Annotated in this window: 53 protein-coding genes (2 of these 53 only partly in view); 27 read left to right on the top strand and 26 right to left on the bottom strand. The window is 65.8% G+C overall.

Features of this window, described 5'->3' with window-relative positions; all coding sequences use genetic code 11:
- On the bottom strand, nt 1-106 hold the beginning of the coding sequence (gene leuA / locus DFS13_RS18115) for a 2-isopropylmalate synthase (RefSeq protein ID WP_181461619.1). It extends 1,604 nt beyond the left edge of the window; 106 of the gene's 1,710 nt are visible here — the first part of the coding sequence; it begins with the start codon at nt 104-106; its stop codon lies off the left edge, out of view.
- A 945-nt stretch (nt 107-1,051) separates the two neighbouring features.
- On the opposite strand from leuA, the gene DFS13_RS18110 reads away from it, so the two are divergent.
- The 4 genes from DFS13_RS18110 to DFS13_RS18095 all read left to right on the top strand — a co-directional run bounded on the left by DFS13_RS18110 (nt 1,052) and on the right by DFS13_RS18095 (nt 3,810).
- The gene (locus DFS13_RS18110; protein ID WP_111441949.1) at nt 1,052-1,441 is read left to right on the top strand and encodes a fucose-binding lectin II; all 390 of its coding nucleotides are present in this window, start codon (nt 1,052-1,054) and stop codon (nt 1,439-1,441) included.
- Nucleotides 1,442-1,563: 122 nt separating this feature from the next.
- A complete protein-coding gene (locus tag DFS13_RS18105) occupies nt 1,564-2,385 on the top strand; it encodes a fucose-binding lectin II (RefSeq protein ID WP_111441948.1) in 822 nt (273 codons plus the stop codon).
- A gap of 162 nt (nt 2,386-2,547) precedes the next feature.
- Entirely contained in the window at nt 2,548-3,282 is a 735-nt protein-coding gene (locus DFS13_RS18100) for a fucose-binding lectin II (RefSeq protein WP_060212120.1), read from the top strand.
- Nucleotides 3,283-3,573: 291 nt separating this feature from the next.
- Nucleotides 3,574-3,810 (top strand): GyrI-like domain-containing protein, encoded by a 237-nt coding sequence (locus DFS13_RS18095; protein ID WP_060212122.1) that lies wholly within the window; start codon nt 3,574-3,576, stop codon nt 3,808-3,810.
- Between the two features lie 143 nt (nt 3,811-3,953).
- Here the strand turns inward: DFS13_RS18095 and DFS13_RS18090 are convergent, their stop codons facing one another.
- Nucleotides 3,954-5,327: a M23 family metallopeptidase gene (locus DFS13_RS18090; protein ID WP_060212124.1), complete on the bottom strand. Its 1,374-nt coding sequence runs from the start codon at nt 5,325-5,327 to the stop codon at nt 3,954-3,956.
- A gap of 280 nt (nt 5,328-5,607) precedes the next feature.
- Here DFS13_RS18090 and DFS13_RS18085 point away from each other — a divergent pair, with 280 nt between their 5' ends.
- Nucleotides 5,608-6,477 carry a mechanosensitive ion channel family protein gene (locus DFS13_RS18085; protein ID WP_060212126.1) on the top strand — a complete coding sequence of 290 codons (870 nt, stop codon included), beginning with the start codon at nt 5,608-5,610 and terminating at the stop codon, nt 6,475-6,477.
- Between the two features lie 33 nt (nt 6,478-6,510).
- Here DFS13_RS18085 and DFS13_RS18080 read toward each other — a convergent pair whose 3' ends face one another.
- Both DFS13_RS18080 and DFS13_RS18075 read right to left on the bottom strand, forming a co-directional pair.
- Nucleotides 6,511-7,653 (bottom strand): branched-chain amino acid ABC transporter substrate-binding protein, encoded by a 1,143-nt coding sequence (locus tag DFS13_RS18080; protein WP_060212128.1) that lies wholly within the window; start codon nt 7,651-7,653, stop codon nt 6,511-6,513.
- A gap of 68 nt (nt 7,654-7,721) precedes the next feature.
- The gene (locus DFS13_RS18075; protein WP_060212129.1) at nt 7,722-8,759 is read right to left on the bottom strand and encodes a histone deacetylase family protein; all 1,038 of its coding nucleotides are present in this window, start codon (nt 8,757-8,759) and stop codon (nt 7,722-7,724) included.
- 128 nt (nt 8,760-8,887) lie between these two features.
- Here DFS13_RS18075 and DFS13_RS18070 point away from each other — a divergent pair, with 128 nt between their 5' ends.
- From DFS13_RS18070 to dbpA, 5 genes are all read left to right on the top strand, one after another.
- Complete coding sequence (locus DFS13_RS18070; protein WP_006483264.1) at nt 8,888-9,376, top strand: Lrp/AsnC family transcriptional regulator; 489 nt, start codon at nt 8,888-8,890, stop codon at nt 9,374-9,376.
- 70 nt (nt 9,377-9,446) lie between these two features.
- Nucleotides 9,447-9,752 (top strand): hypothetical protein, encoded by a 306-nt coding sequence (locus DFS13_RS18065; protein WP_006483262.1) that lies wholly within the window; start codon nt 9,447-9,449, stop codon nt 9,750-9,752.
- Nucleotides 9,753-10,311: 559 nt separating this feature from the next.
- Nucleotides 10,312-11,955, top strand: a complete 1,644-nt coding sequence (gene mqo / locus DFS13_RS18060; RefSeq protein WP_034203014.1) for a malate dehydrogenase (quinone) — start codon at nt 10,312-10,314, stop codon at nt 11,953-11,955.
- 286 nt (nt 11,956-12,241) lie between these two features.
- Nucleotides 12,242-12,439 carry a hypothetical protein gene (locus DFS13_RS18055; RefSeq protein ID WP_006483193.1) on the top strand — a complete coding sequence of 66 codons (198 nt, stop codon included), beginning with the start codon at nt 12,242-12,244 and terminating at the stop codon, nt 12,437-12,439.
- A complete protein-coding gene (gene dbpA / locus DFS13_RS18050; RefSeq protein WP_006483214.1) occupies nt 12,436-13,833 on the top strand; it encodes an ATP-dependent RNA helicase DbpA in 1,398 nt (465 codons plus the stop codon). Before DFS13_RS18055 ends, dbpA begins: the two co-directional genes overlap by 4 nt.
- Nucleotides 13,834-13,883: 50 nt before the next feature.
- On the opposite strand, the gene DFS13_RS18045 is transcribed toward dbpA, so the two are convergent.
- Nucleotides 13,884-14,711, bottom strand: a complete 828-nt coding sequence (locus DFS13_RS18045; protein ID WP_048987377.1) for a phosphate/phosphite/phosphonate ABC transporter substrate-binding protein — start codon at nt 14,709-14,711, stop codon at nt 13,884-13,886.
- 242 nt (nt 14,712-14,953) lie between these two features.
- On the opposite strand from DFS13_RS18045, the gene DFS13_RS18035 reads away from it, so the two are divergent.
- Together DFS13_RS18035 and DFS13_RS18030 are read left to right on the top strand one after the other, a co-directional pair.
- Nucleotides 14,954-15,979: a fatty acid desaturase gene (locus DFS13_RS18035; RefSeq protein WP_048992435.1), complete on the top strand. Its 1,026-nt coding sequence runs from the start codon at nt 14,954-14,956 to the stop codon at nt 15,977-15,979.
- A gap of 175 nt (nt 15,980-16,154) precedes the next feature.
- Complete coding sequence (locus tag DFS13_RS18030) at nt 16,155-17,357, top strand: benzoate/H(+) symporter BenE family transporter (RefSeq protein ID WP_048987378.1); 1,203 nt, start codon at nt 16,155-16,157, stop codon at nt 17,355-17,357.
- Nucleotides 17,358-17,382: 25 nt separating this feature from the next.
- Here DFS13_RS18030 and DFS13_RS18025 read toward each other — a convergent pair whose 3' ends face one another.
- Both DFS13_RS18025 and DFS13_RS18020 read right to left on the bottom strand, forming a co-directional pair.
- Complete coding sequence (locus DFS13_RS18025; protein ID WP_060212131.1) at nt 17,383-18,270, bottom strand: NAD(P)H-binding protein; 888 nt, start codon at nt 18,268-18,270, stop codon at nt 17,383-17,385.
- 134 nt (nt 18,271-18,404) lie between these two features.
- Nucleotides 18,405-19,328, bottom strand: coding sequence for an AraC family transcriptional regulator (locus DFS13_RS18020; RefSeq protein ID WP_060212133.1), 924 nt, complete (start codon nt 19,326-19,328; stop codon nt 18,405-18,407).
- Between the two features lie 191 nt (nt 19,329-19,519).
- Here DFS13_RS18020 and DFS13_RS18015 point away from each other — a divergent pair, with 191 nt between their 5' ends.
- A complete protein-coding gene (locus tag DFS13_RS18015) occupies nt 19,520-19,714 on the top strand; it encodes a hypothetical protein (RefSeq protein ID WP_060212135.1) in 195 nt (64 codons plus the stop codon).
- Between the two features lie 14 nt (nt 19,715-19,728).
- On the opposite strand, the gene DFS13_RS18010 is transcribed toward DFS13_RS18015, so the two are convergent.
- Nucleotides 19,729-20,682, bottom strand: coding sequence for a LysR family transcriptional regulator (locus DFS13_RS18010; RefSeq protein ID WP_006483210.1), 954 nt, complete (start codon nt 20,680-20,682; stop codon nt 19,729-19,731).
- Between the two features lie 100 nt (nt 20,683-20,782).
- Here DFS13_RS18010 and DFS13_RS18005 point away from each other — a divergent pair, with 100 nt between their 5' ends.
- From DFS13_RS18005 to DFS13_RS17990, 4 genes are all read left to right on the top strand, one after another.
- Nucleotides 20,783-22,141, top strand: coding sequence for an NAD(P)/FAD-dependent oxidoreductase (locus tag DFS13_RS18005; RefSeq protein ID WP_034203041.1), 1,359 nt, complete (start codon nt 20,783-20,785; stop codon nt 22,139-22,141).
- 326 nt (nt 22,142-22,467) lie between these two features.
- Nucleotides 22,468-22,902 (top strand): hypothetical protein, encoded by a 435-nt coding sequence (locus DFS13_RS18000; protein WP_006483196.1) that lies wholly within the window; start codon nt 22,468-22,470, stop codon nt 22,900-22,902.
- A gap of 182 nt (nt 22,903-23,084) precedes the next feature.
- Nucleotides 23,085-24,713, top strand: coding sequence for a histidine-type phosphatase (locus DFS13_RS17995; protein WP_060212136.1), 1,629 nt, complete (start codon nt 23,085-23,087; stop codon nt 24,711-24,713).
- A 183-nt stretch (nt 24,714-24,896) separates the two neighbouring features.
- A complete protein-coding gene (locus DFS13_RS17990) occupies nt 24,897-25,271 on the top strand; it encodes a hypothetical protein (RefSeq protein WP_034203042.1) in 375 nt (124 codons plus the stop codon).
- Nucleotides 25,272-25,289: 18 nt separating this feature from the next.
- Here DFS13_RS17990 and DFS13_RS17985 read toward each other — a convergent pair whose 3' ends face one another.
- Entirely contained in the window at nt 25,290-26,300 is a 1,011-nt protein-coding gene (locus tag DFS13_RS17985; protein ID WP_230205462.1) for a sterol desaturase family protein, read from the bottom strand.
- Between the two features lie 49 nt (nt 26,301-26,349).
- On the opposite strand from DFS13_RS17985, the gene DFS13_RS17980 reads away from it, so the two are divergent.
- Together DFS13_RS17980 and DFS13_RS17975 are read left to right on the top strand one after the other, a co-directional pair.
- Nucleotides 26,350-27,396 (top strand): AraC family transcriptional regulator, encoded by a 1,047-nt coding sequence (locus DFS13_RS17980; RefSeq protein ID WP_060212139.1) that lies wholly within the window; start codon nt 26,350-26,352, stop codon nt 27,394-27,396.
- Between the two features lie 94 nt (nt 27,397-27,490).
- Entirely contained in the window at nt 27,491-27,796 is a 306-nt protein-coding gene (locus DFS13_RS17975; protein WP_060212141.1) for a hypothetical protein, read from the top strand.
- A gap of 20 nt (nt 27,797-27,816) precedes the next feature.
- On the opposite strand, the gene DFS13_RS17970 is transcribed toward DFS13_RS17975, so the two are convergent.
- Nucleotides 27,817-28,113, bottom strand: coding sequence for a hypothetical protein (locus DFS13_RS17970; protein WP_006483205.1), 297 nt, complete (start codon nt 28,111-28,113; stop codon nt 27,817-27,819).
- A 425-nt stretch (nt 28,114-28,538) separates the two neighbouring features.
- On the opposite strand from DFS13_RS17970, the gene DFS13_RS17965 reads away from it, so the two are divergent.
- Nucleotides 28,539-30,143 (top strand): EAL domain-containing protein, encoded by a 1,605-nt coding sequence (locus DFS13_RS17965; protein ID WP_043204577.1) that lies wholly within the window; start codon nt 28,539-28,541, stop codon nt 30,141-30,143.
- Nucleotides 30,144-30,161: 18 nt separating this feature from the next.
- Here DFS13_RS17965 and DFS13_RS17960 read toward each other — a convergent pair whose 3' ends face one another.
- The 4 genes from DFS13_RS17960 to kduI all read right to left on the bottom strand — a co-directional run bounded on the left by DFS13_RS17960 (nt 30,162) and on the right by kduI (nt 33,202).
- The gene (locus DFS13_RS17960; protein WP_043204614.1) at nt 30,162-30,533 is read right to left on the bottom strand and encodes an SH3 domain-containing protein; all 372 of its coding nucleotides are present in this window, start codon (nt 30,531-30,533) and stop codon (nt 30,162-30,164) included.
- A 65-nt stretch (nt 30,534-30,598) separates the two neighbouring features.
- Entirely contained in the window at nt 30,599-31,495 is an 897-nt protein-coding gene (gene kdgR, locus DFS13_RS17955; protein WP_059720936.1) for a DNA-binding transcriptional regulator KdgR, read from the bottom strand.
- Nucleotides 31,496-31,554: 59 nt separating this feature from the next.
- A complete protein-coding gene (kduD, locus tag DFS13_RS17950) occupies nt 31,555-32,361 on the bottom strand; it encodes a 2-dehydro-3-deoxy-D-gluconate 5-dehydrogenase KduD (protein WP_111441946.1) in 807 nt (268 codons plus the stop codon).
- 4 nt (nt 32,362-32,365) lie between these two features.
- Nucleotides 32,366-33,202: a 5-dehydro-4-deoxy-D-glucuronate isomerase gene (kduI, locus tag DFS13_RS17945; RefSeq protein WP_111441945.1), complete on the bottom strand. Its 837-nt coding sequence runs from the start codon at nt 33,200-33,202 to the stop codon at nt 32,366-32,368.
- Between the two features lie 281 nt (nt 33,203-33,483).
- On the opposite strand from kduI, the gene kdgT reads away from it, so the two are divergent.
- Complete coding sequence (gene kdgT, locus DFS13_RS17940) at nt 33,484-34,503, top strand: 2-keto-3-deoxygluconate transporter (protein WP_006494531.1); 1,020 nt, start codon at nt 33,484-33,486, stop codon at nt 34,501-34,503.
- 505 nt (nt 34,504-35,008) lie between these two features.
- Here the strand turns inward: kdgT and DFS13_RS17935 are convergent.
- Genes DFS13_RS17935 through DFS13_RS17925 form a run of 3 tightly spaced genes read right to left on the bottom strand, consistent with a single transcriptional unit; the run spans nt 35,009 to nt 41,195 of the window.
- A complete protein-coding gene (locus tag DFS13_RS17935) occupies nt 35,009-36,316 on the bottom strand; it encodes a sel1 repeat family protein (protein WP_241308554.1) in 1,308 nt (435 codons plus the stop codon).
- Between the two features lie 2 nt (nt 36,317-36,318).
- Entirely contained in the window at nt 36,319-38,340 is a 2,022-nt protein-coding gene (locus DFS13_RS17930; protein ID WP_111441943.1) for a phosphatidylserine/phosphatidylglycerophosphate/cardiolipin synthase family protein, read from the bottom strand.
- Nucleotides 38,337-41,195, bottom strand: a complete 2,859-nt coding sequence (locus DFS13_RS17925; RefSeq protein WP_111441942.1) for a type VI secretion system Vgr family protein — start codon at nt 41,193-41,195, stop codon at nt 38,337-38,339. Before DFS13_RS17925 ends, DFS13_RS17930 begins: the two co-directional genes overlap by 4 nt.
- Nucleotides 41,196-41,686: 491 nt before the next feature.
- Between DFS13_RS17925 and DFS13_RS17920 the strand changes: the two genes are divergently transcribed.
- The 4 genes from DFS13_RS17920 (at nt 41,687) to DFS13_RS17905 (ending at nt 47,009) form a co-directional block, all read left to right on the top strand.
- Nucleotides 41,687-42,445, top strand: a complete 759-nt coding sequence (locus DFS13_RS17920; protein WP_006483080.1) for a hypothetical protein — start codon at nt 41,687-41,689, stop codon at nt 42,443-42,445.
- A gap of 101 nt (nt 42,446-42,546) precedes the next feature.
- Nucleotides 42,547-44,931 carry a DNA polymerase II gene (locus tag DFS13_RS17915; protein WP_111441941.1) on the top strand — a complete coding sequence of 795 codons (2,385 nt, stop codon included), beginning with the start codon at nt 42,547-42,549 and terminating at the stop codon, nt 44,929-44,931.
- Nucleotides 44,932-45,446: 515 nt separating this feature from the next.
- A complete protein-coding gene (locus DFS13_RS17910; protein WP_006483102.1) occupies nt 45,447-45,773 on the top strand; it encodes a DUF4148 domain-containing protein in 327 nt (108 codons plus the stop codon).
- 108 nt (nt 45,774-45,881) lie between these two features.
- Entirely contained in the window at nt 45,882-47,009 is a 1,128-nt protein-coding gene (locus DFS13_RS17905; protein WP_111441940.1) for a J domain-containing protein, read from the top strand.
- A 16-nt stretch (nt 47,010-47,025) separates the two neighbouring features.
- Here the strand turns inward: DFS13_RS17905 and DFS13_RS17900 are convergent, their stop codons facing one another.
- The 6 genes from DFS13_RS17900 to DFS13_RS17875 all read right to left on the bottom strand — a co-directional run bounded on the left by DFS13_RS17900 (nt 47,026) and on the right by DFS13_RS17875 (nt 52,614).
- Nucleotides 47,026-47,931, bottom strand: a complete 906-nt coding sequence (locus DFS13_RS17900) for a LysR family transcriptional regulator (protein ID WP_006483110.1) — start codon at nt 47,929-47,931, stop codon at nt 47,026-47,028.
- 74 nt (nt 47,932-48,005) lie between these two features.
- Nucleotides 48,006-49,250 carry an acyl-CoA dehydrogenase family protein gene (locus tag DFS13_RS17895; protein ID WP_006483083.1) on the bottom strand — a complete coding sequence of 415 codons (1,245 nt, stop codon included), beginning with the start codon at nt 49,248-49,250 and terminating at the stop codon, nt 48,006-48,008.
- A gap of 39 nt (nt 49,251-49,289) precedes the next feature.
- A complete protein-coding gene (locus DFS13_RS17890; protein ID WP_006494539.1) occupies nt 49,290-50,048 on the bottom strand; it encodes an SDR family NAD(P)-dependent oxidoreductase in 759 nt (252 codons plus the stop codon).
- A 7-nt stretch (nt 50,049-50,055) separates the two neighbouring features.
- Nucleotides 50,056-50,820, bottom strand: a complete 765-nt coding sequence (locus DFS13_RS17885; RefSeq protein ID WP_060212249.1) for an SDR family oxidoreductase — start codon at nt 50,818-50,820, stop codon at nt 50,056-50,058.
- Nucleotides 50,821-50,888: 68 nt separating this feature from the next.
- Nucleotides 50,889-51,920, bottom strand: a complete 1,032-nt coding sequence (locus DFS13_RS17880; RefSeq protein ID WP_006483113.1) for a phosphotransferase — start codon at nt 51,918-51,920, stop codon at nt 50,889-50,891.
- A gap of 19 nt (nt 51,921-51,939) precedes the next feature.
- Nucleotides 51,940-52,614, bottom strand: coding sequence for a histidine phosphatase family protein (locus DFS13_RS17875; RefSeq protein ID WP_006483087.1), 675 nt, complete (start codon nt 52,612-52,614; stop codon nt 51,940-51,942).
- Between the two features lie 203 nt (nt 52,615-52,817).
- Here DFS13_RS17875 and DFS13_RS17870 point away from each other — a divergent pair, with 203 nt between their 5' ends.
- Nucleotides 52,818-52,973, top strand: coding sequence for a DUF3309 family protein (locus DFS13_RS17870; RefSeq protein WP_006483086.1), 156 nt, complete (start codon nt 52,818-52,820; stop codon nt 52,971-52,973).
- 128 nt (nt 52,974-53,101) lie between these two features.
- Here DFS13_RS17870 and DFS13_RS17865 read toward each other — a convergent pair whose 3' ends face one another.
- The 3 genes from DFS13_RS17865 to DFS13_RS17855 form a co-directional block, all read right to left on the bottom strand.
- On the bottom strand, nt 53,102-53,479 hold the full coding sequence (locus DFS13_RS17865) for a BON domain-containing protein (RefSeq protein ID WP_111441939.1): 378 nt from the start codon (nt 53,477-53,479) through the stop codon (nt 53,102-53,104).
- Nucleotides 53,480-53,527: 48 nt separating this feature from the next.
- Nucleotides 53,528-54,511, bottom strand: coding sequence for a LysR family transcriptional regulator (locus DFS13_RS17860; protein ID WP_111441938.1), 984 nt, complete (start codon nt 54,509-54,511; stop codon nt 53,528-53,530).
- A 137-nt stretch (nt 54,512-54,648) separates the two neighbouring features.
- The gene (locus tag DFS13_RS17855; RefSeq protein ID WP_181461617.1) at nt 54,649-55,788 is read right to left on the bottom strand and encodes an NAD(P)H-quinone oxidoreductase; all 1,140 of its coding nucleotides are present in this window, start codon (nt 55,786-55,788) and stop codon (nt 54,649-54,651) included.
- Between the two features lie 92 nt (nt 55,789-55,880).
- Between DFS13_RS17855 and DFS13_RS17850 the strand changes: the two genes are divergently transcribed.
- Nucleotides 55,881-56,579 carry the 5' portion of a LysR family transcriptional regulator gene (locus tag DFS13_RS17850; RefSeq protein WP_058903558.1) on the top strand. It continues 174 nt past the right edge of the window, so the window shows 699 of its 873 coding nt (coding positions 1-699); it begins with the start codon at nt 55,881-55,883; the stop codon falls past the right edge of the window.

The following is a 56,579-nucleotide window of genomic DNA, read 5'->3' as shown; positions in this document are numbered from 1 at the left end:
TGCTCATCCAGATCGGCGCCTGCGTGATCGTGCGCGACGGCCACGTGCGGTCGGGCAGGTTGACGGGCGTAAACGGTCGGTATTTGGTCGCGGGGTTTTTCAGCATCATGATGTCGGTCCTCGGTCTGTTTGTCGGCGAAGCGCGGCGCGGCGGCCATCGGCGTGATGAGCCGGGTCCATGCGCAGCGGTAAAAACGGCAAAAAAGCGGCACAACGGCAAAGCGGTACGGCAAACGACGGCCTTGGCGGTTGGGCGACCGGGACGGAGCGGAGTGGTGACGGAAGAAAGACGAACTCAGGCGCCGGTCGACAACCGGGGCCAGGTCGGTGATGCGGGGAAAATCTGGCGCTTCAGGAAAGAAGCAGATGGAAAGCGCGCAGCCGCAGACCCAGCCCGGAGAAGCGGGCTAGTAGTCGTAGCGAGAAGAGGAACTGGGCGGCGTGCATGACCGGCATCAAATCACAGGGTGGCCACGGCTGTCAACCGGGCGCATTCATTCCGCGTCGTCCCCCGACACGCGCGTTGGCGCAGAATCAGTCCAGTCCGATAGGCGGCGGCTGGCCCCATCGATATGCTTCACGGGTGCGGCGCCGGTGAGGCCCTATTCATGTTCGGAGTGAGTCGGTCCATCCTCTTCGCCGGTCGCCGCACACCCCTCCCTGCAATCGGGCTTCGGTGTGGGCGTTCGACGGTGGCCGGTGGGCGCGGCCACGACAGAGATGCTGATGTTGAAACGAAACGCTGCCATATGCGAACGCCGAGCGTCTGCTCCGAAGTCCGATTGCCCTCCGCCTCTCCCGCCCCGCTCGCGCATCGTTCAGGAAAACGATACACGCATCGATATAATTTATCGAATATATCGAAATCCACTTCATTAACTACATTTCACTCAATCGATTGGCATTGCTTTTCGATTTACTGAACAATATCCATTCACGTACGAATATTTTTTTATTTATTTTTCGTCATGCTCGGTACGTCGCGTTTCAAACGGCAAACGTTTGCGCGACGAGGCCCCTGGCCTTACCTAATAATCCACAGGAGAAAAGCATGGCTGATTCTCAAACGTCATCCAACCGCGCCGGCGAATTCTCGATTCCGACGAATACCGATTTCCGCGCGATTTTCTTCGCGAATGCCGCCGAGCAACAGCACATCAAATTGTTTATCGGCGACAGCCAGGAACCCGCCGCGTATCACAAGCTGACGACGCGCGACGGCCCGCGCGAAGCCACGCTGAATTCCGGCAACGGCAAGATCCGTTTCGAAGTGTCGGTGAACGGCAAGCCGTCGGCGACCGACGCGCGCCTCGCGCCGATCAACGGCAAGAAGTCGGACGGCTCGCCGTTCACGGTCAACTTCGGGATCGTCGTGTCGGAAGACGGCCACGACAGCGACTACAACGACGGCATCGTCGTGCTCCAGTGGCCGATCGGCTGACCTGACGCACGTTCGACGACCGACCGCCGCCGGCCGCGCCGCGTCCGCGCCGGCCGGCGGTTTGCGCCCGGTACGGCGGCGCCTCGCCCCCGGCCGGCCCCGCCCTCCCTCCGGAGACTCCCATGCCCCTCCTTTCGGCTTCGATCGTTAGCGCGCCCGTCGCGACGTCGGAGACTTACGTCGACATCCCCGGCCTCTACCTCGACGTCGCGAAGGCCGGGATTCGCGACGGCAAACTGCAAGTCATCCTCAACGTGCCGACGCCTTATGCGACCGGCAACAACTTCCCCGGCATCTATTTCGCGATCGCGACGAACCAGGGCGTCGTCGCGGACGGCTGCTTCACGTATTCGTCGAAAGTGCCCGAAAGCACCGGCCGCATGCCGTTCACGCTCGTCGCAACGATCGACGTCGGCAGCGGCGTCACGTTCGTGAAGGGCCAGTGGAAAAGCGTGCGCGGCAGCGCGATGCACATCGATTCGTACGCGAGCCTGTCCGCGCTCGGCGGCACGGCCGCGCCATCGTCGTCGCAAGGCAGCGGCAATCAGGGCGCCGAAACCGGCGGCACCGGGGCCGGCAACATCGGCGGCGGCGGCGAACGCGACGGTACGTTCAATCTCCCGCCGCACATCAAGTTCGGCGTGACCGCGCTCACCCACGCGGCGAACGACCAGACGATCGACATCTACATCGGCGACGACCCGAAACCGGCCGCGACGTTCAAGGGCGCCGGCGCCCAGGACCAGAACCTCGGCACGAAAGTGCTCGATTCCGGCAACGGACGCGTGCGCGTGATCGTGATGGCGAACGGCAGGCCGTCGCGGCTCGGCTCGCGACAGGTCGACATTTTCAAGAAGTCGTACTTCGGGATCGTCGGATCAGAAGACGGCGCCGACGACGATTACAACGACGGCATCGTGTTCCTGAACTGGCCGCTGGGTTGATCGACGGCCATCACGAACCATCGCAATGGCGACGGGGCCCACCATGCATTGCGCATCGTTCGAGCAGTCATTTGCAGTCCCACTGCTGTACACCGCGCGCGGTCCGGCGAAATCCGTTCGCCGGTCATGCGATGCGGAACCTTCCATTCAGACGAGGACGACATGTCACAGCCCTTTACCCACGACGACCTTTACGCGCTGCTGCAACTCGCGGGCAACGACGCCACTGCCGTGCAGGCCAACGGCGATCAGGCCGTGCTAGACCGGATGCGCCAGTTCATGACCGCGCAGCTCGTCGAGAAACTGCCGCAATACGACGTGTTCGTCGATATCGCGACGATCCCGTACAGCTTCGACGTCGGCAGCTGGCAGAACAAGGTGAAAACCGATGCGGCAGGCGAGGTCGTTGCCTGCACGGTGACGTGGGCCGGCGCGCCGGGCGTGTTGCCCGGTGCCGCGGCGAAGTTCGGCGTCGGCGCGGTGGTCAATTACTTCTCGAAAGCGACACCGCAACCGGTGCAGCCCGCGCCCGCGCCGACCGGCGGCGGCGAACGCGACGGCGTCTTCAACCTGCCGCCGAACATCGCGTTCGGCGTGACCGCGCTGGTCAATTCGTCCGCACCGCAGACGATCGAGGTCTTCGTCGACGACAACCCGAAACCGGCCGCGACGTTCCAGGGCGCCGGCACGCAGGACGCGAACCTGAACACGCAGATCGTGAACTCGGGCAAGGGGAAGGTGCGCGTGGTCGTGACGGCGAACGGCAAGCCGTCGAAGATCGGCTCGCGGCAGGTCGACATCTTCAAGAAGACCTACTTCGGGCTGGTCGGATCGGAAGATGGTGGCGATGGCGACTACAACGACGGCATCGCGATCCTGAACTGGCCGCTGGGTTGACGCACGCTAGTCCGACGAGCGTCGCCACGCCGCCCGGCGTGGCGACTGGCCGGTGCGCGTCGGCCAGTCGCGAACCCGCGCCCGCGCCGCAAGAACGATCAAATACCCATCCGCCGATACCATCCAGTCCGCCCGACACCCTCATTGGCACACTATGGACCCGGTTGGACAAGCACGCTGGTTTATCGAAACCGACCTGACGCTCGACAGGATTTCCGGCCCGTTGCGACATGACGCGCTTCGGCTTCTCGCGCCCGTTCCCGATGAACACCGGCTGGCCGGCGATGCGCTATGTCCGCGTCGTTTCGCTGCGTCGAACTGGAACCGCAGCGGTATGCGGTCTTCGAGCACGCGGGGCACGTCTCCATACGCCACCAGACGTTCCACGGCATCTGGAACGGGGGGCTGCCGACCTCTGGGTTCAAAGCCGTGGACGCACCCGAGTTCGAGCGCTACAGCGGCGACTACGATCCGGTGACCGGGGCGGGCGTGCTCGAAATCCGGTTGCCGGCCGGGCCCTCTGCGTGAGCAACCGGCACCGATCGGCCGACGTCAGTGCACCGGCCACGACGGCAATCGCCGTCAGCGCTCCCACGTGCGTTTCGACGTGCAATCCAGTTTTGACAAAGATGGTTTTTCATCCCGTTGGGTCGTCGTGCGTTGGCCGGCAATCAGCCGGCATGCGGCGCCGAAGGCGCGGACATCGCCACGGGTTGCGCCCACGTGGCCGCCGCGAGCTGCACGCGCGCATCACGCGCCACACGGTTGAACGCCACGCGCTGCGCACCCTTCAGTTTCGTCGCTTGGGCGGCGTGCACAAGTTCGATCGGATCGACGAGGCGCGCATGCCGGCGCACCTCGAAGTGCAGATGGGGGCCGGTCGCCGTTCCCGTGCTGCCGACCGCGCCGACGCGTTGACCGCGCACGACGCGCGCGCCGGTTCGCAACGTCGGCTCGAACGCCGACAGGTGCGCGTAGTACGACGCGTAACCGCCGTCATGGCGAATCACCACGTACTTGCCATAGCCGCGCGGCTCGGTGCCGATGAACGTCACGACGCCGCGCTCCGACGCATGCACCGCGCGGCCCGCCGGCGCCGCGAGATCGACGCCCGAATGCACGTGACGCGCGCCGCTCACCGGATGCACACGCGCGCCGAATGTCGAGCTGATGCGCGTCGCGGCGACCGGCATCGCGAAGCGTGCGCCGCCGAGCGGCATGCCGTCGAGGTCGTAATAGGCACCCGGCGAGCCGGCCTGCGCGGCGAACCACACGGCCGCGACCCGCTGCCCGCGAAAGCGGACGTCGAGCGCCGTCACGCGTACGCGGCCCGGCCGCGTGACGTCGTGGTCGGGCTCGAATGCCACGCGGAAAGTGTCGCCGTGCGCGCCGCGCTGCTTCGGATCGACGCGCCCGGCCAGCATGCGGACGATCTGCGCGGCGACGCCGGCCGGCAGATCGGCGCGCGCCAGCGACGCGTGCAGGCTGCCGACGATCGCGCCGGCGCGCGTGCCGCGATCCGGCTGCGCGAGCGTGAACGGCTCGGCGGAGGCCAGATCGACCGGACCGTGCGCGAACGCCGGCTGCGCACCCGTCGCGGGCAACGCCGATGCCAGCCCGTAATCGAACCGCGCCGCATAGCCGCGTTCGACCGCACCGCGCGCGGTATCGCACAGCACGCGATATGCAACGCAGGCGCCGAAGCGCGCCACCGGATCGTCGCGCCCGGTGCCCGTGGACACGTTCCACGCATGCGACGCATAAGCGACGTCGAGCGGCGCGGCAGACGATGCACGCAGGCCGCCCCATGTCGTGCGCGCGGAATTGAAGAAAGGCACGTCGCCAAGATCGATGGTTTCCGCCGTCGCGGGCGCGGCCGGCGCGGCGTCGTGAAACGCCTGCGCTGCCGCGCCCTGTGCGCCGGCCACGCAGGCCGCCGCGACGATGCCGCGCAGGAATGCGGGACCGATCGGAAAACGGTGAACGCCGCGTGACGCGGGTTGACCTTGCTCGCGTGCGACACGGAAACGCAGGTCTGACCGCATGACGTCGTCACTCGCTATTCAATGAAAATCGGGAAAAAGCCGGGCGTCGCGCAGGAACGATCGTCGCGATCCGGCTACTCGACAGCGAGTGTATCGGCGTGGTCGAAACGGCTGAATAGGACTCGTCTTATTTGTTCAAAAAGCCGCTTAATACTCGTACTAAATCAGCGCAGCCGGCACGCCACGCATTCGCGCGAAACCGGCGGTGCCGTGTACAGTCGAGGGCTGCGCGGCGCGCGACACGCGCCGCGCATCGTGTCTTCAACACCGGAATCCCGTCATGTTTCTCGATCAACTTCATCCGGAACGCTGGACGTTCCTGTGGAACGCGTTGTCCACCCTCTCCCTCAAGCTGTCCGCCGCCCTGGCGCTGCTCGTCGCCGGCTGGTGGCTGTCGAAACGCATCGGCAACTGGCTGAACCGGCTGCTCTCGAACAAGGGGCGCGTCGACGATACGCTGCGGCCGATCCTCTGCGACGTCGCGGTATGGGGCATCCGCATCGTCGCGATCGTCGGCGCGCTGTCGCAGCTCGGCATCGAAACCGCGAGCATCGTCGCGGTGCTCGGCGCGGCCGGCCTGGCCATCGGGCTCGCGCTGCAGGGCACGATGCAGAACATCGCGGCCGGCATCATGCTTCTGCTGCTGCGGCCGTTCAAGGTCGGCGACTATATCGACGGCGGCACGGGCGTCGCGGGCACCGTCGAAGAGGTCGGGCTCTTCATGACGCGCCTGACGAAGCCGGACGGCATCTGCGAGTACGTGCCGAACAGCGCGCTGTGGGGCAGCTCGATCCGCAACTACACGCGCAACCCGACGCGCCGCCTCGATCTCGAAGTGGAAGTGTCCGTGCATGACGATATCGATCGCGCGCTCGCTGCGCTGCGTGCGCTGGCCGTGGCCGATCCCGACGTGCTGCAGGACCCCGCGCCGGACGTGATGGTGATGCGCTTCGACGACAGCACGGCCGTCGCGAACATGCGCGTGTGGACGCATACCGACCAGTTCTGGGCGATGCGCTGGCGTCTCGCGCGCCAGGTGCGCAAGACGCTCGCCGACGCGGATTGCGCGCTGCCGATCCGCACGCGGGAGCTGCACATCGTGCACGATGCGGCGCGCCGCGCGGACGAGGCGCGCGTGCCGGTCTCGTGACGCAACGGGGCGCGGCGCGCCCCGGCCGCGGCGTTACATCCGGACGATGTCGAGCAGCGCCTTCCTGCCGCTCTTGTACGTGAACACCGAGATCGCGCCGTGCCTCAGGTCGCCCTGCAGCGTGAAGCTCGTTTCGCCGATCACGCCGCGATAGTCGGTGGCCGGCATCGCGGCCAGCACCTTCGCGGGATCCGTCGAATTCGCGCGCTTCATCGCGTCGACGATGATGTAGACCGCGTCGTACGAGAACGGCGCATACACCTGCATCGGCTGGTGATAACGCGCTTCGTAGCGTTTCGCGAACGCCGCGCCGCCCGGCATCTTCTCGAGCGCGATGCCGGCCTCGGAACACACGACGTTGTCCGACGCCGGCCCGGCGAGCTTCGGCAGATCGGTCGAGCACACGCCGTCGCCGGCCAGGATCTTCGCGCGCATGCCGAGCTGGCGCGCCTGCTTCGCGAGCGGCCCGCCCGTCGCGTCCATCCCGCCATACATGATCGCGTCGGGGTTCGCGCCCTTGATCTTCGTGAGGATCGCGCGGAAGTCGATCGCCTTGTCGTTCGTCGCGTCGCGCGACACGACCTTCATCCCGGCCGCCTTCGCGGCCTTCTCGAATTCGGTCGCGAGGCCCTGCCCGTACGCGGTCGAATCGTCGACCACGGCGACCGTCCTGATCCCCATGTTCTTCGCCGCATACATCGCCAGCGCCGGCCCCTGCTGCGCATCGGTCGCGACGACGCGATAGGTCGTCTTGAAGCCCTGCTGCGTATACGTCGGGTTGGTCGCGGCCTGCGAGATCTGCACGACGCCGCCGTCGCGATACACGCGCGACGCCGGGATCGACGTGCCCGAGTTGTGATGGCCGACGACGCCGACGACCTTGTCGTCGACGAGCCGCTGCGCAACCTGTGTCGCGGTGCGCGGATCGCCCGCGTCGTCCTGCGCGTCGAGCTGCAGCGTGACCTTCCTGCCGCCGATCACGAGCCCCTTCGCGTTGATTTCCTCGACCGCGAGCCGTGCACCGTTCTCGCTGTCCTTGCCGAGGTGCGCGATCGCGCCGGTCAGCGGCGCGACGTGCCCGATGCGCACGACGTCGTCCGCCTGCGCGGCCCCTGCAGGCAGCGCGCACGTCAGCGCAACCGCGGTGGCGAATACCGTGTTGTGATGCCGATTCATGCTCGTCTCCTTCCTTGTCGCGCTTCGTTCGTGTTCGGATCCATCATTCGCCGAAGGTCGTGCCGCGCTTACGCACGCCCTTCGAATCCCAGCAATACGTTCACCGCGTTGATGCCGATCTCGTCGACCATGTAGCCGCCTTCCATCACGAACAGCGTCGGCAGGTTCAGGCGCGCGAGCGTCTCGCCGATCCGCAGGTAGTCGGGCGAGCGCAGCTTGAAATGGCTGATCGGGTCGTGCTCGAACGTGTCGACGCCGAGCGACACGACGAGCAGGTCGGGCGCATGCTTCGCGATCGCCGCCGCGGCGTGGTCGAGCGCTGCCGAGTAGGTGTCCCACCGCGTGCCCTTCGGCAGCGGCAGGTTCAGGTTGAAGCCCGCGCCGGCGCCCGCGCCGCGCTCGTCCGCGTAGCCGGAGAAGTACGGATACGACACCGACGGTTCGCCATGCAGCGACGCGAACAGCACGTCCGACCGCTCGTAGAAGATGTCCTGCGTGCCGTTGCCGTGGTGGAAATCGACGTCGAGCACCGCGACGCGCGCCGCGCCGCGCGCGATGCCGTGCTGCGCGGCGATCGCCGCGTTGTTCAGGTAGCAGTAGCCGCCCATGTACTCGTGCCCCGCATGGTGGCCGGGCGGGCGGCACAGCGCGAACGCGGCGCGCGCGCCGCCGCCCGACAGCAGGTCGGCGCCGGTCAGCGCCGAGTTCGCGCTCGCGCTCACCGCGTCCCACGTGCCGGCGTTGATCGGCGCGCCGGCGTCCATCGCGAAGAAGCCGAGCTTGCCGTCGATGAAGCCGGGCGGCGTCGCGGCCGCCGGCATCGCGCGCACCGGCCACACGAGCGGCAGCGCCTGGCAGGTGCGGCCGGTCGCGGTCCATTCGTCCCATGCGCCGGCGAGGAAGTCGACGTAGCGCGCGCTGTGCGCGCCGGCATAGCTCGCCCGGTCGAACGCACGCGGCGCGATCACGTCGCCGAGGCCGGCCGCGCGGACCTGCGCGAGCACCGTTTCGGCGCGAAGGGGGTGTTCGAACGACTCGGTGATCGCGCCGTCCTTCAGTTCGACGCCGCGATGCAGGTGGTGATCGCTGCTGTAGACCGTGAGCATGGTTGACCGTTGCAGGGATGACGGGGAAAGGGGTTGGCAACAGTCTATTGAGGCCGCCCGGCAATAGCTTTGCTTTTCAGCGCTTCGTTTCGTACAATTTTGAGAAAACTGTCTACAGAATGCCGAATATGAGCAAAAATCGCGCCTCAGTTGAACTGGACGGCGTCGACCGCGCGATGCTCCGCCTGTTGCAGGAAGACGGCGCGCTGTCGAACGCCACGCTCGGCGAGAAGCTGTCGCTGAGCGTCACGCCGTGCTGGCGCCGCCGCAAGCGGCTCGAGGACGAGCACGTGATCACCGGCTATCAGGCGAACCTCGACCGGCGCGCGCTCGGCATGAACGTGTTCGCGTTCGTGCAGGTGACGTTCAACATGCATTCGGGCCAGGATTCGGATCACTTCGAGGACGTGATGCGACGTCACGACGAAGTGACGTCGTGCCACAAGATCACCGGCGCGGCCGACTACATCCTGCAGGTCGTCGCGGCCGATCTCGACGCGTATGCGGAATTCGTCGAGCGCGTGCTGCGGAAACAGGCCGGCGTGTCGTCGATCCAGTCGAGCCTCGCGTTGCGCGAGGTGAAGTTCTCGTCGCGCGTGCCGGTGCCGGACGCGTGACCGTTCATGCTTTGCAGGCGCCCGCACACGGGCATCCGCCGCCGATCGTCATCCCATGGAGCGCTACCCGATGAAACGTTACTCACCCGCCGCGTCGTTTGCCGCCGCGATCGCCTGCGCATTCGCATTGAGCGCCTGTGCGACGCCATCGTCCACGCCGGCCAATGCGTCCGCGCCCGCCGACACTGCCGCGCAAGCGGCCCCGCCGCGGGTCGGCGGCGATCGCGACGCGCACGGCTGCATCGGCTCGGCCGGCTACGCATGGTGCGAACGAACCCGGCAGTGCGAGCGTCCATGGGAACTCGCGAAGGCGCAGGGGTTCGCGAATTCGGCGCAGGCGTATGAGCAGTTCTGCCGGAGCGGCGGAGCGAAGTGAAGTGAAGTGAAGTGAAGTGAACTGATGTAGCCGTGAACGGGTCGCGGTGCAACGCCGCGACCCGGTGACGTTCCGGTCTGTTGCATGGCCTGCGTGACCGTCCATTCCGCCCCGTTGATCCCCCTCGATTTTCCCGCGTCGCACACCGTCATTCCGGAAACCCGGACGCGCAAAAAACCCCACGAAAACAGGGATATTCGTCGCCTGCGACACGTTGTCCGAGTTCGGTTATATTACGCGCCCCTTGCCATCCCGCCCCCCGCAAAACGTGTCGCGCGCGGCCGCTTTCGACGCAGCCTGAAGCGCCGTCCGCTCAGGCCCGCCACCCGGGCCGGGCGCGTGGCGCACCGTCGCGACGCAGGCCCTTGCCTGTTCGCGGGAAGCCGATCCGAAGGTGTCCTTCCGAATCGCTTCGTGTGCGCCAATGCAACGGCGTGCAGCGTCGATCCGGAATTCCGGATTCGTGGTCCGGATCTCCGGACCCGTGTTTCGACACGACGGAACCGCGCGCCGGGCGGCATGGCAAACCGATGCATCCAAGTTGAAAAAGGGATCTGCTGTGATCAAAACGTTACGGGTAATACTGTCGGCGCTCGCGCTGTGCGTCGCGACATCGTCCGCGCACGCCGCCGACACGAAGAAGGTCGACGTCCTGCTGGTGGGCGGCGGCATCATGAGCGCGACGCTCGGCGTCTGGCTGCACGAGCTCCAGCCCGACTGGTCGATGACGATGGTCGAGCGCCTCGACGGCGTCGCGCTGGAAAGCTCGAACGGCTGGAACAACGCCGGCACCGGCCACTCGGCGCTCGCCGAGCTGAACTACACGCCGGAGAAGGCGGACGGCAAGATCGACATCTCGAAGGCGATCGAGATCAACGAGTCGTTCCAGATCTCGCGCCAGTTCTGGGCGTGGCAGGTGAAGCAGGGCGTGCTGAAGAACCCGCACTCGTTCATCAACTCGACGCCGCACATGAGCTTCGTCTGGGGCGACGACAACGTCCGCTTCCTGAAGAAGCGCTACGAAGCGCTGCAGGCGAGCCCGCTGTTCCGCGGGATGCAGTATTCGGAAGACTACGACCAGATCAAGCAGTGGGTGCCGCTGATGATGGAAGGTCGCGACCGCAACCAGAAGGTGGCCGCGACGTGGACGCCGATCGGCACCGACGTGAACTTCGGCGAGATCACGCGCCAGTTCGTCGGCTACCTGAAGACGCAGCCGAACTTCACGCTGTCGCTGTCGAGCGAAGTGCGCGAGATCACGCGCAACGCCGACGGCACGTGGCACGTGTCGTGGGTCAAGCTGCACTCGGATGAACCGCCGCAAGCCGTCGACGCGAAGTTCGTGTTCATCGGCGCGGGCGGCGGTGCGCTGCACCTGCTGCAGGCGTCGGGCATCCCCGAAGCGAAGGACTACGGCGCATTCCCGGTCGGCGGCTCGTTCCTCGTGACCGACAACCCCGAAGTCGTGAAGCAGCATCTCGCGAAGGCCTACGGCAAGGCGTCGGTCGGCTCGCCGCCGATGTCGGTGCCGCACCTCGACACGCGCATCATCGACGGCAAGAAGATCATCCTGTTCGGGCCGTTCGCGACGTTCTCGACCAAGTTCCTGAAGAACGGCTCGTACTTCGACCTCGCGAAGAGCACCAACCTGCACAACGTCGCGCCGATGATGCGCGTGGGCGTCGACGAATTCCCGCTGGTGCAGTACCTCGCCGGCCAGCTGATGCTGTCCGACGACGACCGCTTCAACGCGCTGAAGGAATACTTCCCGAACGCGAAGAAGGAAGACTGGCGCCTGTGGCAGGCCGGCCAGCGCGTGCAGATCATCAAGCGCGACCCGGTCAAGGGCGGCGTGCTGAAGCTCGGCACCGAGATCGTCGCGTCGCAGGACGGCAGCATCGCGGGCCTGCTCGGCGCGTCGCCGGGCGCGTCGACCGCCGCGCCGATCATGCTGAACCTGATGAAGAAAGTGTTCAAGGACAAGGTCGCGACGCCCGAGTGGCAGCAGAAGATCCGACAGATCGTGCCGAGCTACGGCACCAGGCTGAACGACAGCCCGGCGAAGGTCGTCGAGGAATGGACCTACACGAGCGACGTGCTGCAACTGTCGCCGCCGCCGAAGATCGACCTCGGCGCGCCGTCGCAGGCCACCGGCGCCGCGCCGGCCCGCCCGGCGAAGGCGTCGGCCGACATGGCGCTGTAACGCGCCCGATGCCGCGCGACACCCGCGCGACACCCATGCGGCACCGTGATGCCGCCCGACACGGCCGCCCTCCGGGGCGGCCGTTTTTCCTGGTGCGCACCGGGCGAAAGCACCGGCTTCCGCTAGAATTGCGGCACGCGCGACGCCGTCGCCGCCCGATCCATCATCCGCATCGACCCAACCCGAGCCACGCCGGTGCGGCCCGCGCCCGAGCCGCGCGAGCGCCGCCCGCCGTGGCCGCGCCCGCCCGGGCGCGCCATCAACCGAATTCAGCTGGAGAAAGACCGTGTTTACCTGCCGAAACCAGAGCTGCGGCACGCAGTGGGAGCAGTCCGACGTCGTCATCAAGGACGAAGGCCAGGGGCTGCTGTTCCGCTGCCCGCTGTGCGGCGCCCGCAACTATCTCGAACGCTTCGAGGACGACGAAGGCAACGTCGTCTACGAGCAGATGGAAGGCCGCCCCTACCTCGGAGACCTGTCTTGACCCAACCGACCGCCACGCCGTTCAGCGCGCTGCCGCTGACGCCCGCCACGCTCGCGAACCTCGCGCAGCTCGGCTATGTCGACATGACGCCGATCCAGGCCGCGAGCCTGCCGATCGCGCTGGCCGGCCAGGACCTGATCGCGCAGGCGAAGACGGGCAGCGGCAAGACCGCCGCGTTCTCGCTCGCGCTGCTCGCGCGCCTCGATGCGCGCCGTTTCGACGTGCAGGCGATGATCCTGTGCCCGACGCGCGAGCTGGCCGACCAGGTCGCGCAGGAAGTGCGCCGCCTCGCGCGCGCCGAGGAGAACGTGAAGGTGCTGACGCTGTGCGGCGGCACGCCGATGCGCCCGCAAGCGCAGAGCCTCGAGCACGGCGCGCATATCGTCGTCGGCACGCCGGGCCGCATCATGGATCACCTCGATCGCGGCAACCTGAAGCTCGACGCGCTGAATACGCTGGTGCTCGACGAAGCTGACCGGATGCTCGACATGGGCTTCTTCGACGACATCGCGAAGGTCGCGCGGATGTGTCCGACGACGCGCCAGACGCTGCTGTTCTCCGCGACCTATCCGGACGGCATCGCGAAGCTGAGCCAGCAGTTCCTGCGCAATCCGAAGGAAATCAAGCTCGCGGAACGCCACGACGACAGCAAGATCCGCCAGCGCTTCTATGAAGTGACCGAGGACGAGCGACTGCATGCGGTCGGCCAGTTGCTGAACCACTATCGGCCGGTGAGCACGATCGCGTTCTGCAACACCAAGCAGCAGTGCCGCGACCTGCTCGACGTGCTGCACGCGCAAGGCTTCCACGCGCTCGCGCTGCACGGCGAACTCGACCAGCGCGAGCGCGACCAGGTGCTGATCCAGTTCGCGAACCGCAGCTGCTCGGTGCTGGTCGCGACCGACGTCGCCGCGCGCGGGCTCGACATCGCGCAGCTCGAAGCGGTGATCAACGTCGACGTGACGCCCGACCCCGAAGTGCACGTGCATCGCATCGGCCGCACCGGCCGCGCGGATCAGGACGGCTGGGCGCTGAGCCTCGCGAGCATGGACGAGATGGGCCGCGTCGGCGCGATCGAACAGGCGCAGAAGCGCGAGGTCGAATGGCATCCGCTCGCCGAGCTGAAGCCGGCGGACGACAGCGTGCTGCTGCCGCCGATGGAAACGCTGCAGATCCTCGGCGGGCGCAAGGACAAGATCCGCCCGGGCGACGTGCTCGGCGCGCTGACCGGCGACGCCGGGTTCGACGGCAAGCAGATCGGCAAGATCAACGTGACCGAGTTCTCGACCTATGTCGCGATCGAGCGCGGCGTCGCACGCGACGCGCTGCGCAAGCTCAATGCGGGGAAGATCAAGGGCAAGCGCGTCAAGGTTCGGTTGATGGACGAGGAGTAAGCGGACAGCGGCGTGAGCGGTCGCAGCACCGTCGTGCGCCGCCCCCCGCGTCACGCGAGTTCGGGATAGCCGTGCGCCGCGGCTGCCTGCGCGAACCGCGCAATCGTGTCGTAGTCGGCCGGCGACAGCCGGTCGAATCCCTTCAGCCTCAGCACGCGCGCCCGTTCCGCGTCGGCGCCGACCGCGCGGTCCAGCGCATCCTGCAACGCGACGACCTGCGTATCCGCCAGCGCCGCCCGCGATGCGACGAACGGCAATCCCGGCGCGGACGCCGTCGTGCCGATGATCCGGATGTCCGTCAGCAGATCGGGCAGCGCGTCGCGCACATACGCGAACGTCACGCAGTCGATCGCCGCGCAATCGGCTTCTCCCGACGCCAGCGCACGCAGCACGTTCAGGTGCGAACCGAACGGCGTGACCGAGCCGAAGAACCGTCCGTCGTGCGCATGCGGCGCAACCGCGTGCCGGAATGCATTCATCCCGCTGTGTGAATCCGCGCCGTTGAAGGCGGCCCGCAACCCGCGGCAGGCGGCGAGCGTCGTCGCGCCGCCCGCATGCACGCGCGCCGATACGACCAGCACGCTGCTGTAGCACGCCCCGTCGCAACCGTCCGCGTCGAAAATCGGGGTCGCAATCAATCGCACGACGTCGCGCAAGCCGAGCATCCGGTACGGGTAGCCGCAGGTCTGCGACAGCAGCAGGTCATCGCGCCGCCACAGCGCCTGCAGGTCGTCGAACGGCGCGTCGGGCAGCGCGACGTCGGCGGGCCCGCCCGCGTTCGCGAACGCATCGAGCGCGTCGCGCAGCAGCGCGCGCCACAGCACGGCATGGCGCGGCGTCACGTTGTACATCGGCAGGACTGCGATCCAGGGGTTCATGCCGGCATTCTACGCATCGGCGGCGGCCCGGATGCTTATCGGCCGCCAGACGATAAGCAAATGCGAATCGATTGGTTGGCGTAGTCGCCCCGCCCCGGTACCGTTCGAATGCCTGCCGGCGCGCCACCGTGCGCGATGCCGGACAGGCCGACCGTGATCCGCGAGACACCAGCGCACCCGGGCCGAGCGCCCCGGTTCCATCGCTCGTTCCCCGCACTGCCCGATCCATCTGCCTCAACGCCATGGCCGAATACTTCGACGTCGACCACGCGCGCGCGATCGCCGCGCTCGACGCCCGCTTCACCGCCCGGACCGAGTGGCCGACCTGGCTGCTGGTCGTCGTCATCTACGGCGGCTGGCTCGCCGTGCTGCTGCTCGTGCGCGACGGGCACCTGTCGCTCGGCGCCGCGACGCCGCCGCTGATCCTGCTCGGCGCGTGGCACCTGTCGCTGCAGCACGAGCTGCTGCACGGCCATCCGACGCGTTCCGCCTTCGTGAACAAGCTGCTCGGCTATCCGCCGCTGACGATCTGGTATCCGTACACGCTGTATCGCGACACGCATCTCGAGCATCATCGCGACGAGGACCTGACCGTGCCGGGTGTCGATCCCGAAACGAACTACGTCACACGCGAACGCTGGGCGCGGCTGCCGCGCTGGCGCCGGGCGCTGACGGTCGCGCGCAAGACTTTCCTCGGACGCATCGCCGTCGGGCCGCCGCTCGCCATCGCCGCGACGTTCCGCGATGCGTTCGCCGCGTTCCGGCGCGGCGACTTCCGCTATCTGCCGATGTGGGCGACGCATGCCGCGTGCGTGGTCGCGCTGCTCGCCTGGCTGCAATGGGCGATCGGCGTGCCGTGGTGGTACTACCTGCTGGCCGTCACGTGGCCCGCGCTGTCGCTCGCGATGATCCGCTCGCTGTACGAGCATCGCGCCGCGCCGCATCCGAAAGCGCGCATCACGATCAACGAAGCCGGCTTCGCGATGCGGCTGCTGTACCTGAACAACAACTATCACCTCGTCCACCACGACCTGCCGAAGCTGCCGTGGTACGACCTGCCGCGCGCGTACCGGATGCGGCGCGCTGCGTATGCGGAGAAATGCGGCGGCTTCGTGATCCGCGGCGGGTATCGCGCGTTGCTCGCGCGCCATGCGTGGACGCCGACCGATCCGCCCGTGCATCCGTTCGACGCAGGCACGGCATCGCTGTCGACGGGCAGCGGGATCAAGGTGGCGGTGGTCGACAGGGTGTTGCAGATCAGTACCTGACGTCAGACGTTTCCGCGTTTCGGCGCCCATCCTTACGAAAAGCCGACAACGTCGATCGCCGCCCGCGAATTGCCAATTGCGCCGGCAATGCGCAGAATGGCGGCTCATCCGGGGCTTCCAACAATCATTCGCCCCGGCTCCGCCGCACGGCCGCGCGCCGCCTTCCCCGACGACGATGCAACCCAACACCCCACCCGGCGCGATCCGCACGCTCGGTAACGACTGGTCCGTTTCCGCGATAACCGCAGGCTTTCTCGCGGTCCTGATTTCGTATGCGGGCCCGCTCGCGATCTTCTTCCAGGCTTCGCAGGCCGCGCATGCGTCCAACGACATGGTGTCGTCGTGGGTCTGGGCGATCTCGATCGGCGCCGGGGTATCGGGCCTGTTCGCCAGCTGGAAGCTGAAGGTGCCCGTCGTCACCGCGTGGTCGGCGCCCGGCACCGCGCTGCTCGTCGGCCTGTTTCCGCAACTGACGCTCAACCAGGCCGTCGGCGCGTACCTCACGGCTGGGCTGATCATCCTGGCGATCGGCGTCTCCGGCTATTTCGACCGGCTCGTGCGCCACATTCCGCGCGGCATCGCCTGCGGCATGATGGCCGGCATCCTGCTGCCGTTCGGCATGCACGCGTTCTCCGCCGCGTCGGCGCAGCCCGCGCTCGCGTTTGGGATGATCGCGGCCTACGTGATCTTCCGGCGCCTGCTGCCGCGCTACAGCATCGTGCTCGTGCTGTTGACGGGCGCCGCGCTCGCGACGTTGCTCGGGATGGCGCATCTCGGCAACGTGTCGCCGAGCCTCGCGCGTCCGATCTTCATCGCGCCCGAATGGACGTTGGGCACGACGCTCAGCCTCGCGCTGCCGCTCGTCGTCGTCAGCCTCACCGGCCAGTTCCTGCCGGGGATGGCGATCCTGCGCGTGTCCGGCTATCACACGCCGGCGCGCCCGATCATCACGGCGACCAGCGTGATGTCGCTGCTCGTCGCGTGCTTCGGCGGGATCACGATCGTCGTTGCCGCGATCACCGCGGCGCTGTGCACCGGCAAGGATGCGCACGAGGATCCGGACCGGCGCTACGTCGCCGGGCTCGCGAACGGCGTGATCTACCTGATCGGCGGGCTCTTCGCGGGCACGATCGTCACGCTGTTCTTCGCGCTGCCGAAGGCGTTCGTCGCGATTCTCGCGGGACTCGCGCTGATCGGCGCGATCAGCGCGAACGTGCACGGAATCTTCGAGGACGAGAACCACCGCGAAGCGTCGGTGATCACGTTTCTCGCGACCGCGTCGGGGATGACCTGGCTCGGGCTCGGGTCGGCGTTCTGGGGGATCGTGATCGGGTCGGTGGCGTATGGGGTGTTGAACGGGGTGCGGCGGCCCGCGTGACGCACGCCGCGCACGGCCGCTTCATTCAATGCGCATGCCGGCGCACCAGTTGCGCAAGCACCTCCTCCAGCGTCGTCGTCCCGTACACCCGCTCCGACACACCGGCCTCCACATCGATGCGCCCCGCGTTGTGCACATCGTAGAGATCGACGATCAGCTGCGCATGACGCTCGCTGAGCCCGGCACGCAGTAGCGTCGCGCTCCACGTATCGCGCGGCAACTCGTGCGCGACGATCGCGCGCCCCGCCGCCGCGCCCAACGTCTCCGCGATCGCCGTCACGCTCACCCGCCGCGCACCCTCGACGCTGACGATGCGCGGCCCGCGCCCGCCTTCCGGCGCATCGAGCAGCAGCCGCGCCGCGACGACGCCCACATCGGGCGCCCAGACCGTCGGAAACACCTTGCCGACCGGATGGTGAAAGCTCGGCAGCACGCCGGTGCCCAGTGCGACCGGCAGCACGCGCGACCAGTTCTGCAAATGCTCGGCCGAGCGCAGCAGCGTCAATCGCGTCGGGATCGTCTTCAGCCGTGCCTCGAAGTCATGGAACAGACGCGTGATACCCGTATTGCCTGTAAGCTCCGCGCCGTAATCCGACAACGCGAGCAGCGCTGGCGGCGGATTCGCGGCGAGCGCGGCAGTCGCTGCGTCGATTGTCCGCGTCATCGTCGCGGCCGGATCGGGGTCGGCCGCCGGCACCGGGCACAGCATCTGCACGGCCCGCGCGCCGTCGATCGCCGCGGCGATCGCGTTCGCGTCCGTCAGGTCCGCGATCACGACATCGCAGCCAAGCTGCACGAAACGTTCACGATGGCGTGCGTCGCGCAGCACCGCGCGCACGGAATGGCCTGCGTTGCGCAAGGCCGTCACGGTCGACAAGCCGACGTTGCCGGATGCTCCGAAGATCACGAACACGATCCGCTCCCGAGGGATGAAAGTGCTGTGATTGTCGGCAAGCGCGGCCGGAAAGGCGCACACGGGAGGATGAATCGAGCAGGAAAGGATGACGGGATGCGAGCGCGGGTACGGCCCGCGCGTCCGTTGGCGCGCTAGCGACGCGGAGGTTTCGCGCCATCCTTACCGTCATAGGCCAGCCGCAACCCGCCCCGCACGCCCGACCGCGCGATCTCCGTCGGCGTCGCCCCCAGCACGCGGTTCATCCAGTTCGCCATATGGCTCTGATGGGCAAAGCCGGCTTCCAGCGCGATCTGGCTGATGCTGAGCCGGCCTTCGAGCAACAGCGCCTTCGCGCGCTCCACCCGGCGCCGCACGACGTACTGGTGCACGGGCATCCCGAGCGTTTCGCGAAACAGCACCTTGAAATGCGGCACGCTGATCGCCACGAGCGCCGCGAGCTCGGCCAGCGTCATGCGCCGGTCGAGATTCGCTTCGACATAGTCGATCACACGCGCCGCGGCCTTCGGCGCCAGCGTACGCCGGCGTTCGCGAAACGCGGGCTGGGCGTCGACCAGCCGCGCGACGAGCGCCGTGCACAGGCTTTCCGCGTAGAGCGGATCCGATGCGTCTTCCGCTTCGAGTTCAGCGGCCATCGCCCACGCGATGTGCTGCAGCCGCGGGTCGCGCACCTGCAGCCGCCGGCGGATCTGCGCGTGCGACGGCTTCAGTTCGAGCTGCTCGACGGTGCGCCGCACGAAGGTGTCGCTGAGCGCGATGTGCAGGATCCGGCAGTCGGCGCTGTCGGTCCACTGGCCGGGCAGACCAGCCGGAATCACGTCGACGTCGCCGTGCGCCTGGATACGGGACACGCGCTCGCCGTCGCATACGCAGTCCGCCCGCACCGGCGCACCGATATGCACGCCGATCCGGTGATGCTCGGCCGCCGGAATCCGGTACGTGCCCGCGCGAATTTCCAGCAGCGACGCGCCGAAGCCGCGCCAACCCAGCCCGCGGCTGGAGCGCAGGCTGACCGGGACGCCGTTGTCCGTCGGCGCGGCAAGAATCGGATCGCTCATTGATGGTCTCCACCAGATCAGGTGCCGAACGCGCATTGTGACGCGTTTCGGGCCGGCGTGCCGGCCGTGCGCGAGCGCCGCCGGATCAAGCAGAAAAGATCATCCGTTTCTGCTCGGGACGATCCTTGCGTGCGCGCCGGCGGGCGCCGCGCCGCTTACGATCCGCTCATCCGACACCTACGGAGCCCGTCATGCCCCATTCCTGCCCGCAACGCGCGGCGTTCATCGCGCGTTCGCCGTCCACCGTTCGCCCTTCATCCGGCCCCGACGCCCGCAATACACGCACCGCCATCGCCGCGTGGTGCCTGCGCGTGGTCGGCTGGTACCGGCTCGAACGGCTGCTCGCATCGATTCCCGACAGCAACGACGATTTCGGGCTCGCCTGACCGGCCGGTCGCGCCTACTTGCGTCGCCGCTCGTGCGACGCCACCGTCGCGCCGTCGATCACCGGCGCACCCTGCTTGATCAGGAAGTCGCGGAACAGCCCCGTCACTTGCGAGATCCGCCGGTCGGCGAGCGTCACCACATACCATTCGCGTTCGATCGGATTGCCGGGAAACGGCAGTTGGCCGAGCAGCCCCGTTCGCAGTTCGAGCGCACACGCGTGCAACGACAGGAACGCGACGCCGAGGCCCGCTTCGGCCATCTGCTTGATCGCCTCGTTGCTCGACAGTTCGGAACCCACATGAAAGCGATGGCCCGCGTTCTTGAACAGGCTCTCGACGGTCGAGCGCGTGCCCGCGCCGCGCTCGCGCACGAGCAGGTGCGCGGATTCGAGATCCTTCAGCGCGACGCGCTTGCGCTGCATCAGCGGATGGCCGGGCGCCGCGACGAACACCATCGGATGCTTCGCGAACTCGACCGCGTGCGTGCGCAGTTCCTTCGGCGCGCTGCCCATCACCGCGAGATCGATTTCATGCGTCGCGAGCATGCGGATGATGTCGTCGCGGTTGCCGACCTTGAAATACGTCTTCACGTGCGGACGCGTCGCGGTGAATTTGACGAGCAGCGGCGGGATCAGGTATTCGGCCGTCGTGATCGCGCCGATCCGCAGCGTGCCACCAAGATCGCCCGTCAGCGCGGCCACTTCGTCGCCGGCCTCGCTCCACAGATGCAGGATCTCGCGCGCGTAGCGCGCCACGATCTCGCCGGCCGCGGTCAGCTGCACGCCACGCCCCACCCGCTGCAGCAACGCGGCGCCCACGGCCTCCTCGAGCAGGCGAACCTGCAGCGACACGGCCGGCTGCGTCAGGTTCAGCTCCTCGGCCGCGCGCGACACGCTGCCGAGCCGCGCGATCATGTCCAGCGCCTTCAGCTGCCGGAACGTCGCGGTCTTTCCTATAAGTGAATACATATGAGTCGCTTATAAACATTAAATTGTTCGAGTGGGTTCGAAACTATATCGTCGGTTCTTGAGCAATGTCATCCGAATCGTCATTCAGCGGGAGCCCAACATGGACAACACCACGCCCACCCTTGCAACGGACCGCGCACCGCGCGTGCCGCGCATCGTGATCGTCGGCGGCGGCGCCGGCGGCCTGCAGCTCGCGACGCGTCTCGGCGATACGGTCGGACGCCGCGGGCAGGCCGACGTCGTGCTCGTCGACCGTTATCCGACGCACTTCTGGAAGCCGCTGCTGCACGAAGCCGCATCGGGCCATCGCGATCCGGCCTCCCACACGATCGAATACGCGGCGCAGGCGAAGCGTCACGGCTTCCGTTTCGTGCAGGGCGCGCTGCGGCGGGTCGACCGCGCGGCCCGCACGGCGACGATCGCGGCCGTGCGGGATGCGGACGGCACGGAAATCCTGCCGCAGCGGGAACTCGACTATGACGATCTCGTGCTGGCGGTCGGCAGCGTGACGAATTTCTTCAATGTGCCGGGCGCCGAGCGTCATGCGCTGCCGCTCGAAAACCTCGACCAGGCCGAGGATTTCCGCCGCAAGTTCCTCGCTGCGTGCACGAAGGCGAATCACCTGGCCGAGCAGCAGCCCGCGCGGCGGGGCGCGCCGATCTGCATCAACGTGATCGGTGCGGGCGCGACGGGCGTCGAGCTGGCCGCCGCGCTGCGGCACGCGATCCAGCAACTGACCACGTACCGCTTCAAGGCGCTGGTGTCCGCACGCGACGTGCACATCCGGCTGATCGAAGGCGGCCCGCGCATCCTGCCGGCGCTCGACGAACGGCTGTCCGGCAAGATGCACGCGCAGCTTCGCGCGCTGAACGTCGACGTGCTGACCGATACGCGCGTGGCGGAAGTCGGCGCGGATGCCGTGACGACCGCGGCGGGCGAACGGCTCGCGAGCGACATCACGATCTGGGCGGCCGGCGTCGCCGGCCCCGCGATGCTGCGGGACATCGGCGACATCGCGCTGAACCGCTCGAACCAGGTGATCGTGACCGACACGCTGCAGACGCCCGACGATCCGCACGTGTATGCGTTCGGCGATTGCGCCGCATGCCCGTCGACCGGTGCCGGCGGGTTCCTGCCGCCGCGCGCGCAGGTCGCGCACCAGCAGGCCGTGTATCTGGTCAACGCGTTCGCGCGCCGCGTCGCCGGCAAGCCGGTGGCCGGCTTCACGTTCCGCGATGCGGGCACGGTCGTGTCGCTCGGGCATGCGGGTGCGGTGTACCAGGCGGACATCGGCGTGCGCTCGCGCTCGCTGATCGTCGACGGGTTGGCGGCGATCGGGCTGTACAAGTTCCTGTATCGCAAGCACCTGTTCAGCGTGGTCGGCGTGAAGCGCGCGCTGTTCCAGTCGCTGAGCCACTGGCTGCAAAGCCGTAACCAGCCGTCGATCAAGCTGCACTGATCGCGCCTGTTCGCGCGCCCCCTCGCAACGCGGCATATCGGGCGGGCATCGCTCGATATGCCGTTTCCTTATATGCATATGCGCGATGCATCCAGAATGTGCGCCATGCTGGTGCATCACATTGAAGGCCGTCGATGCGCTGCCATTCGCGCGGAAAATGCCGTGCGACACGTGTCCCGCACCCGCTCTGGCTTGCCACCCCATTCATTAGTCGAATCGTATGAGTCGGCTAAAAATATTAATTGGTCGCATTTTCCGGATCGACGCTAAGGTGTGTGGCATTCCCGTCGGCGAACGGATCATCACGTTTCTGAAAAGGAATCACCGTGGTCATCGAAGCCATCGTCACCCGTCTCGACGCAGCATTCGCCCAGATCGAAGCAACACCGGATTCGCGCGAATCGCGCCATCAGCGCGACGCGATCATCCAGTGGCTCGACCGAGCATCGGAAGAAGGATATCGACTCGGTCTCGTCACGACGCTGCCGGCCGCACGGCTCAGCGACATGTTCGAAGGCCAGTTCGGCCGCGCGAACCTCGACCGCTTCTCGGTCGTCGTCACGGATTCGGATCAACAGGACTCCGGATCAAATCAACATCCGTTCGATGTCGCGTTGCAAGCGCTCGGCGTGCCGCCGGAGCGCGCGGTCGGGATCGCGAGCAGCGAACCGGAACGCCGCGAAGTCGAACATTTCGGCCTGTCGCGCTGCGTGAACATCACCGATACGGTGCGCTCGATCGCATCGGCCGGGCTGCACTGAACGCCCGCCCCCGGGCCGGCCGCAGCCGGCCATCATCGTCGATCCGGCGGCAATCCGACGATTGTCCGACCGCATCCTGACATTCTGCTGTCAAAGTCGCTTGCAACACTCCGGGGCTCGACCACATTGCCCCGGAGACGGCACGACGCGCATGCGCATCGTGCCGTCCGTTGCCCGCCACGATGACACGCCCGACCCGCACCGCCGCCGCCCTCACGATCGCCTGTCTGTTGCTCGCCGCCTGCGGCGGGGATGACGACCCGACGCCGCCTGCCACGTCGGCCGACAACAACGGCACGGCGCCCGCACCTCAACCGCAACCTCAGCCCACGCCTGACCCGGCGCCCGCGACCTACTACCAGACGAAGACGCCGTACCGCCCGCAGCAGGACGCCGCGACCTACGAAGCGCCGCCGGCCGGCTACGCGCCGGTCTACACCGAACTCGTCGCACGGCACGGCTCGCGCGGGCTGTCGGGCTTCAAGTACGACGGCGCGATCTACGCGATGCTGGTCAAGGCCGAGGCTGACGGCGCGCTGACCGCGCTGGGCGCGCAACTCAAGGCCGACACGTACGCGATGATGAAGGCCAATGCGCTGCTCGGCTACGGCGTGCAGGGCATCTCGACACCCGGGTACGGCAACCTCACGCAAACCGGCATCCGCGAACATCAGCAACTCGCCGCGCGTCTCGCGCAGCGGCTGCCTGCGCTGTTCGCCGCGGGCAACCGGCAGGTGGTCGTCGTCAACTCGGGCCAGGATCGCGCGGTCGACAGTTCGACATATTTCTCGGCGGCGCTCGTTGCCGCGCAGCCGGCACTGGCGCCGGCCATCACGCTGCCGGCCGCACCGGCCGGCTATCCGGCGAACGCACCGGTCTCGCAGCCGGCCGGCACCAATCGCTTCCTGCTGTATTTCCATTCGCTGAAGCCGGCCACCGATCTCGTGACCGACACGAGCGATCCGTACTACGCGACCTATCAGGCGAGCCAGGCATACCAGGCCTATGCAAACGACGCGACGGTGGCCGCGAAGCTGAAGGCGATCAAGGCCGCGCCCCAAGCGGCCGACGTCGCGCAAACGGTGCTGTCTGCGCTCGTGTCGCCGGCCTTCATCGCGAAGCTCGGCACCGACGGCTACACGTTCGCGAACACCGGCACCTATGCGTTTACATCGACGGACGGCAAGTTCACCAACACGCTGAAGGGCGACGGCAAGACGAAGATCGCGACGGCCGTCGATGCGGTGAACGTGCTGTACAACCTGCTGCAGGTTGCGCCGGCCATGACCGCGGAAACCGGCGGCGTCACGATGGAGAAATACATCGGTGCCGAGCAGGCGCAGTATCTCGCGTACCTGCAGGACGCCGAGGACTACTACCAGAAAGGGCCCGGCATCCAGGAAGCGAACCCGGTGACGTACCGGATGGCGAAGGTGCTGCAGGACGATTTCTTCGGCGAAGTCGATGCGATCGCGCGCGGCGACCTGACGCATGCCGCGAAGCTGCGCTTCACGCATGCGGAGATCGTGATTCCGTTCGCGTCGATCATGAACCTGAGGAACGTGTTCGTGCCGACGCCGCAAGCGCAGACGTACACGTATGCGAACAACCCGTGGCGCGGCGACCAGGTGTCGCCGATGGCCGCGAACATGCAGTGGGATGTTTATCGCAACGGGTCGCGGCTCATCGTGAAGATGCTGTACAACGAGCGCGAAACGGATTTCCAGGCCGCGTGCGACGGCGCGAAGATCGCGCCGACCAGCCACTTCTACGACTACGCGGCGCTGAAGCAGTGTTACGGGTATCAGTGACGCATGGTGACGACAACGTATGCCGGATGCGCGATGCATCACGTCGACGACGTCCGCCCTTGTCCTTCATGCCCGCAATCACCGTCGACAATCTCGAATATCGCGGCCAATTAAAATATCTGATTGCGACCTATCAAGTTTTATCATCTCTGGTCGTTACTATGAATTTCGACCAGGGATGGCATGAATTCAATCATTACGCGCTCGTTTGGCGGACTCACTCGCCCCTACTATATTCGTAACTTTCTTTTCAGCTTGATCTTCCCCACGGTTTTCATCTTCATTTCCAGCTTCGGGAAAGAAGGCCTTCCCGGAGGATTGCTCGCGCTTGTATTGATTTTCATGGCGGTGAGTTGCCTCCTCTACCCTTATTCCCGATTTGTCTACGAAAGCGTCGTGAACTACATCGTTGGACGCAATATGTTCTTTGTCAATGCAGCATTGATGCTGGTTGTCAAGTTCATGACCATGTTCCTGTGTTGGTATCTAGCCATTTTCATCGCACCGCTCGGCCTGGCATACCTTTTCTTCCGTCATCGCCCGACAGGCGCCAACTGAAAAACCGGCCCCGCGCGGTCAAGTACCGCGCTCGGTCATGTCCGCCCGACTCGCCCCTTCCCCCCCCTTCCGCTCGACGCTCCACGTATGGATCGGCCGATGCCCGGGCCGCTCCCACTCGGGCGGCATCCACAGATGCTTCAAGCGCTGCAGAACCGGCCCGGGTGCGAGCACATCGCGCCACATGTCGACGAATTCGTGCACGTTCAGAACAAGAAAGTTGTACGAACGAATCTGCTGCGTGATGCCGTAGTCGACCGGCTCCGTTTCCTCGACATAGGTGCCGAACATCCGGTCGAAGATGATCAGCACGCCGCCGTAGTTGCGGTCGATGTACCGCGGATTGCGGCCATGATGCGCGCGATGGTTCGACGGCGTGTCGAACACGTACTCGAACCAGCGCGGCAGCCGGCCGATCGCTTCGGTATGCACGAAGTACTGGTACGCGAGATCGACGGCAAGCAGGAACAGCACGACGGCGGGCGGAATGCCGAGCCACACCGGCGGCAGATAGAACAGGAACACGCCGACGAACGCGTTCAGCAGCGACTGGCGCATCGCCGTCGTGAAGTTCATCACCTCGCCGCTGTGATGCGGCACGTGTGCGGCCCAGAACCAGCGCACGCGGTGCGACGTACGATGAAACCAGTAGTAGCAGAACTCGACGACGACGAAGATCGGCACGATCGTGAAGCCGTTCACCGGCACGTCGAACAGCCGGTGTCGATAGACCCACGCGAAGATCGCACCGGTCAACAGCAATCCCGTCACGGTCTCGGCCACCTGATAACCGGCGCCGAGCGACAGGTTCGCGACGATCTCCTTCCAGCGAAACGGTTCGCGGCGGCCACGCCGGGTCATTACCGCGTACTCGACCGCAAATGCGATCAGGAACACCGGCGTCATGCCGATCAGCAGCACCTGCTTCCAGTCCACGTCGTTACCCAGGAACGCATGGAGCCACGTCATCAACTCGGTCGGCATGTCGACAGCCTCGATCGGGAACTGCCGCGCAGTATGGTCGCGCACGGGTCGGCCCGCGTTGACACTTGCCGACGATTACTTGACACTTTCCGCCATGCCCGCCGCCTCCCCGCTTGCGACCCAGCGCATCTATTACTCGAGCACGTACGTGCGGCTGCTGTTCGACTATCTGTCCGGGCAGGGCAAGGATGCGGCGCGCGTGCTCGGCGAGGCACGGCCACCGGAGGACGACCGCGGGCTGACGCTGTACGCGAGCGCGCATTGGCGGCGTCTGCTCGAACGCGCGGCCGATGCGCTCGACGATCCGCTGCTCGGCCTGCACGTCGGCCAGCGGATCACGCCCGCGCATCTCGGCGCGCTCGGCTATGCGCTGCATGCGTGCCGCGACGCCGGCGCGGCGCTCGCGCGCTGGCAGCAATACGAACACCTGATCGCGAACGTCGCGCGCATGGAAGTGCGCGTCGAGGCAACGTCAGTGGCGATCGAATGGCACGATGCACCGGAACCGCTCGGCCCGCTCGTCGACGAAGTCGCGCTGACCGCGATCGTGCAATTCGCGCGCAATATCACCGGCACGCGCACCGGGCCCGACGAAGTCTGCTTCGTGCATCCGTCGCCCGGCGACGAACAGCCGTACCGCGATTACTTCGGCTGCCCCGTCCGGTTCGGCCAGCCGGTGAACCGGCTCGCCTTCCCGTTGCGCTTGCTCACGCAGCCGCTGCAGCGGCCCGACGACGCGCTGCGGCAAATGATGGAACGCCAGGCGAGCGCGCTGCTCGCGGAACTGCGGCAGACGGACGATCTCGAACAGTCGGTGCGCGAGGCCGTCGCGCGTTTGCTGACGCAGGGTGAAGTGAGCATCGAGCAGATCGCGGCGGATCTGCATGTGTCGTCCCGCACGCTGCATCGCCGGCTGGCCGGGCTCGGGCTGAACTTCCGGCACCTGCGCGAGGATACGCGGCGGCGGCTCGCGATCGATCATCTGAACGATCCGCGGCTCACGCTCGCCGAAGTGGCCTGGTTGCTCGGCTATTCCGAACACAGCGCGTTTACGCGCGCCTTTCGGCGCTGGACCGGGGAATCGCCGCAGCAGTGGCGCAGCCGTCAGCCGGCGCGGGCAGCCAGCGTCGCGCGCGGCTGAGCGGCTGAGCGGCTGTTGGGGCGGGTGCACGCATCGCGCGCGGACGAACTCGCATCGGCTCGCGTGGTCGAACCCGCATCGCCGGAGAACCCTCATGAAACGCGTCGCCCTTGCCGCCGCCCTGACCCTGTTTGCCGCCTTCAACGTGCCGGCCATCGCCGGTGCGCCCTCCGGCGCCGTCGCGCCGGTTCCGACTCAGGCCCATGCGAAAAATTGCGTGCCGTCGCGGGATGCCGCGCCAGGCGCCCGTTCGCCGTCCGGCGCACCGCCGATCCGCGTATGCGTCGGCGACGCCGACACGCAACTGAACCTGCCGTGGTTCCTGACCGACGTGCTCACCGCGGTGGACACGCATCAGTCGCCAAGCGGCCTGCTCCACAAGATGCGCAACGATTTCTGAAGCGCAGCCGCCCCCATCGTTCATGGCCCGTCGGCGCGCTTCAGCACCTCGATGAACGTGCCGACGATGCCGGCCCACATGGCAGGATCGGCAATACGCTCCAGCAGCACCCGCAATGCCCGTCGTTCTTCGTTCGACAGCACGCCGTGCGTGCCGCGGATGCTGTCGTAGCGCGGCGTGCCGCGCGACGCGAGTGCGCGATCGAGCGAGTAGTCGCGCGTCTGTCCATCCACTGCAATCCTGATCCACAGCGAACCGCCGTCCGCCACTGCGGCGCCATCGGTCACGATGACCGTGGGTCCGGCATTTTCTTCCATCGTCACGCTCCGGTTTGACGCCCCGGCAGAAGTCTGCCGCCGGCCGCGCCAAATGGAAATGTTTCTTTTTGAGACACAATCACAAAACCACATCAATATTTAAACAACAATATTTCGTAATATCGCGCCGCGTCTTATACTTGCCGCGCACCATCCTCGTGCCAAGAGACGGTGTTTTTTGTCCCGGCTGCACACACTGTGCGGCCGGGGCTTTTTTCGGTACGCTGCGTCGATATACATGCTCAATGCGCGCATGTTATTGAGGAATGCTGCCAGATGAAGGGTCGATCGCGACAGGCCGAGCCGATGCCGTCGCGCCGGCCGAATCGACCGGCGTCCCGAAGCCGGCGCGCGAGCCGCATGGCCCGAATCGGGCATGCGGGATGCGCGCCGTTGGCGCATCGACCGGTTCGACTTGCCACGCCATGCGTACAACACCAAAGGCAACCGCGGGACTGTGGGCGCTCACGCCCGGCTCGAAGCCCCTTTTCCATCGCCGCGGCGCGTGGCCGCGCGTCGTGTTTTTCGCCGCCGTGATCATTTGCGTGCTCGTGCCCGCGTTCGCGATCGTGCTGGCCGACCGCTACGCGCGCGATGCCGTCACCGCGCATGAGCGCGTCGTGGCAAACGACATCGTGGCTTCCGTGGACCGCATTCTGGACGGCGTGCGCCTTCGACACGCGGACGAGCTGACCGCACTGGTCGGGCGGCCGTGCGCGACGGTGTTCCGGACACTCGCCGAAGTGGGCACTCGCCTGCGCTATCTGCGGGCGGTCGCGCTGGTAAATGACGGGCGCGTGATGTGTTCGTCGGCGCTCGGCTCGATCGACCTGCCGCTCGCCGCATATGCGCGCGAACCCGAACCGGGATCGATGATCGTCACGCTGCTGCGCCAGACGCCGTTCCAGCATGGCATTCCGGTACTGTCCGCGTTCCGCGCGACCGCGCGCGGCGCGGGCGTCCTGTACCTGATCGAAGGCGACTACGTCGCCGACGCGCTGAACCACGGCACCGGCGATGGCGCGGAAACGGCCACGCTGTCGATCGCGGGTTCGGGCCGTCTCGATCAGCACGGCAAGTTCGCGCCGGAAACGGCGGCCGGCCCCGTCGGCGGCAGCACGATGGCGTCGCAGCGCTGGCCGTTCACGGTGTCGGTCATCGCCTCGGCGCGCTACGCGGCACAGGTGCAGCGCCACTACCGGCTGATCTGCGCGACGATCGTGCTGCTGGCCGACAGCCTCGTGATGGCCGCTTACCTGCTCGCGATGGCCCCGCGGCGGCTGTTGCTGAAAGCGGTGCGCCACGCGCTCAGGCGCAACGAATTCCATGTCGTGTACCAGCCGATCGTCGACGTGCAGACGCGCAGGACGGTCGGCGTCGAAGCGTTGCTGCGCTGGCACCATCCGAAGTGGGGGGCCATCAGCCCGGCCGCATTCATCCCGCAGGTGGAATCCAGCACCGTGCTGCCGAAGGTCACCGAATTCGTGCTGCGCACGGCCGTGTCCGAACTGACCGCGCTGACACCGTCCGCGCCGCTGCGCATCGCCGTGAACGTTGCGCCGCAGGATCTCGAGCGCGGGCGGTTCGTGGCCGTCGTCGAGGAGGCGATCCGCGCGCTGCCGCCCGGCTTCACGCTGGTGCTCGAAGTCACCGAGCGCATCCTGCTGGAGAAGAACGCGCGAACCACCGAGATTTTCCAGACGCTGCGCTCGAAAGGCGCGAAGTTCGCGATCGACGATTTCGGCACGCATCACAGCAATCTCGACATGCTGTCGCGCTTTCCGTTCGACTACGTGAAGATCGATCGGCAGTTCATCTCGCAACTGGACGGCGGCAGCGCGAGGCTGATCGAAGGGATCGCGGCCGTCGCGCATCACTACGGCCTGAAGATCATCGCGGAAGGCGTGGAGACGGAAGCGCAGCATCGCGCGCTGCATGCGGTCGGGATCCAGTATGCGCAGGGATATCTCTACCAGCGGCCGCTGCGCGCGGAGAACCTGAAGCGCGATTTCGCATGGGCGCCGGTGTAGCGGCGCCGCCGACGGCGACTACTGCGCGCCGTATCGACCGTCGAGGCGCACGCGGCCCTGCTCGACCCATCCTTCGAAGTCGTCGCCGGTCTTGCCGTTCACGTACATGATGTTGTACCAGCGCCCGTGCGACTTGTAGACGGTCACCGAATCGCCGGGAACGATGAAGGTCCGCTTCGTCATGCATTGCGCGTCGGGCGCCGAGTAGAAATACGCGCGCCCCGTGCCGATCACCGTACCCGACGCCGGCGGCCGGAAGTTGTCATCCGGACCGCTCGTGGCCGCATCGAGCTGCCCGCAATCGACCGCGCGCCTCGCGTGCGCGCCGCTCGCAGCCAGGCTCGCGCCGAGCACCAGCATCGCGATGCCCATGCGCATCGTCATTTTCATCTGCATGATCAAGTTCTGTATGCCGTATGGTTGTTTCGGCGTGCCGGTTCGCGCCCGGCACACGCTCAATCCTGCGCGATGGTCGTCGCTTCGACGCCTACCGCCTCCGGATGATGCCCGAGCCGGGCGGAAATCGCCTGCCCGGCCTCCTTCAGCAACGCGACGTAATGCGCCTTCGTGTCCGCGCCGCACCGCATCGTCGGGAACGACAGCGACAACCCCGCGATCACGCGACCGAAACGGTCGAACACCGGCACCGCGAGACACAGCAGACCGTCTTCCTGCTCCTCGTTGTCCTCGCCGTAGCCCTGCTGCCGCACGTGCGGCAGGATGCTCATCACCGCATCCGCCGACGCCAGCGTCTTCGCGGTCGACTTCCTGAACTCGATGCCGGCCAGCACCGCACGCGCGTCGCCGGGCGCCATCCATGCGAGCAGCACCTTGCCGATCGCGGTGCTGTACAGCGGATTGCGCCGGCCGATCCGCGACTGCATGCGCAGCCCGTAATCGGCGTCGATCTTGTGGATGTAGATGATCGCGTCCTCGTCGAACGCGCCGAGATGCACGGCTTCGCGCGTCAGTTGCCCGATGCGGCGCATCTCGAGATCGGCCTCGCGCACGAGGTCCACGCTTTCCAGCGCCTTGCTGCCGAGCTCGAACAGCCGGATCGTCAGCCGGTAGCGGTCGGTCTCGCCTTCCTGCGCGACGTAGCCGAGCGTCTTGAGCGTCTGCAGGAAGCGATGCACCGTCGTCTTCGACATGCCGAGCTGGTGCGACAGTTCGCTGATGCCGATCTCGCGGCGCTCGCCGAGCGCGGCGAGGATCGTGAAGACCTTGCCGACCGCGGCGACCGAATCGGGCTTCTCGACGCTCCCTGCCGCCGACGGGTCGGCCCCCGGTTGGCCGCCACCGGTTTCCTGGTTCGCCTGATCGCGCTTGCGCTGCCTGGGCGTTGCTGTCATGTCCGTGAATCCGTGAGATGCGAATCGGGAGAGCATAACGCGTTCATCGCGCGAGCCGGTCAGCGCGCGAGCCAACCGCCGTCGACGGCCAGCGTATGGCCGTGCACGTAGTCCGACGCGCGCGACGCGAGGAACACCGCCGCGCCCGCGAGATCGTCCGGCACGCCCCAGCGGCCGGCCGGGATGCGGCCGAGAATTTCGTCGCTGCGCCGGCTGTCCTCGCGCAACTGCGCGGTGTTGTCGGTCTCCATGTAGCCGGGTGCGATCGCGTTCACGTTGATGCCGCGCGCGGCCCATTCGTTCGCGAGCAGCCGCGTGAGGCCCAGCACGCCGCTCTTCGACGCCGTGTACGACGGCACGCGAATGCCGCCCTGGAACGACAGCATCGACGCGACGTTCACGATCTTGCCGCCGCGCCCCTGCCGCACCATCTGCCGCGCGACGGCCTGCGACAGGAAGAACACGCTCTTCAGGTTCACGTCGATCACGGCGTCCCAGTCGGCTTCGGTGAACGCGAGCGCATCGCAGCGGCGAATCATGCCCGCGTTGTTGACGAGGATGTCAACGTGGCCGAACGCATCGACCGCATCCTCGACGATCCGCTCGACCGGCTCGAGCGTCGACAGATCCGCGCGCACGTCGACGAAGCGCCGCCCGGCGGCCGCGACGCGCGCCGACGTTGCATCGGATGACGAACGATTCGCACCGACGATGTCGCACCCGGCCGACGCGAGCGCGACGGCCATCGCCGCGCCGAGCCCCGTGTTGCAGCCGGTGACGATCGCGACCTTGCCGTTGAGGTCGAACAGGCGGGCGAGCGCGGCATGCGCGCCGGCGGCGGGAAGTTCGGGCGTTTCGCGTTTCATGATGTCAGCGCAGGTCGGCGACGGCGATGTGATCCATGTCCTTGAACACCTGGTTCTCGCCGACCATCCCCCAGATGAACGTGTATGCCTGCGTGCCGACGCCGGAATGAATCGACCAGCTCGGCGAAATCACGGCTTGCTCGTTGTGCACCACCACGTGACGCGTCTCCCTCGGTTCGCCGAGCAGATGGAACACGGCCGCGTCGGCGGCGAGATTGAAGTAGAAATACACCTCCATCCGCCGCTCGTGCGTGTGACACGGCATCGTGTTCCACAGGCTGCCGGGCTCGAGTTTCGTCATCCCCATCGACAACTGGCAGGTCGGCAATACGTCGGGCACGATGAACTTGTAGATCGTGCGACGGTTGCTCGTGGCCGCGTCGCCGAGCGTTTCGGGCGATGCCTGCGCGAGCGTGATCGTGCGGGTCGGATAGGCCGTGTGCGCGGGCGCGCAGTTCAGGTAGAACTTCGCCGGCCGCGCGTGATCGTCGCTGCCGAACACGACACCCTGCCCGCCTTGCCCGATATAGATCGCCTCTTCGGTGCCCACCGCATGACGCTGCCCGTCGACCTCGACCCAGCCCGGCCCGCCGATGTTGATCGCCCCGAGTTCGCGCCGCGCCAGCAGATGGCTCACGCCCATCGCGGCGCCGAGCGACGCCGGCACCTCGACCGGCCGCGTGGCCGGCCACGCGCCGCCGACGATGATGCGGTCGATATGGCTGTAGGTGAGCGACAGCGCGTCCGGCGCGAACACGTTCTCCACCAGGAAATGCCGGCGCAGGCCGGCCGTGTCGAGCGCCTTCGCGTGTTCGCTGTGTATGCCCTGTCGCACGTCCATGCCGGTTCTCCGTTGGGGAATGGGCAGGCCGCCGGCATCGTCGCCGCCGCTCGCCCTGATGAAGATTGAAGCACACATTTATCAAATTCGGAACGTCGATCCGGATTTTCGATCCAGCTTCGTCGGTCGATCAATCCCTTTCCTGTCTGTGCCATCGTGTCTTACGGGTATACGACTACCACTGAAATTCACAAAAACGGACCATCGTTCCGAATCCTGTCCTATAGTCAGTCAGCAGACATCATTCGACAACGGGACGCATCGACGTCCACGGAGGAGACGTGAAGCTGAAACAGGCCATCGACCGCATTCCGGGCGGGCTCATGCTGGTCCCGATGCTGCTGGGTGCGTGCGTGCATACGTTCGCCCCGAACGCCGGAAAGTACTTCGGCTCGTTCACCAACGGCCTGATCGCCGGCACGGTGCCGATCCTCGCCGTCTGGTTCTTCTGCATGGGCGCGACGATCAACCTGCGCGCGACGGGCGTCGTGTTGCGCAAATCGGGCACGCTGCTCGCGACCAAGATCGTGGTCGCGTGGCTCGCGACGCTGATCGCCGCGCAGTTCATCCCCGACGACGGCATCCGCACGGGCCTGTTCGCGGGCCTGTCGCTGCTCGCGATCACGACGTCGATGGACATGACCAACGGCGGCCTCTATGCGGCCGTGATGCAGCAGTACGGCAGCAAGGAAGAAGCCGGCGCGTTCGTGCTGATGTCGATCGAATCGGGGCCGCTCGTCAGCATGCTGATTCTCGGCGCGGCGGGCGTCGCGGTGTTCGAGACGCGGCTCTTCGTCGGCGCGGTGCTGCCGTTCCTGATCGGCTTCACGCTCGGCAACCTCGATGAAGACCTGCGCGAGTTGTTCGGGCGCTGCGTGCATCCGCTGATTCCGTTCTTCGGCTTCGCGCTCGGCAACGGCATCGATCTGAACGTGATTGCGAAGAGCGGGCTGCCGGGTATCGCACTCGGGCTCGCGGTGATCGTCGTGACGGGCGTGCCGTTGATTCTGGCGGACAAGTTCGTGGGCGGCGGCAACGGGACGGCCGGACTTGCCGCGTCGTCGACGGCCGGCGCCGCGGTCGCGAACCCGGCGATCATCGGCGAGATGATTCCGAAGTTCAAACCGATGGTGCCGGCGGCGACGGCGATCGTCGCGACCGCGTGCCTCGTGACGGCGATCCTCGTGCCGATTCTGACGGCGATGTGGGCGAAGCGGGCGGCGAGGGTGTCAGGGGTGCCGGTGAGGGTCGCCGCGCGGGTCGGGAATGGCGGGGCGATCGAGCATGAGGGGCATGTCTGAGGAGGGACAGCGATCGCCCGGTGATTCGCCGCCTTCGGCTTCTACGACGACGGCATTCCGTGGGACGTTTCCGCCGTGTCGCGGCTCACGGGAGCGTAGAACACGCGGCACCACACCCGGTAAACCACACAGGCGCCGCCGAGGGTCACGATCGCCATCGTGATCGGCAACACGCGCATGCCGATGTGGACTCCGGGATCAATCAGTCGTCAGGTGCGCGATGCCGGTTGGCCGGGCGGGTGGTCGACGGACGGCGATGCGTCGTCCTGGTGAAAAGGTGCTGCGTATCGTCAATCTGGTCGGTTCGGGTGTCGTGCAACCTGCGCCGTCTTGCGGGCAGGGTTGGCAGTCCGCGCGCGCGTAGCATTCTCGCTCTTCGAGCACGCGGCCAGCAGGCACGAAACAAGCAAGGCGATAGACGTTCTACACATGATCAATCGAGCCTGCTGCGCGTGGCCGCAATCGAACGAGCGGGTTGGGCACGCAGCCTTGATGCATGAACCGGTCAAGCCTGCTCAAGGTACGCAACGAGTTCCCACGCAACTTGTTCAACGTGCCGGCGCGTCCCCATCATGCTGTCGAGCACCGCCAGCTTTCTCGGTTCATGCACGACGACAGACGGTAGCGCGTCGCCCTTGAGGAATCGGCGCTGCGTATCGCCAAACTGACCCGCACCGAGTTTCGCGCACCATACGCCGTCTTCCGGGCAGGGCTGGCCCGTGTGAGCAACCGTACCCAATGGCAGACGGGATGCGACGTTTTCCGGTTGCTCGGCCTGCGAAGTCTTGTCCGCGGATCCTGGGAGCGGTAATCCTGTCGCGGGATCGAGATGTTTGGCTTTCGCCATCTCGTTGATGAACTCGTCTGAAGGCTTCTGCGGTGGCGTCGCTGCGTCTTGTTCCTTTTGCCATTGGAACGTGCCGTCCCACGGCGGCAGTTTTGCCGGCGGCAGCGGAACAATCTTGTCGATATCCGGGACCTTGGGATTGCGGCCGTCGTTGTCTCTCAGAAACACTCCGATAAGGTTATAACGTCGGCTTCGTTCCGCATCCGGCTGCGCGCCTAGTGCATACAACGGATTCCTCCCGGCCTTCGCGTCAAACGACTCTTCAAGGAGTAGTGCAGACTGGCTGCTTCCTGCCTCGACACTTTTCTGAAATGCCTGAGAAGCTTTCATAAAATCTTTGTCATTCTGAAAAGTCACCCCAAGATAGTTCGCGGCATCCGCGTGACCTTGATCCGCAGCACATTGAAACATTTGACGAGCAATATCAGGCGCTGCATCAGCAGGATCAAGCAAGTTTGCCACGTAATACTGCGCGTCGGCATTCCCAAGGTCAGCAGCTTTTCGGATATACCGTCGCGCTGCGTCTTCATCATGCTGGAGACCGTAGCCACTCAACAAATAGTGACCAATGTCGTAGTATCCGCTCGGCACGCCAGCCTTGATAAGTTGCTCCGCAAGATCAACGCTTTCCTTTTCGGGATCAGGCGATGATGCCGCTCCGGATGAAATCAGAATTTGCAAATTGTGATTAGCCTTATAGTGCCCATGCGCGGCAGCGATCCGATAGTAGCGCGCAACATCACCAAAATCCTTTTCACCCTCCTTTTTCTGAAGGTATCGACCATACTCAAACAGCTTATCTGCCTCCGGATCGAGAGGCGGCAAATGATCGACCTCATGCGAACAAGTGAAAGCCAGATTCAGGCGCACAGCATTTACATCAGGTAACGAGTTCATGGCACTCTCATTCTTCGAGCAAGCCGCCAGTAGGCATGAGATCAGTAGGATGATAGAAATTCTTCGCATACTTAGTCGAGCGCGCTTCGCGTGGTCGTCGCAGTCTGAAAATTGACAATTGAAGCAAATGGCGGTTGCTTCTTTGAATTCAGGAAAGTTTGATTTTTAGAAAGAATCATCTTCCAAGTATCATAAACTCGCCCAAAGTCATCGCCAACTGAATCACTCAAAACATCATCAGCATCCTTTACCCCCTGTCCCGGACTCGGCTTCGTATGAATAGTCCACAGCCGCTTCCGAAGCGACTTCGTTATATCGCCATTTTCGTGAGCTATATTCAGCTCACTATCCACTTCCATACTGCGCGTGTTGACGTTTGCTGATCCATGAGTTGTAAACACATCATCTATCAGCATGATTTTGCTATGTACATATGTATTCATCCAATTCCCGGCCGGGGAGTCTGGCGCAACCAACGTACATATTAACGCCTTAAGCCCGGGAATGTCCCCTGGAACAATTTTTCCATGATTATTATTGTCAATCTTAGAATCCAGTTCCTTCAATTGTTGTTGTAATTTCTTTTTTTGTGCAGCCAGTTTCGCGTAATACGCCGCCATTTGCTCCGGTGTCCCTGTACCGTACACATTCGCCCCCTGCACGGCACTGTCCACGCCGTCGATCTGAGTCATCAGATTCCAGCGTTGCTGCTGCATTGCGTCATTGCGCTCCAATCTGGTGACGTTCGGCATCGTATCCGCATGGCCCAGCGACTCCATCATGCGATACGTCGATACCTGTCCGTGGTCCAACGCGTCATCGCTAGAATTGGTCACCACGAACAGATAAAGCGGTCCGTGCTTGCCCACATCTCTGCCACCGCTGGTCTGCTTGTTGATAGCAGCCTTAATGTGGTCGACCAGCGGTGGCCAGCGAAAGTACTGATTCTCGATGTAGATATAACGCGTCGCATTATCTGTCGTCTGCTTGTACATCGACCGGATATCACGACGGTTTTCCCCCTCCTGCGATTGGGTCCGCAGGATTTGCGCCCGCAACGGGGTCCCTCGACTCCTATCGACGACAAGGCGTTTGGCGAGCGCCCGTCGCGGCGTCGTCAAATCCATGCTGGTCGCGTGTTGCCATGCACGGCAGAAATTCACATTCAGGTGTTCAAGGATGGGGCCAGTCACCATCGCGGACATGTCCTGCCTCGGCGTTGCCCCATTTCGACCAGCGCGTGCATGCATCCGCGCAAACGAATGTTGATCGTCGTCCCAGTATGCGTCCAGCGTGTTATGGCCCATCACGAAGCCAACTGCATGCTCTGGCCATTCATAGTCGACCATCACTGACTTTTGGTGATGCGAAGGTTCGCTACTAAAGCCGACCGTTATGGCCTCCTCGTTCAGGTTCTTATCTTCCCGGAACATCATTTCACGATGGATGATTTCCCAGCGATCCCCCAAGGAGAAATCGCGCGTCGCCATCTCGATGCAGGGCAACCCTGGAATACCGAGAAGCTTGTCGCCCTGTTGTGGTGGCGGCAAACCCGCCGCATGCCGTGCACGCAGTTTTGCAGCGATCTCTTCTTTGAAGTCGTCCCGATAAAGCGATGGAGAGACCTTGCGCGCCTCCTTGTACCAGGCACGATCGTATTCTCTCTCCGCATCGTTCTCGTTCTGAAATGCTCGACTTCTCAACCAGTTCAAGCCGGGCGTCGAATTCTCACTGAACTGCGCAACTCCCAAAGAATCGGCCCAGCACAGAATTCGAACTCGAACGCCTTGCAGCCCCTTCGTGATGAGCAGTTCACCGATATTCATCGAGGCGCCGCCGAGCCCGCGCTTGAAGTACATCGAAGGCTGAAATCCCCAGCAGATGATGTCGACGCTGTACCTCGCTGCCATGATGGCGTCATACACGGCGCCAAACGCCTCTTGCCCGTTCACAAGCGGCCTGTATGAGCAATCAACCGGGTGGAACTCGGCTCCCCTTTTCTCATCGTTGATGTCCACAAACCACGGTAAGGTCGGTGATGCGGTCGCAGTGTGGTTGAGCGCCATCGGCGTCGTTATCGTCTTGTCCGTCATGCATCCTCTCCCGACCCGGTACCGAGCAGATTACTGTATCGCGTTCTATTCAAGGCCCGATCGCCCGGCGGTTCGATATCGGTGGCAGTGCTGCTTTCGTGATACTGAAACCCCTGATTCGCAAGTTTCCCGTTCTCGGCATCCCGATACTCACCCGGCACCGGAATCTCGTGCTTCACCCCGTTCGCCATCTCCAGCGTGTACTTCTGCGTGGTGACCTGATGATCGATCGGCAACTGCCCGGTCTTGTCGAACACCCCTTGCTTGACCAGCGCCCCGTCCGCGTAAAGCTTGTACGGCATGCCGACCGGAACGACACGGGTCGCGGACGGCGAGGCCATGGTATTCAGCATCAGCCGACGCGTCGGCAAATCCTTGAACGCGGGATGGGTCACATCCATCCGCGCAGGGCCGCTGAACGCATGCTGCGCGCCCTTGATGTCGATCTTTCCCGGCGCATGAATCTCGATGTCGCCCCCTTTGAGCCGAATGTACGCGCCGCCCGACGTCAACAGGATTTCCTGCTGCGCCGATGCCTGGACCTTCTCGGTCACGGAGGCCAGCAACAACGACTTCTGCGCGGTCACTTCGACATTGTCCGCATGAGTCTGAACCTCGATCTTCCCCTTCGCGGCAAACAGCTTCATCCCGGCATTCTGCACGAACAGGCTCAGTTTCTCCGTAATGCTGGCGACCAGCGATTTGCCGGTCGCCACGTGCGTGCTTTGCCCGCTGACGATATTGACGTGCTGATCCGCCGCAACGTGCGTCGACTTCTGCGTCGACAGGCCGATGCCGGCAGGCGCAGCCATGAGGATCACCGGCTGCTTGAACGCACTGGCGTCGCCCGTCCCTCCGCCGGCCGTCACACCGCCACCGCCCATCGCACCCGATTCGCTGTGCTGCGTCGCATCCGCGAAGGCCTTGAAGGTGTCGTGGCCATCCTTCAGGCTTTCCGCCTTCGACGTTTCGCTTGCCTGCGACAAGCCATCGAGGATATTCGCGGAGCCGTTCAATTGACGCGTCGCCAGGCTGGCATCGAGTGGCTGGCCAGCCACCGGGTGCGTCGTCACGAACAGTCCTCGCCCGGCCCGCAGCGCGCCATAGGCTTCGGAGCTCAAGTCGAAGCCTTTGCCCAGATAACCGCCCCGTGCGTTGTCGTTCTGATCGATCAGGTAGCCCAGGTGCAACGCGGCATTCGTGCTGCTGCTATACAGATGCACGCGGTTCTGGCCCGTGGAGTCGTCCATGACCATCTGGTTGTAACCGCTTCCCGAAAACTCCTGGGACCGGTAGCCCGACAGCAGCGCATTCGAATGCCATCGCGGCTTCGCGGCCCCGTTGTAGACGCGGTGCAACGCAATCGGACGGTCGATGTCGTTCCCGATATGGCCGATCAGCAGTTCCTCGCCTGCGCGCGGCATGTGAACGCCACCGTACCCGTCGCCGGTATCGGATTGCGCGACACGTACCCAGCACGACGCCCGCTCGTCACCTTCGTTGTGCCGATCCCAGATGAACAGCACCTTGATCCGGTTCAGGCCGTCGGTATACGCCTGCTGCCCTTTGGGGCCGGCCACGATGGCCGATTCCAGCTTGGCTTCCGGTTTCCGGTGTTCGAGCGGGCTGCGATATGGCACGGACGTACGCTGCGCTTCGATGGCAACTCGATAGAAGCCAGTCGAGCCGTCGTCATGCGATACGGTGAACAGCTTGTCGGGGTCGTCCGCATCGGCCTGTTTCACTGCAGAATAGAGGCTGTGTGGATAGTTGGCTTCGTGCCCGGAAAGCGGCACGTTGTTCACGATGATCCACTCGACCTCGATCACCGCGAATTCCCGGTGATCGGCCGCGTCCTGATCGTGCTCGGGATGCCCCGTCAGCGTGAATCGCCGCCCCGCATCGATGCGGCGCACCCCGCCGACACCATCGTAGCGCTTGGCTCGCGACTCCCATTCCTCCATGCGGATCTTGCCGAGATGATCGCCGCGCTCCTGTTCCGGGTACGTATAGCCGCCCGTGTATTCATACACCTCGGCCTGCGACGGCAGATCGCCCTGGTTCGCCATCGTGGGCACCGACGTCGCCTTCGGGTTGGCAGGGGTCGACGGATTCTTGTAGTCGAACGTTCGCGTCGACAGCAGGACGGACTGCAGCGTCCGGGTACCGGCCCACTGCGTCAAGGCGTCCACTTCGCCATGAACGCCCGCCCGCGAAAACTCGACCGTTGCCGGCGCAAGCGGCTCGAGCGTCTGCAGACGGTCGGTCATCACGAGCGTGTGCGATTTGCCGTCCTGCGCTTGTTTCCAGGCGCCGTACAGACCTTCGGATTCGAGCAGCCGATGCACGAAATTCCAGTCGGTTTCGTCCTGACGGCAATAGGAACGCGAGGGCAGCGGTTGCGACAATTCAAAGCGATACATCCCGCGCGCCTGCGGATGCGCATCGAATACGTCGGCAATGATCGCGTCGACGGTCTTGTCTTGCCAGTGGCGCTGGTCCCGTCGGAATTTCAGGAAATGCAGCCATGACGAGAAACTGAGCTGATAACACGCGAGTCCGCCATCCACACCGAGTTTTCTCGCGGTATGAATGTAGCCGTGGTGAGGAAGATAGGACTTGTCGGTTTGCTGGATCCACAGCGTGATGGGCTGCGAAATCAGTGCCTTGAGCTGGACATCATTCGATGTCGACACACAGTCGACCATGAACAGGTAATCCCGACCGATACGAGACTGCCCGAACACGCGATGCGGGATCAAGACGTTACTACCAAGCGGTGTATCGAGCTTGAGAAGCCGTTCCTGCTGAATCAGCCCTCCCGTGAGTGCCCCGATCATGCTGTGCGCATCCATAGCGCCTCTCTCAGAATTATGTTGTTCTCGACCGGCGATTCTACGAATGACGATTCTGTGACGTCAATTGGGTGGAATTCAAATAATTGAAAACTGTAATTAGTTATTCATTGACGCGAATGCATTTAGTAATACCGAGATGCTGCGACAAGCAGACGCCATTCGTCCTGCACGATGTGCGCCGAGCATTTCCGCGTCACCTGACGTCCCACTGCAAGCACCCGTGGCTTGCACGACGACACGGTTCCACCGTCACCGATCCCACCGCGCGATGCCCGAGCCGACCCACCCCGCGGCCCTGCTATGATCGTTTGCCTCGCGCCCGTTGCCTGCCTTTTCACAAAAGGTGCCGGAACAAACGCTACGCCGACGCGAGCCGCTGCAAAAGCCTAAAAAGAGCAATAGAGAGGCGACGGGGCGCCCCTGGCATACCCGCCGCGGATTTCCGATCCGGCCGTGCGGGCTTCGGTCCGCCATCAGGAGACATCTCCATGAATTTCATCTTGCGTGTCGGGCGCACCTGGGACACCCAGATCGATGCCATTCGCGACGCCGTTACCGAACACACGAACCTGATCCGCTACGACAACACGTACTACCGGATCTGTTCGAATGCGGCGCCGCCTTCGTTTACGATCAGCCTGCTTCCCAGCACCGGCGGCACACCGCTCGTGCTCAACATGCGTACGCGCGACCTGTACGTCGAGTTGATCGGCGGTCATCCGTTCGAAAACTACTCGCACAATCTCGACCGGATGCCGTTCGATGCGATCGCCACCAGTGGGAGCGACGCGGTGCGCGGCTTCTCGCTCGATAGCGCGATTCGCGGCCTGCTGCGCACACCCGACGGCGACAAACGCATGCTCACGCCCGATGATCGTTTCCTCGCGCAATCGCTCGTCGTGTTCTGCGTGGCCGAGTCGCTGCGATTCGACAAGATCGCGACCGAACTCGGGCAGTACTTCCGGTCGTCTTACGATCCGAATCATCCGGAAATCACCAGCTTCCTGAAGGGCGCCACGCCGATCCGGTATCTGCAGTCGTGGTTGAAGATGGCGAAGAACTGGGAAAAAACGACCCGGGACGTATTCGACGGCATCCCCGACAAGATGCGCGAGATCGTCGTCCAGCCGCGCGACCGGTTGTCGCCGGCCGACCGGCAGGCGTCCGCGCGCGTCGACACCACCGCGTTCGGCGAAGTCACGCAGAAGATCGCGCCGGGCATGCGCGTGCTGATGCGGCCGTCGTGACGCTCCGGCTTCCTGCCACCTGGTGCCATCGACCACCGCCGGCGCGAAGCGCTTCCAGGCGCTAAAATCCGCCGCCTGAGCATCCACGACGAGCAAGCGTTTTGACGGCGTTCGAGCAGGGCTTCATCCTTACCCGCCACTGGCGGGACACCGCATCCGGCATCGAGATCGAGTTCTGGCTGGCAACCGGACACGGCCCGCGCCGCGTGCGGTTGCGCCCGCAGGAAGCCGTCGCGTTCATCCCCGCCGAGCAGCAGGCGCTCGCCGAGCGCACGCTGGCCGGCGAGCGCGACGCCGAGTTGCGGCCGCTCGCGCTGCGCGACTTCCGGCAGCGCCCGGTCGTCGGCCTCTATTGCAAGCGCTACCGCCATCTGTCCGGGCTCCAGAAACGCCTGGCCGCCGCCGGCGTCGACGTCTACGAAGCCGACGTGCAGCCGCCCGACCGCTACGCGATGGAGCGCTTCATCACCGCCTGCGTCGAGTTTCGCGGCCAGCCCGGCCGCGACGGCACGCTGACCGGCGGCGAGCTGAAGCCGGCGACCGGTTACCGCCCCGCGCTGCGCTGCGTGTCGCTCGACATCGAAACCAGCGTCCACGGCGAGCTGTACTCGATCGCGCTCGAAGGTTGCGGTCAGCGCCAGGTCTACATGCTCGGCCCGCCGAACGGCGACGAACGCGATAGCACCGGCACGCTCGATTTCAATCTCGACTACTGCGACAGCCGGCCCGCGATGCTCGCGCGGCTGAACGACTGGTTCGACGAGCACGATCCCGATGCGGTGATCGGCTGGAATCTCGTGCAGTTCGACCTGCGCATCCTGCACGCGCACGCGGAGCAATACGGCGTGCCGCTGAAACTCGGACGCGGCGGCAGCGTGCTCGACTGGCGCGCGCACGGCCAGCAGCCCGACCACTTCTTCGCGGGCGCGGCCGGCCGGCTGATCCTCGACGGCATCGACATGCTGAAATCCGCGACGTGGACCTTCCCGTCGTTCAGCCTCGAATACGTGTCGCAGTCTCTGCTCGGCGAAGGCAAGTCGATCGACAATCCGTATCAGCGGATGGACGAGATCCAGCGCCGCTTCGATCACGACAAGCCCGCGCTCGCGCGCTACAACCTGAAGGATTGCGAGCTCGTCACGCGCATCTTCGACAAGGCCGACCTGCTGTCCTTCGCGCTCGAACGCGCAAGCGTCACGGGTCTCGCGGCCGATCGCACCGGCGGGTCGGTCGCGGCGTTCACGCACCTGTACCTGCCGCGCATGCATCGGCTCGGCTATGTCGCGCCGAACCTCGGCGACGTGACGGGGCAGAACAGCCCCGGCGGCTTCGTGATGGATTCGCGCCCCGGGCTGTACGACTCGGTGCTCGTGTTCGACTACAAGAGCCTCTATCCGTCGATCATCCGCACGTTCCTGATCGATCCGGTCGGGCTGATCGAGGGGCTCGCGCACCCCGCCGACGACACATCGGTGCCCGGTTTTCTCGGCGCGCGTTTCTCGCGCACCGCGCACTGCCTGCCCGACATCGTGCGGCGCGTGTGGGAAGGCCGCGACGACGCGAAGCGGCAGCGCAACGCACCGCTGTCGCAGGCGCTGAAGATCATCATGAATTCGTTTTACGGCGTGCTCGGCTCGACCGGCTGCCGCTTCTTCGACCCGCGCCTCGCATCGTCGATCACGATGCGCGGCCACGAGATCATGCACCGCACGCGCAAGCTGATCGAAGCTCAGGGTTACGAAGTGATTTACGGCGATACCGATTCGACGTTCGTATGGCTCGGCCGCGCGCATGACGACGACGAAGCCGGCGCGAAGGGTCGGGCGCTGGTCGAGCACGTGAATCGCTGGTGGCAAGCGCACCTGCGCGAACAGTTCGGGCTCGACAGCGCGCTGGAGCTGCAATACGAGCGGCATTACCGCCGCTTCCTGATGCCGACCGTGCGCGGCGCGGAAGAAGGCAGCAAGAAGCGCTATGCGGGCCTCGCGGCGACGGCCGACGGCGGCGAGGATCTCGTGTTCAAGGGGCTCGAAACAGTGCGCACCGACTGGACGCCGCTCGCGCAACAGTTTCAGCGCGAGTTGTACCGGCGCGTGTTCAGGCGCGAACCGTATCAGGATTTCATTCGCGACTACGTGCGGCGCACGCTGGCCGGCGAATTCGACGATCAGCTCGTGTACCGCAAGCGCGTGCGCCGGCCGCTGCGCGAATACGAGCGCAACGTACCGCCGCACGTGCGCGCGGCGCGCATCGCCGACGAGTTCAATCATGCGCAGGGCCGGCCGCTGCAGTATCAGCGCGGCGGATGGATCAGCTACGTGATGACGACGGCCGGCCCCGAGCCGCTCGAAACGATGCGCTCGCCGATCGACTATGCGTTCTACCTGAGCCGCCAGCTTCAGCCCGTCGCCGATGCGATCCTGCCGTTCCTGCGCGACGATTTCGAACGCGTGATCTCGGGGCAGGGGCAGTTGTTCGGCGATTGACGAGTCACCCTCCAGCCCGTCCCGGTTGCGCACGCAACCGAGCCTTGCAGGCCATTCATCGCGCGTCGACCATGAGTCTGCGGATCGATCCGAAGCCGCATCGGTCGGCATTCGCACGTCCCCACCTGCCGCACGACAAGTAAAACCGATTGCCTCGATCAGGCGTCCAGCTTTGACGCCGCGCCGACCGGTCGCTCCGGCCGCATGCCGGATCATTGGCCTCGCGACCGATGCACGTACCTGCCGCTGAGCCGGGCCGGCCCGAGCGACACGATTGATGCAATCAGGGTCGCCTCACCACACGCGTCAGGAACGGCCCATGCGGCAAGCACCGCCGCAGCCATCGCCGATGCGTGATCGCCCCGGCATGCGCATTGCGCACTCTCACGCATTCTGGAACACAGCTCGCCAGGAATCGCCGTTTATCCGGCCGTTCCGGGTTCCTAAACTTGCTCCATCGATCTGGCGGCCTGCCGCAGGTACGCCGAATCGCAACGAAACCGTCTGAGGAAATCGTGAAATCGCTCATCGTTACCATCGCCGCCGTCACCACTACCGCCACCGCGCTGCTTGCCGCACCGACCCTGTCGTACGCGCAGTCGTCGTCCCACTCGACGCTCACCCGCGCGCAAGTGCGCCAGGAGTTGCTGGACCTCGAATCGGTCGGCTACAACCCGTCGATCGGCGACGGCGACAGCTATCCGGACGACATCGTCGCCGCGCAGGAACGCCTGGCCGCGAAGCGCCTCGCCGAACACAAGAATGCCGAAGCGGGCTACGGCCCGAACGGCGCACCGGGTTCGGATTCCGGCGCGCCGGCAGCGGCGGCCGTGGCGCACTGACGCGCCGCCGGTCGCCGAGAGGAAGCCCCCCGTTCCGCGCCGCCCCGCGGGCATGCGGCTAAAATACCGGCCTGCCGCGCGTCCCGCCGCGGCCGGAGGACACTCATCATGACCGCACGTCGCGGTGCCGCGGTCGCCATCGCACCCGGCCACGAGCCAGCCAGCCTGTCGAAAGCCCAGCAAACGTTCAATACGCTCGTCAAGCAGATCGAGACGCGGCGCGAGCGGCTCGGCGCGTGGGAAGCCGCGATGCCGGCGTTCCAGAAGAAGTTCGTCGACGCTCTGCTGCCGCTCGAACAGGAAGCGACTGCGCTGCGCATCCGGCTGATCCATCTGCTCGACGACGCGTTCCTGCAGAAGGGCCTGAGCAAGGCCGAGCAGCGCACGCTGTCGGACCTGATCGTCGACATGGCGCGCGATTTGCTCGACGTCAGCGACGACGCGACGTTGAAAATCATCTACGACCGGCATGCCGGACCCGCGCACACCGGCCACGCGGCAGGCGCTCCCGAGCCCGCCAAACCGGGACGGGAACGGGAACCCGAGCCGCAACCGCCAGAAGATCTCGACACGCTGTCGCCCGACGAACTCGCGGCACGCATGCAGGCTGAACTCGACGCCCAGTTCGAGCGCGACATGGCCGCCCATACGGCCCGCGAGGCGCGGCGCGCCAAGCGCAAGAAGGCACCGAAGCAATCGGCTGCGCAGGCCCGGATCGAAGCCGAGCAGGCCGAATCGAGCAAATCGATCCGCGAGATCTATCGCAAGCTGGCCAGCGCGCTGCACCCCGATCGCGAACCCGATCCGCAGGAGCAGCAACGCAAGACCGTGCTGATGCAGCGGGTCAACCGTGCCTACGAGAAAGGCAATCTGCTCCAGTTGCTCGAACTGCAGCTGGAAATCGAACAGATCGACCGGTGTGCGATCGACGGTCTCGGCGAAGCGCGGCTCACTCGCTACAACGGCATCCTGGAGGAACAGCTGCGCGAACTCGATCAGGAGATCGCGCACGTCGAGCACGACTTCCGGCGCACGTACGGGATCGCGCCGTCCACCAAGGTCGCACCCGATACCGTGCTGCGCATGCTTGCGCGCGACATCGCCGGCATGCAGCGGAGCAACCAGGATTTGACCGTCACGCTGCGCGAGTTCGAGGATCCGGATCAGGTCAGGAACTGGTTGAAGGACATGAAACGCCGGCCCGCATCGTCACGCTTCGACGACGAATCGTATTGAGCCGCCTGCGCGCGCGTCACCGCACCTCGCCGATCCCGCCCATCAGCGTCATCAATTGCTCGCGCAGCCACTGGCTGCCCTGATCCTGATCGGCGCTGCGATGCCAGTAGCAGAAGTAGTCGAGCCCCGGCATCTCGAACGGCAGTTCCAGAATGCGCGCCGGATAGCGCTGCAGCAGCCGCAGCGGCGCCGTCAGCGCGAGATCGCTTCGCATCGCGATCAGCGGCGCGACCATGTAGTGCTGCACGCGCATCTGGATATTGCGGCGCAGCCCGAGCCGCGTCAGTTCCGCGTCGACGTGCCCGCTGCCCTTGCGGCGGCTCGACACGTGGATGTGGCCCATCGACAGGTAGTCGTCCATGGTCAGCGTGTCGCCGTTGAACGGGTGATCGTCGCGGATCATGCATGCGTAGCGGTCCTGCACCAGCAGCGCCTGGTGCAGATGCGGATCGCCGATCAGCGGCGCGTCGATCGCGATGTCGACCGAGCCGTTCGCGAGCGCGGTCGCGACTTCGCGGCGGTCCATCGTATAGCTGCGCACGTGCATGCCGGGCGCATGCGTCTGCAGCAGTTCGCCGAGCGCGGGCAGCAGCAGCGCCTCGGTCAGGTCGCTCATGCTGAGCCGGAACACGCGCTCGGACGAAGCCGGGTCGAACACGTCGCCTTCATGCGCGCTCGAATCGAGCAGTTGCAGCGCCTCGCGCACGCGGCCGACGATGTTCTCGGCCATCGGCGTCGGCATCATCCCGGCCGGCGTGCTGACGAACAGCGGATCGTTCAGCGTCTTGCGCAGCCGCGCCAGCGCGTTGCTGACGGCCGGCTGCGTGAGGTTCAGCACCTCGGCCGCGCGCGTCAGGTTGCGCTTGTTGTAGATCGCCTCGAATACGACGAACAGGTTCAGATCAATCTTCGAAAGGCGCATCGCCGGATCTCCTTGCCGGCATCTTAATACGGCGTGCGCCTCCCGTTCGCCCACGTCGCTCTCCGGCGCGCCGCTCAGTCGCGCGGCGGCGGCGTCAGGTACGGCGCGGTCGCGCCGGGTTCGCCGTCCTTGATCTCCATCCGCGCGATCGCCTGCAGGTGCACCTCGTCCGGGCCGTCGGCGAAGCGCAGCGCGCGGCCCCAGGTCCACAGGTCGGCCAGCGGCGTATCGGGGCTCAGGCCCGCCGCGCCGAATACCTGCATCGCGCGGTCGCACACGTCCGTATAGACGGTCGGCACGAGCGCCTTGATCATCGAGATTTCCTTGCGCGCGGCCTTCGCGCCGACCTTGTCGATCATCCACGCGGCCTTCAGCACCAGCAGGCGCGCCTGGTCGATCTCGATGCGCGAGCGCGCGATCCATTCGCCGACCGTGCCGTGCCGGTTCAGCGGCTTGCCGAACGCGACGCGCGACTGCGCGCGGTCGACCATCAGCTCCAGCGCCAGCTCGGCCGCGCCGATCGAGCGCATGCAGTGGTGGATGCGGCCCGGCCCGAGGCGCGCCTGCGCGAGCGCGAAGCCGCTGCCTTCCTCGCCGAGCAGGTTGCGCGCCGGCACCCGCACGTTGTCGAACGTGATCTCGCAGTGTCCTTCCGGCGCGTGGTGATTGACCACCGTGATGTTGCGCACGACCGTCACGCCCGGCGTGTCGCGCGGCACGAGGATCATGCTCTGCTGCTGGTGCGACTCGGCGTCGGGATCGGTCTTGCCCATCACGATGAAGATCTTGCAGTTCGGATGCGCGGCGTTGGTGATGAACCACTTGCGACCATTGATCACGTACTCGTCGCCGATACGCTCGATGCGCGTCGTGATGTTGGTCGCATCCGACGACGCGACGTCGGGCTCCGTCATCGCGAACGCCGAGCGGATCTCGCCGCGCAAGAGCGGCAGCAGCCACTGTTCGCGCTGCTCGGGCGTCGCGAACATGTGCAGCAGCTCCATGTTGCCGGTGTCCGGCGCATTGCAGTTGAACACTTCCGACGCCCAGCTCACGCGGCCCATGATCTCGGCGAGCGGCGCGTATTCGAGGTTCGTCAGGCCCATCCCCGGCTCGTCGTCCTTCAGGTGCGGCAGGAACAGGTTCCACAGCCCTTCCGCCTTCGCGCGTTCCTTCAGTTCCTCCATGAACGACACCGGATACTGGCCCGCGTGCACTTCGTCGTTCCACTGGCGGATGCGCGGCACGATGTGCGCATCCATGAATGCGCTCACGCGTTCGCGCAGTGCTTCCACTTTCGGGGTGTAGCCAAAGTCCATGATCGACTCCTCGAGATTCCGTGTTTCCGTTCGTTCGGTTCAGAAGGCCGAGACGCCGCCGTCGACGGCGACGGCCTGCCCGGTCAGATACGTGTTTTCCTTCGCGCACAGCATCAGCATCGTCGCGACGATTTCGTCCGGACGGCCGAGCCGCTTCATCGGCGAGCCCTGCGCCAGAAACTCCTGGCGCTCGCCGATCTCGCTGTCGGTGACCATCGGCGTCGCGCTGTAGAACGGGCATACCGCATTCACGCGGATGCCGTGGCGCGCATATTCGAGCGCGGCCGTCTTCGTGAGCCCGACCACCGCATGTTTCGACGCCGCATACGCGGCCAGCTTCGGCGCGCCGCCGAGCCCGGCCATCGACGCGACGTTCAGAATCACGCCTTCGCGCTGCACGAGCATCTGGCGGATCTGGTGCTTCATCCCGAAGAACACGCCTTTCGCATTCACCGCGAAGCTCAGGTCGAGATCGGCTTCGTCGGTGTCGATCAGCGCCTTCATCGGCGGGGCGATGCCCGCGTTGTTGATGCCGACGTCGAGCCGCCCGAAGCGCGCGACGGCTTCCTGCACCAGCGACGCGACGTCCGTTTCGATGCGCACGTCGCAGCGCTGCGCGAGCACGTCGGCGCCCCCCGCGCGCAACGGCGCGGCCACGCGTTCGAGCGCATCGCCGTTCAGGTCGCCGAGCGCGAGCCGCGCGCCCATCGCGGCGAGCTCGCGCGCGAGCAGCGCGCCGAAGCCGCTCGCGGCGCCGGTGATCATCACGGCCTGGCCGGCGTAGCTGTCGAGTTTCATCGCGCGCTCAGATCGTCAGGCCGCCGTCGACGACGATGCATTCGCCGTTCGTGTAGCTTGCCGCGTCCGACACGAGATACAGCACGGTGCCGGCCATTTCGCGCGGCTCCGCGTGGCGGCGCAGCGGAATCTTCGTCATCCAGGTTTCGTAGATGTCCTTGTCGGCGAACAGCGCGCCCGCGAACTTCGTCTTCGTGAGGCCCGGCAGCAGCGCGTTCACGCGGATGCCGAGCGGCCCGCATTCCTTCGCGAACGCCTTCGTCATGTTGACGACGGCCGCCTTCGTGATCGAGTAGATGCCTTGCCGGTCGCCCGGCTGCAGCGCGTTCACCGACGCCGTGTTGACGATCGCGCCGCCGCCGTGCGTCTTCATCAGCTTGCCGGCCTCGACCGACATGAAGAAGTAGCCGCGGATGTTCACGTCGACGGTCTTCTCGTACGCGGCGAGATCGGTATCGAGGATGTGCCCGAAATACGGGTTCGCGGCCGCGTTGTTCACGAGGATGTCGAGACGGCCGTGCTTGCCGCGGATGTGCTCGAACGTCGCGGCGATGTCCTCCAGACGCCCGACGTGGCACGCGAGCGCCTCGGCGCGGCCGCCCGTCGCGACGATTGCGTCCGCAACCGCCTGGCAGTCGTCGATCTTGCGGCTCGACACGATCACGTGCGCGCCTTGTTCGGCGAGCAGCTTCGCGATTTCCTCGCCAATGCCGCGGCTCGCGCCCGTCACCAGTGCGATCTTGCCCGTCAGGTCGAACAGGTTCGTTGCCATGTTGCTGTGCTCCTCCATTGATTGGTTGTCGTGTCGCCGCGCGGCGAGCGTGACGCTTCGCGGCGATATCAGCGATGCGCGTCGATCACGCCGACGGCCAGCTCGGCCAGCCGGCCGGCCATTTCGCCGACGCGCAGCGCCTGCTCGCTCGATGCGTTGCCCTGCAGCGCGCGCGCCTTCACGCCCTGCGCGATCGCCGCGAGCCGGAAGAAACTGAAGGCGAGGTAGAAATGCCAGTCGCGGATCGGCGCGATGCCGCGCAGCTCGCAGTAGCGCGCGACGATCGCCGCTTCGTCCGGAATCCCGAGTGCCGCGCGATCCTGGCCCGCGAGCCCGCGCACCTGGCCGCCCGACGGCAGCCGCAGGCACATGCAGAAATACGCGAGATCGGCGAGCGGGTTGCCGAGCGTCGACAGCTCCCAGTCGAGCACGGCCTGCACGCGATAGCCGTCGCGCGCGAACATCAGGTTGTCGATCCGGAAATCGCCGTGCACCAGCGCCGGCCGGCCCGTGTCCTCGGGGCATGCTTTCGGCAGCCAGTCGATCAGCGTCTCCATCGCGTCGAGGCGGCCGGTTTCGGCCGCGCGATACTGCTTCGTCCACACGCCGATCTGGCGTTCGAAGTAGTTGCCCGGGCGGCCGTAGTCGGCGAGGCCCACCGCATCGACATCGACGTCGTGCAGCGCGGCCATCGTCTGCAGCAGCGCGTCGTAGCAGGTCGCGCGCTCGGCCTTCGGCAGTTCGGGCAGCGCGGGATCCCAGAAGATCCGGCCATCCTCGAAACTCATCACGTAGAACAGGCTGCCGATCACGTCGCGGTCTTCGCACAGGTGATACGGGTGCGCGACCGGCACCGCGGTGCCCGACAGCGCGGTCAGCACGCGGAATTCGCGGTCGACCGCGTGCGCGGATTTCAGCAGTTCGCCCGGCGGCTGGCGGCGCAGCACGTAGCGGCCGCTCTTCGCATTCAGCAGGAAAGTCGGATTCGACTGGCCGCCGGCAAACTTCTCCGTGTCGACCGGGCCTTCGAAGCCCGGCACGTGCGTTTCCAGATAGCGCGTGAGGCGGGCTACGTCGAGTTGCTGGGAAGGGTTCGTCATCGTCGCGATCGTTCGTGGGTCAGCCGTAGGTGCGCAGCGCGTGTCGTTCGGGATCCTCCAGATGCGGGATGCCGTTGAACGACGCGAGGTGGAACGCCTCGGCGTTGAAGAAAAACTGCGAAAGACTGCTGTTGCGGATCTGCAGGTTCAGCGCGATCGCGCTGGACGGCGGCGCCGCGAGCACCTGCTGCACGGTGACCGCGATCGGGCCGCCGGAGCTCACCGCCAGCACGCGCTGGCCGCCGCCGTGGCGGATCGCGGCGCGCGCGTCGGCCACGCGCTGCTGGAAATGGGCCCAGGTTTCGGGAGCCGCATCGCCGAGCTTGTCCTCGGTCCACAGCTGCAGCACCTGCCGGAGCGCGCGGAAATGTTCCTTCATCGAGCCGGCCGCGAGCCGCGCGATTTCCGGGTAGTCGCTGGCGGCGGCCGCGAACAGCCCGTGGAAATCGTATTCGTTCAGGCCCGGATGGCGGTCGACCGCGACGCCTTCGCGGTCCATTCCGCGCAGGATCGCGGCGACCGTCTGCGCATGGCGGTTCATCGTGCCGCAGATCACGCGGTCGAACGTCAGCCCCTGCCGCGCGAAGTATTCGCCGAGCCAGACGCCCTGCTGGTCGCCCGCCGCGGAAAGCCGGTCGTAGTCGTCGGTGCCGAACGACGCCTGCCCGTGCCGTACCAGAAAGAGTTCAGCCATTGCGCTCGCCTGAGGGAAAACCGAAGGCCCAGCATAGCGACCGGGCCCGCATTTTTGAAATTTATTTTCTGAATCAGTCGGTATTCATCGCATGAATTTCTCCGATTCAGACGATGCGCTTGCGCCGGTTTTCATCGGCCCCACATCGCGGCACGCGAATTGCGACAGCCGACACCGTGTCGAATAAATCCAGGAGGGATGCGATGCTCGGTACGATCCTCATCATCGTTCTGATTCTGCTGCTCATCGGAGCATTTCCTGCATGGCCGCACAGCCGAAGCTGGGGCTACTGGCCATCGGGTACCGTCGGGCTGATCGTCGTCATTGTCGTGATACTGGTGCTGCTCGGTCGCATCTGACGCCCCCGCCACCGGCGGCGGGACGCGTCGCAGCCGGCACGGGTGCGTGCCTTCCCGAGCCTTCGCCGTGGATTCTTTACACGACGAAACCCGCAAAGACATGCACCCGATGCCGTCAACCCTTTCCGTTACTGGCCACCCTCCAGGCGCAACTGGAGCTTGCTCTTCACCGACGTCACGCCCGGTACCTGACGGGCCGCGTCCACCGCGGCCCGGTCCTGGGACTCGTCGGCGATCTGCCCGGCCAGTGTCACGTCGCCCGTCTTCGCCTTCGCGAACACGGTGACCTGCGCATTGCCGACGCCGGGCGCCCTCACGATGGCCTGACGGACCTTCTTCGCGAATGCGCGGTCGGCCGCGCGCTCGGCTTTCTTCGCCGCACGCGGCGACGCGGTTGCCGGCGCCGCCTGCTCGGCGGGCGCAGCGGACGGGGCGGACTGTGCGTGAGCGGCCAGCGGCGACAGCGCAACGAAACCTGCAACGACGATTGCAAAACGAGACTTCATCGGATTCTCCTCGACAGGAACGAACGGGTACGACGGATGGGCCGGCCGTCAGGCCGTGACGCCCGACAACGCACGGGCATGCTCGCGGCCGTGCGGCGCCGCGAGCGCGTCCAGCGCGCGCGCGTCGGCTTTCAGCGCGGGCGACAGCGTCGCGCGCAGATGATCGACGAAGGTGCGGACCTTCGCGTCCAGGAAGCGGCGCGACGCATACATCGCGTACACGTCGAGCATCGTCAACCGGTAGTCCGGCAGCACGCGCACGAGCCGCCCGCTGCGCAGGTCGTCGATCGCCGAATAGATCGCGAGCGAACCGATGCCCAGCCCCGCGCGCAGCGCGATCGACATCGCCTCCGGCGCATTCGCGTGGAACGGCGCGGCCGTGACCGCATGCGACACCGCCTGGCCGCCCGCGCCGTGCAGCAGCCATTCGCCGTTCGCTTCCGCCGGCGTATCGAGGCGCAGGCAGGTATGGCGCGCCAGGTCGGCGGGCACGGCCGGCGCGCCGTGGCGGGCGAGGTAGGCCGGCGACGCGACCAGCACGCTGACGGACGTGCCGCACGAATGCGCGATGCACGCGGAGTCCGGCAGGCTCGCGGCCGTGACGACCGATACGTCGTAGCCTTCCTCGACGAGATTGGGCATCCGTTGCGAATAGGTCATCTCGATGGCGACGTCGGGAAAGCGCGCCCGATAGGCGACGGCCAACGCGGTCACATGGCTCTGCCCGAGCCCCGGCATCGTATGCACGCGCAGGCGTCCGTACGGGCGGACCAGCGCGTTCCTCGCCTCGGCATTCGCCTGGTCGACATCGCCGAGGATCGATTGCAGGCGCTCGAAATAGCGGCGTCCGCTGTCGGTCAGCGCGATTTTCCGGGTGGTCCGGTTCAACAGACGAATCTGCGCATACGCTTCCAGGCTCGCGACGGCCCTCGACACCTGGGCGGTCGCGACATCGGTCTGCTTCGCCACGGCGGAGAAGCTGCCGGCCTGCACGACGCGAACGAACGTCCGCATGTTCTCGAGCATGTCCATTTCGACTCATCGTCCAGTCCGGTGCTGCATCCACGCGACGCGCCGACGGGGCGCGGCGACGCATTCGGTGCCCCGATTGTCGGACCATCCCCGCCGCGGCTTCAGCCCCCCGACCGGGGGGCTGAAGGGTAGGCCGATCATGTGGAATGCTTGGCGTTTGCGTCGACGGCGGCCCGCAGCGATCCCTCCGCGGCCCGCGTCGCCAGCACGATCTTGCCGATATGTCGCCCCGAATCCATCAGCTCGTGCGCCGCACGGGCGTCGCGCAGATCGAACAGCCGATAGACCTGCGGCCTGACCGTGCCTTGCCGGATCAGCGGCCACACGGCCTCCTCGAGCTCGCGAATGATCTGCGCCTTCTCCGCGTAAGTGCGCGAGCGCAGCGTCGAGCCGATGTGCGTGAGCCGCTTCGTCAGCATCGGAAACAGGTCGAGCGCCTTCGCGGGGCCATTGATCACGCCGATCTGCACGATGCGCCCGTTCATCGCGGCCGCCGCGAAATTGCGCGCGACGTAGTCGCCCGCGATGATGTCGACGATCACGTCGACGCCCTTGCCGCCCGTGAAGCGCGCGACCGCCTCGACGAAATCCTCGCTGCGATAGTCGATCGCGAGATCCGCGCCGAGCCGCATGCTCGCGTCGCGTTGCGCGTCCGACCCGACGGTCGTGATGATCGTCGACGCGCCGAACGCCTTCGCCAGCATCGTCGCCGTCGTGCCGATGCCCGACGCGCCGCCGTGGATCAGCACGCTTTCGCCGGGCGACAACCGGCCGCGCTGGAACAGGTTCAGCCAGACCGTCATGAAGGTCTCCGGCAGCGCCGCCGCCTCGGCCATCCCGAGGCCGTCGGGAATCGCGAGCGTGTTGCTCTCGTTCGCCACCGCGTATTCCGCGTAGCCGCCACCGGGAATCAGCGCGCAGACGCGATCGCCGACGGCGAACCGCGTGACGTCGCGGCCGACCGCGACGATTTCGCCGGCGATCTCGAGGCCGGGAATGTCGGACGCGCCGGGCGGCGGATCGTACAGCCCCTTGCGCTGGAACACGTCCGGGCCGTTGACGCCGGCCGCATGAATCCGGATCAGCACGTCGTCGGGGCCTGGCACCGGTACGGCGCGGGTCGCCGGCACGAGCACGTCGGGGCCGCCGGGACGCACGATTTCGATCGCGGTCATGTGGGTGGGAAGGGGGTTCGCGTCATCAATCACGATATGATCCTCAACGTTCGTCGATGCGCGGCCGATTCGCGGGCCATCCTCGAATCGCGGCATCGCCATGTGTGTGAAGCCAGTCTATGGGCGATGCCGCTGGCGGGCACGCAGCGATTTACCGGTCGGGGAATGCAAAAATGCATCAGTCGGGACACACGATGAACTGGGACGACGCGCGCGTCTTTCTCGCGATCCATCGCGAACGCACGCTGCGCCGCGCGGCGCAGACGCTCGGCGTCGATCAGGCGACGGTCGGGCGGCGGCTCGCGACGCTCGAGCACATGCTCGGCGCGACGCTGTTCCTGCGCTCGTCGAAAGGCTATCTGCCCACGCCGGTCGGCGAACTGGCGCTGCGCGCCGCCGAGGCGATGGAGCAGCACGCGCACGAGCTGGTGCGGCTGACGCACGGAGTCGACCGGCGGCTTGCCGGCGAGGTGAAGATCACGACGACGGACGCGCTCGCGATCGAGTTCGTGATGCCGTCGATCGCGCGGCTGCACGCGAAACATCCCGACGTCTCCGTCGCGCTGAACACGTCGACCCACATCCTGAATCTCGCGAAGCGCGAAGCCGATATCGCCATCCGCACCGTGCGGCCCGAGAACCCCGATCTGGTCGCACGCCGGCTGGCGTGCTGGGACATGGGCCTGTTCGCGTCGCCCGACTATCTGCACCGGCACGGCGAGCCCGAGCGCGGCCGCGCGTTCGCGGGTCACGATCTCGTCGTCTACCAGCCGTACATCGACGCCAGCCGCAAGCCGACCCTCGCCGGCGAACCGATCGACGGCGGGCGCATCGTCACGCGCACGAACTCGAACCTGATGATGCGCGCGGCGCTGCGCGCGGGCCTCGGCGTC

Source organism: Burkholderia sp. 28_3 (genome assembly GCF_003253915.1).
Classification (GTDB): Bacteria; Pseudomonadota; Gammaproteobacteria; order Burkholderiales; family Burkholderiaceae; genus Burkholderia; species Burkholderia cenocepacia.
The sequence above is the reverse complement of the archived record's forward strand: the minus strand, read 5'-3'. Positions and strand labels throughout refer to the sequence as shown.

What these genes read in the sequence shown, in the direction of transcription:
- DFS13_RS18110 (WP_111441949.1), top strand. Translation starts at nt 1,052, where the DNA reads ATGGCTGATTCTCAAACGTCATCCAACCGCGCCGGCGAATTCTCGATT.
- DFS13_RS18105 (WP_111441948.1), top strand. Translation starts at nt 1,564, where the DNA reads ATGCCCCTCCTTTCGGCTTCGATCGTTAGCGCGCCCGTCGCGACGTCG.
- DFS13_RS18100 (WP_060212120.1), top strand. Translation starts at nt 2,548, where the DNA reads ATGTCACAGCCCTTTACCCACGACGACCTTTACGCGCTGCTGCAACTC.
- DFS13_RS18095 (WP_060212122.1), top strand. Translation starts at nt 3,574, where the DNA reads ATGTCCGCGTCGTTTCGCTGCGTCGAACTGGAACCGCAGCGGTATGCG.
- DFS13_RS18090 (WP_060212124.1), bottom strand. Translation starts at nt 5,327, where the DNA reads ATGCGGTCAGACCTGCGTTTCCGTGTCGCACGCGAGCAAGGTCAACCC.
- DFS13_RS18085 (WP_060212126.1), top strand. Translation starts at nt 5,608, where the DNA reads ATGTTTCTCGATCAACTTCATCCGGAACGCTGGACGTTCCTGTGGAAC.
- DFS13_RS18080 (WP_060212128.1), bottom strand. Translation starts at nt 7,653, where the DNA reads ATGAATCGGCATCACAACACGGTATTCGCCACCGCGGTTGCGCTGACG.
- DFS13_RS18075 (WP_060212129.1), bottom strand. Translation starts at nt 8,759, where the DNA reads ATGCTCACGGTCTACAGCAGCGATCACCACCTGCATCGCGGCGTCGAA.
- DFS13_RS18070 (WP_006483264.1), top strand. Translation starts at nt 8,888, where the DNA reads ATGAGCAAAAATCGCGCCTCAGTTGAACTGGACGGCGTCGACCGCGCG.
- DFS13_RS18065 (WP_006483262.1), top strand. Translation starts at nt 9,447, where the DNA reads ATGAAACGTTACTCACCCGCCGCGTCGTTTGCCGCCGCGATCGCCTGC.
- DFS13_RS18045 (WP_048987377.1), bottom strand. Translation starts at nt 14,711, where the DNA reads ATGAACCCCTGGATCGCAGTCCTGCCGATGTACAACGTGACGCCGCGC.
- DFS13_RS18035 (WP_048992435.1), top strand. Translation starts at nt 14,954, where the DNA reads ATGGCCGAATACTTCGACGTCGACCACGCGCGCGCGATCGCCGCGCTC.
- DFS13_RS18030 (WP_048987378.1), top strand. Translation starts at nt 16,155, where the DNA reads ATGCAACCCAACACCCCACCCGGCGCGATCCGCACGCTCGGTAACGAC.
- DFS13_RS18020 (WP_060212133.1), bottom strand. Translation starts at nt 19,328, where the DNA reads ATGAGCGATCCGATTCTTGCCGCGCCGACGGACAACGGCGTCCCGGTC.
- DFS13_RS18015 (WP_060212135.1), top strand. Translation starts at nt 19,520, where the DNA reads ATGCCCCATTCCTGCCCGCAACGCGCGGCGTTCATCGCGCGTTCGCCG.
- DFS13_RS18010 (WP_006483210.1), bottom strand. Translation starts at nt 20,682, where the DNA reads ATGTATTCACTTATAGGAAAGACCGCGACGTTCCGGCAGCTGAAGGCG.
- DFS13_RS18005 (WP_034203041.1), top strand. Translation starts at nt 20,783, where the DNA reads ATGGACAACACCACGCCCACCCTTGCAACGGACCGCGCACCGCGCGTG.
- DFS13_RS17995 (WP_060212136.1), top strand. Translation starts at nt 23,085, where the DNA reads ATGACACGCCCGACCCGCACCGCCGCCGCCCTCACGATCGCCTGTCTG.
- DFS13_RS17990 (WP_034203042.1), top strand. Translation starts at nt 24,897, where the DNA reads ATGAATTCAATCATTACGCGCTCGTTTGGCGGACTCACTCGCCCCTAC.
- DFS13_RS17980 (WP_060212139.1), top strand. Translation starts at nt 26,350, where the DNA reads ATGCCCGCCGCCTCCCCGCTTGCGACCCAGCGCATCTATTACTCGAGC.
- DFS13_RS17975 (WP_060212141.1), top strand. Translation starts at nt 27,491, where the DNA reads ATGAAACGCGTCGCCCTTGCCGCCGCCCTGACCCTGTTTGCCGCCTTC.
- DFS13_RS17970 (WP_006483205.1), bottom strand. Translation starts at nt 28,113, where the DNA reads ATGGAAGAAAATGCCGGACCCACGGTCATCGTGACCGATGGCGCCGCA.
- DFS13_RS17965 (WP_043204577.1), top strand. Translation starts at nt 28,539, where the DNA reads ATGCGTACAACACCAAAGGCAACCGCGGGACTGTGGGCGCTCACGCCC.
- DFS13_RS17960 (WP_043204614.1), bottom strand. Translation starts at nt 30,533, where the DNA reads ATGAAAATGACGATGCGCATGGGCATCGCGATGCTGGTGCTCGGCGCG.
- kdgR (WP_059720936.1), bottom strand. Translation starts at nt 31,495, where the DNA reads ATGACAGCAACGCCCAGGCAGCGCAAGCGCGATCAGGCGAACCAGGAA.
- kduD (WP_111441946.1), bottom strand. Translation starts at nt 32,361, where the DNA reads ATGAAACGCGAAACGCCCGAACTTCCCGCCGCCGGCGCGCATGCCGCG.
- kduI (WP_111441945.1), bottom strand. Translation starts at nt 33,202, where the DNA reads ATGGACGTGCGACAGGGCATACACAGCGAACACGCGAAGGCGCTCGAC.
- DFS13_RS17935 (WP_241308554.1), bottom strand. Translation starts at nt 36,316, where the DNA reads ATGCGAAGAATTTCTATCATCCTACTGATCTCATGCCTACTGGCGGCT.
- DFS13_RS17930 (WP_111441943.1), bottom strand. Translation starts at nt 38,340, where the DNA reads ATGACGGACAAGACGATAACGACGCCGATGGCGCTCAACCACACTGCG.
- DFS13_RS17925 (WP_111441942.1), bottom strand. Translation starts at nt 41,195, where the DNA reads ATGGATGCGCACAGCATGATCGGGGCACTCACGGGAGGGCTGATTCAG.
- DFS13_RS17920 (WP_006483080.1), top strand. Translation starts at nt 41,687, where the DNA reads ATGAATTTCATCTTGCGTGTCGGGCGCACCTGGGACACCCAGATCGAT.
- DFS13_RS17905 (WP_111441940.1), top strand. Translation starts at nt 45,882, where the DNA reads ATGACCGCACGTCGCGGTGCCGCGGTCGCCATCGCACCCGGCCACGAG.
- DFS13_RS17900 (WP_006483110.1), bottom strand. Translation starts at nt 47,931, where the DNA reads ATGCGCCTTTCGAAGATTGATCTGAACCTGTTCGTCGTATTCGAGGCG.
- DFS13_RS17895 (WP_006483083.1), bottom strand. Translation starts at nt 49,250, where the DNA reads ATGGACTTTGGCTACACCCCGAAAGTGGAAGCACTGCGCGAACGCGTG.
- DFS13_RS17890 (WP_006494539.1), bottom strand. Translation starts at nt 50,048, where the DNA reads ATGAAACTCGACAGCTACGCCGGCCAGGCCGTGATGATCACCGGCGCC.
- DFS13_RS17885 (WP_060212249.1), bottom strand. Translation starts at nt 50,820, where the DNA reads ATGGCAACGAACCTGTTCGACCTGACGGGCAAGATCGCACTGGTGACG.
- DFS13_RS17880 (WP_006483113.1), bottom strand. Translation starts at nt 51,920, where the DNA reads ATGACGAACCCTTCCCAGCAACTCGACGTAGCCCGCCTCACGCGCTAT.
- DFS13_RS17875 (WP_006483087.1), bottom strand. Translation starts at nt 52,614, where the DNA reads ATGGCTGAACTCTTTCTGGTACGGCACGGGCAGGCGTCGTTCGGCACC.
- DFS13_RS17870 (WP_006483086.1), top strand. Translation starts at nt 52,818, where the DNA reads ATGCTCGGTACGATCCTCATCATCGTTCTGATTCTGCTGCTCATCGGA.
- DFS13_RS17865 (WP_111441939.1), bottom strand. Translation starts at nt 53,479, where the DNA reads ATGAAGTCTCGTTTTGCAATCGTCGTTGCAGGTTTCGTTGCGCTGTCG.
- DFS13_RS17860 (WP_111441938.1), bottom strand. Translation starts at nt 54,511, where the DNA reads ATGGACATGCTCGAGAACATGCGGACGTTCGTTCGCGTCGTGCAGGCC.
- DFS13_RS17855 (WP_181461617.1), bottom strand. Translation starts at nt 55,788, where the DNA reads ATGGCGATGCCGCGATTCGAGGATGGCCCGCGAATCGGCCGCGCATCG.